Origin of the sequence: Occallatibacter sp. (assembly GCF_049510455.1) — a bacterium.
Taxonomy (GTDB): domain Bacteria; phylum Acidobacteriota; class Terriglobia; order Terriglobales; family Acidobacteriaceae; genus Telmatobacter.
The window spans coordinates 1-57,078 of sequence record NZ_JBEKYX010000009.1; the positions used below are offsets into that span (position 1 = coordinate 1).

Annotated in this window: 52 protein-coding genes (1 of these 52 only partly in view); 22 read left to right on the top strand and 30 right to left on the bottom strand. The window is 58.2% G+C overall.

Annotation, left to right across the window (positions count from 1 at the left end):
- Window positions 1-53: 53 nt before the first annotated feature.
- A complete protein-coding gene (locus ABSG47_RS02890) occupies window positions 54-356 on the bottom strand; it encodes a hypothetical protein (RefSeq protein ID WP_424166139.1) in 303 nt (100 codons plus the stop codon).
- 457 nt (window positions 357-813) lie between these two features.
- Between ABSG47_RS02890 and ABSG47_RS02895 the strand changes: the two genes are divergently transcribed.
- On the top strand, window positions 814-2,331 hold the full coding sequence (locus tag ABSG47_RS02895; RefSeq protein ID WP_424166142.1) for a hypothetical protein: 1,518 nt from the start codon (window positions 814-816) through the stop codon (window positions 2,329-2,331).
- A 292-nt stretch (window positions 2,332-2,623) separates the two neighbouring features.
- Here ABSG47_RS02895 and ABSG47_RS02900 read toward each other — a convergent pair whose 3' ends face one another.
- The 6 genes from ABSG47_RS02900 to ABSG47_RS02925 form a co-directional block, all read right to left on the bottom strand.
- On the bottom strand, window positions 2,624-3,697 hold the full coding sequence (locus ABSG47_RS02900; protein ID WP_424166144.1) for a Gfo/Idh/MocA family protein: 1,074 nt from the start codon (window positions 3,695-3,697) through the stop codon (window positions 2,624-2,626).
- Between the two features lie 281 nt (window positions 3,698-3,978).
- The gene (locus ABSG47_RS02905) at window positions 3,979-5,103 is read right to left on the bottom strand and encodes an alpha/beta fold hydrolase (protein ID WP_424166147.1); all 1,125 of its coding nucleotides are present in this window, start codon (window positions 5,101-5,103) and stop codon (window positions 3,979-3,981) included.
- A gap of 293 nt (window positions 5,104-5,396) precedes the next feature.
- Window positions 5,397-5,975 (bottom strand): recombination mediator RecR, encoded by a 579-nt coding sequence (gene recR / locus ABSG47_RS02910; protein ID WP_424166149.1) that lies wholly within the window; start codon window positions 5,973-5,975, stop codon window positions 5,397-5,399.
- A gap of 30 nt (window positions 5,976-6,005) precedes the next feature.
- Window positions 6,006-6,332: a YbaB/EbfC family nucleoid-associated protein gene (locus tag ABSG47_RS02915; protein ID WP_424166152.1), complete on the bottom strand. Its 327-nt coding sequence runs from the start codon at window positions 6,330-6,332 to the stop codon at window positions 6,006-6,008.
- A gap of 16 nt (window positions 6,333-6,348) precedes the next feature.
- The gene (gene dnaX, locus ABSG47_RS02920) at window positions 6,349-8,220 is read right to left on the bottom strand and encodes a DNA polymerase III subunit gamma/tau (RefSeq protein ID WP_424166155.1); all 1,872 of its coding nucleotides are present in this window, start codon (window positions 8,218-8,220) and stop codon (window positions 6,349-6,351) included.
- A 125-nt stretch (window positions 8,221-8,345) separates the two neighbouring features.
- Window positions 8,346-8,783: an SET domain-containing protein gene (locus ABSG47_RS02925; protein ID WP_424166157.1), complete on the bottom strand. Its 438-nt coding sequence runs from the start codon at window positions 8,781-8,783 to the stop codon at window positions 8,346-8,348.
- Window positions 8,784-8,892: 109 nt separating this feature from the next.
- Here ABSG47_RS02925 and ABSG47_RS02930 point away from each other — a divergent pair, with 109 nt between their 5' ends.
- Window positions 8,893-9,669, top strand: a complete 777-nt coding sequence (locus tag ABSG47_RS02930) for a tetratricopeptide repeat protein (protein WP_424166160.1) — start codon at window positions 8,893-8,895, stop codon at window positions 9,667-9,669.
- On the opposite strand, the gene ABSG47_RS02935 is transcribed toward ABSG47_RS02930, so the two are convergent.
- A complete protein-coding gene (locus ABSG47_RS02935) occupies window positions 9,670-10,563 on the bottom strand; it encodes a prepilin peptidase (RefSeq protein ID WP_424166163.1) in 894 nt (297 codons plus the stop codon).
- A 99-nt stretch (window positions 10,564-10,662) separates the two neighbouring features.
- Between ABSG47_RS02935 and mazG the strand changes: the two genes are divergently transcribed.
- The 4 genes from mazG to ABSG47_RS02955 all read left to right on the top strand — a co-directional run bounded on the left by mazG (window position 10,663) and on the right by ABSG47_RS02955 (window position 14,744).
- Entirely contained in the window at window positions 10,663-11,616 is a 954-nt protein-coding gene (gene mazG, locus ABSG47_RS02940; protein WP_424166165.1) for a nucleoside triphosphate pyrophosphohydrolase, read from the top strand.
- Window positions 11,613-12,455, top strand: a complete 843-nt coding sequence (locus ABSG47_RS02945) for a GNAT family N-acetyltransferase (RefSeq protein ID WP_424166168.1) — start codon at window positions 11,613-11,615, stop codon at window positions 12,453-12,455. The genes mazG and ABSG47_RS02945 overlap by 4 nt, the downstream gene beginning before the upstream one ends.
- Window positions 12,456-12,470: 15 nt before the next feature.
- The gene (menC, locus tag ABSG47_RS02950; protein ID WP_424166170.1) at window positions 12,471-13,595 is read left to right on the top strand and encodes an o-succinylbenzoate synthase; all 1,125 of its coding nucleotides are present in this window, start codon (window positions 12,471-12,473) and stop codon (window positions 13,593-13,595) included.
- 165 nt (window positions 13,596-13,760) lie between these two features.
- Complete coding sequence (locus tag ABSG47_RS02955; protein WP_424166173.1) at window positions 13,761-14,744, top strand: DUF2076 domain-containing protein; 984 nt, start codon at window positions 13,761-13,763, stop codon at window positions 14,742-14,744.
- On the opposite strand, the gene ABSG47_RS02960 is transcribed toward ABSG47_RS02955, so the two are convergent.
- The gene (locus ABSG47_RS02960; RefSeq protein ID WP_424166176.1) at window positions 14,720-16,018 is read right to left on the bottom strand and encodes a glycosyltransferase; all 1,299 of its coding nucleotides are present in this window, start codon (window positions 16,016-16,018) and stop codon (window positions 14,720-14,722) included. The two genes, ABSG47_RS02955 and ABSG47_RS02960, sit on opposite strands and share 25 nt — an antisense overlap.
- Window positions 16,019-16,184: 166 nt before the next feature.
- Between ABSG47_RS02960 and ABSG47_RS02965 the strand changes: the two genes are divergently transcribed.
- The 6 genes from ABSG47_RS02965 (at window position 16,185) to ABSG47_RS02990 (ending at window position 24,730) form a co-directional block, all read left to right on the top strand.
- Window positions 16,185-16,925, top strand: coding sequence for a YebC/PmpR family DNA-binding transcriptional regulator (locus ABSG47_RS02965; RefSeq protein WP_424166178.1), 741 nt, complete (start codon window positions 16,185-16,187; stop codon window positions 16,923-16,925).
- 89 nt (window positions 16,926-17,014) lie between these two features.
- On the top strand, window positions 17,015-17,848 hold the full coding sequence (locus tag ABSG47_RS02970; RefSeq protein ID WP_424166180.1) for an acyloxyacyl hydrolase: 834 nt from the start codon (window positions 17,015-17,017) through the stop codon (window positions 17,846-17,848).
- Between the two features lie 117 nt (window positions 17,849-17,965).
- Entirely contained in the window at window positions 17,966-18,895 is a 930-nt protein-coding gene (gene ftcD, locus ABSG47_RS02975) for a glutamate formimidoyltransferase (protein WP_424166182.1), read from the top strand.
- Window positions 18,896-18,986: 91 nt separating this feature from the next.
- On the top strand, window positions 18,987-19,943 hold the full coding sequence (locus ABSG47_RS02980) for a hypothetical protein (RefSeq protein WP_424166184.1): 957 nt from the start codon (window positions 18,987-18,989) through the stop codon (window positions 19,941-19,943).
- Window positions 19,944-20,129: 186 nt separating this feature from the next.
- A complete protein-coding gene (locus ABSG47_RS02985; protein WP_424166186.1) occupies window positions 20,130-23,195 on the top strand; it encodes a protein kinase domain-containing protein in 3,066 nt (1,021 codons plus the stop codon).
- Window positions 23,196-23,305: 110 nt separating this feature from the next.
- Window positions 23,306-24,730 (top strand): D-arabinono-1,4-lactone oxidase, encoded by a 1,425-nt coding sequence (locus tag ABSG47_RS02990; protein ID WP_424166189.1) that lies wholly within the window; start codon window positions 23,306-23,308, stop codon window positions 24,728-24,730.
- 26 nt (window positions 24,731-24,756) lie between these two features.
- Here ABSG47_RS02990 and ABSG47_RS02995 read toward each other — a convergent pair whose 3' ends face one another.
- The 4 genes from ABSG47_RS02995 to ABSG47_RS03010 form a co-directional block, all read right to left on the bottom strand.
- A complete protein-coding gene (locus ABSG47_RS02995; RefSeq protein WP_424166192.1) occupies window positions 24,757-25,110 on the bottom strand; it encodes a hypothetical protein in 354 nt (117 codons plus the stop codon).
- Window positions 25,107-26,120 carry a UDP-3-O-(3-hydroxymyristoyl)glucosamine N-acyltransferase gene (lpxD, locus tag ABSG47_RS03000; protein WP_424166195.1) on the bottom strand — a complete coding sequence of 338 codons (1,014 nt, stop codon included), beginning with the start codon at window positions 26,118-26,120 and terminating at the stop codon, window positions 25,107-25,109. The genes ABSG47_RS02995 and lpxD overlap by 4 nt, the downstream gene beginning before the upstream one ends.
- 58 nt (window positions 26,121-26,178) lie before the next feature.
- Window positions 26,179-27,696, bottom strand: a complete 1,518-nt coding sequence (locus ABSG47_RS03005) for a GGDEF domain-containing protein (protein WP_424166197.1) — start codon at window positions 27,694-27,696, stop codon at window positions 26,179-26,181.
- Window positions 27,697-28,000: 304 nt separating this feature from the next.
- Window positions 28,001-29,524 (bottom strand): M20/M25/M40 family metallo-hydrolase, encoded by a 1,524-nt coding sequence (locus ABSG47_RS03010; protein WP_424166199.1) that lies wholly within the window; start codon window positions 29,522-29,524, stop codon window positions 28,001-28,003.
- 785 nt (window positions 29,525-30,309) lie between these two features.
- Between ABSG47_RS03010 and ABSG47_RS03015 the strand changes: the two genes are divergently transcribed.
- The gene (locus tag ABSG47_RS03015) at window positions 30,310-31,959 is read left to right on the top strand and encodes a trypsin-like peptidase domain-containing protein (protein ID WP_424166201.1); all 1,650 of its coding nucleotides are present in this window, start codon (window positions 30,310-30,312) and stop codon (window positions 31,957-31,959) included.
- Window positions 31,960-32,132: 173 nt separating this feature from the next.
- Window positions 32,133-32,615 carry a peptidoglycan-binding protein gene (locus tag ABSG47_RS03020; RefSeq protein ID WP_424166203.1) on the top strand — a complete coding sequence of 161 codons (483 nt, stop codon included), beginning with the start codon at window positions 32,133-32,135 and terminating at the stop codon, window positions 32,613-32,615.
- Between the two features lie 357 nt (window positions 32,616-32,972).
- On the opposite strand, the gene ABSG47_RS03025 is transcribed toward ABSG47_RS03020, so the two are convergent.
- Window positions 32,973-34,541, bottom strand: a complete 1,569-nt coding sequence (locus ABSG47_RS03025) for a carboxylesterase/lipase family protein (RefSeq protein ID WP_424166206.1) — start codon at window positions 34,539-34,541, stop codon at window positions 32,973-32,975.
- A gap of 115 nt (window positions 34,542-34,656) precedes the next feature.
- Between ABSG47_RS03025 and ABSG47_RS03030 the strand changes: the two genes are divergently transcribed.
- Window positions 34,657-35,130 (top strand): lysozyme inhibitor LprI family protein, encoded by a 474-nt coding sequence (locus ABSG47_RS03030; RefSeq protein WP_424166208.1) that lies wholly within the window; start codon window positions 34,657-34,659, stop codon window positions 35,128-35,130.
- 15 nt (window positions 35,131-35,145) lie between these two features.
- Here the strand turns inward: ABSG47_RS03030 and lysA are convergent, their stop codons facing one another.
- Complete coding sequence (lysA, locus tag ABSG47_RS03035; RefSeq protein ID WP_424166210.1) at window positions 35,146-36,441, bottom strand: diaminopimelate decarboxylase; 1,296 nt, start codon at window positions 36,439-36,441, stop codon at window positions 35,146-35,148.
- A gap of 253 nt (window positions 36,442-36,694) precedes the next feature.
- Here lysA and ABSG47_RS03040 point away from each other — a divergent pair, with 253 nt between their 5' ends.
- Window positions 36,695-37,516 (top strand): TIGR03435 family protein, encoded by an 822-nt coding sequence (locus ABSG47_RS03040; RefSeq protein WP_424166213.1) that lies wholly within the window; start codon window positions 36,695-36,697, stop codon window positions 37,514-37,516.
- A 105-nt stretch (window positions 37,517-37,621) separates the two neighbouring features.
- Here the strand turns inward: ABSG47_RS03040 and ABSG47_RS03045 are convergent, their stop codons facing one another.
- The 3 genes from ABSG47_RS03045 to ABSG47_RS03055 form a co-directional block, all read right to left on the bottom strand.
- Window positions 37,622-38,458, bottom strand: a complete 837-nt coding sequence (locus ABSG47_RS03045) for an alpha/beta fold hydrolase (protein ID WP_424166215.1) — start codon at window positions 38,456-38,458, stop codon at window positions 37,622-37,624.
- The gene (locus ABSG47_RS03050; RefSeq protein WP_424166217.1) at window positions 38,455-38,790 is read right to left on the bottom strand and encodes a PspC domain-containing protein; all 336 of its coding nucleotides are present in this window, start codon (window positions 38,788-38,790) and stop codon (window positions 38,455-38,457) included. The genes ABSG47_RS03045 and ABSG47_RS03050 overlap by 4 nt, the downstream gene beginning before the upstream one ends.
- A gap of 65 nt (window positions 38,791-38,855) precedes the next feature.
- Complete coding sequence (locus ABSG47_RS03055) at window positions 38,856-40,088, bottom strand: tetratricopeptide repeat protein (protein WP_424166219.1); 1,233 nt, start codon at window positions 40,086-40,088, stop codon at window positions 38,856-38,858.
- 152 nt (window positions 40,089-40,240) lie between these two features.
- On the opposite strand from ABSG47_RS03055, the gene pyrF reads away from it, so the two are divergent.
- Window positions 40,241-41,005: an orotidine-5'-phosphate decarboxylase gene (pyrF, locus tag ABSG47_RS03060; RefSeq protein WP_424166223.1), complete on the top strand. Its 765-nt coding sequence runs from the start codon at window positions 40,241-40,243 to the stop codon at window positions 41,003-41,005.
- Between the two features lie 147 nt (window positions 41,006-41,152).
- Here pyrF and ABSG47_RS03065 read toward each other — a convergent pair whose 3' ends face one another.
- The 3 genes from ABSG47_RS03065 to ABSG47_RS03075 form a co-directional block, all read right to left on the bottom strand.
- The gene (locus tag ABSG47_RS03065) at window positions 41,153-41,773 is read right to left on the bottom strand and encodes a hypothetical protein (protein WP_424166226.1); all 621 of its coding nucleotides are present in this window, start codon (window positions 41,771-41,773) and stop codon (window positions 41,153-41,155) included.
- An 84-nt stretch (window positions 41,774-41,857) separates the two neighbouring features.
- Window positions 41,858-42,466, bottom strand: coding sequence for a LysR substrate-binding domain-containing protein (locus tag ABSG47_RS03070; RefSeq protein WP_424166228.1), 609 nt, complete (start codon window positions 42,464-42,466; stop codon window positions 41,858-41,860).
- Window positions 42,448-42,780 carry a LysR family transcriptional regulator gene (locus tag ABSG47_RS03075; protein WP_424166231.1) on the bottom strand — a complete coding sequence of 111 codons (333 nt, stop codon included), beginning with the start codon at window positions 42,778-42,780 and terminating at the stop codon, window positions 42,448-42,450. Before ABSG47_RS03075 ends, ABSG47_RS03070 begins: the two co-directional genes overlap by 19 nt.
- 194 nt (window positions 42,781-42,974) lie before the next feature.
- On the opposite strand from ABSG47_RS03075, the gene ABSG47_RS03080 reads away from it, so the two are divergent.
- Window positions 42,975-43,718, top strand: a complete 744-nt coding sequence (locus ABSG47_RS03080; protein ID WP_424166233.1) for a 3-oxoacyl-ACP reductase family protein — start codon at window positions 42,975-42,977, stop codon at window positions 43,716-43,718.
- Between the two features lie 53 nt (window positions 43,719-43,771).
- On the opposite strand, the gene ABSG47_RS03085 is transcribed toward ABSG47_RS03080, so the two are convergent.
- Entirely contained in the window at window positions 43,772-44,332 is a 561-nt protein-coding gene (locus ABSG47_RS03085; protein ID WP_424166235.1) for a GNAT family N-acetyltransferase, read from the bottom strand.
- A 178-nt stretch (window positions 44,333-44,510) separates the two neighbouring features.
- Complete coding sequence (locus ABSG47_RS03090) at window positions 44,511-45,980, bottom strand: hypothetical protein (protein WP_424166238.1); 1,470 nt, start codon at window positions 45,978-45,980, stop codon at window positions 44,511-44,513.
- Between the two features lie 302 nt (window positions 45,981-46,282).
- On the opposite strand from ABSG47_RS03090, the gene ABSG47_RS03095 reads away from it, so the two are divergent.
- On the top strand, window positions 46,283-47,113 hold the full coding sequence (locus ABSG47_RS03095; RefSeq protein ID WP_424166240.1) for an alpha/beta fold hydrolase: 831 nt from the start codon (window positions 46,283-46,285) through the stop codon (window positions 47,111-47,113).
- A 113-nt stretch (window positions 47,114-47,226) separates the two neighbouring features.
- Here ABSG47_RS03095 and ABSG47_RS03100 read toward each other — a convergent pair whose 3' ends face one another.
- The 4 genes from ABSG47_RS03100 to ABSG47_RS03115 all read right to left on the bottom strand — a co-directional run bounded on the left by ABSG47_RS03100 (window position 47,227) and on the right by ABSG47_RS03115 (window position 51,034).
- Window positions 47,227-47,406 carry a hypothetical protein gene (locus ABSG47_RS03100; protein ID WP_424166242.1) on the bottom strand — a complete coding sequence of 60 codons (180 nt, stop codon included), beginning with the start codon at window positions 47,404-47,406 and terminating at the stop codon, window positions 47,227-47,229.
- Between the two features lie 177 nt (window positions 47,407-47,583).
- Window positions 47,584-48,927 carry a hypothetical protein gene (locus tag ABSG47_RS03105; RefSeq protein ID WP_424166244.1) on the bottom strand — a complete coding sequence of 448 codons (1,344 nt, stop codon included), beginning with the start codon at window positions 48,925-48,927 and terminating at the stop codon, window positions 47,584-47,586.
- 139 nt (window positions 48,928-49,066) lie between these two features.
- Window positions 49,067-50,122: a CPBP family intramembrane glutamic endopeptidase gene (locus ABSG47_RS03110; RefSeq protein ID WP_424166247.1), complete on the bottom strand. Its 1,056-nt coding sequence runs from the start codon at window positions 50,120-50,122 to the stop codon at window positions 49,067-49,069.
- A 6-nt stretch (window positions 50,123-50,128) separates the two neighbouring features.
- On the bottom strand, window positions 50,129-51,034 hold the full coding sequence (locus tag ABSG47_RS03115; protein ID WP_424166249.1) for an acetyl-CoA carboxylase carboxyltransferase subunit alpha: 906 nt from the start codon (window positions 51,032-51,034) through the stop codon (window positions 50,129-50,131).
- Window positions 51,035-51,151: 117 nt separating this feature from the next.
- Between ABSG47_RS03115 and ABSG47_RS03120 the strand changes: the two genes are divergently transcribed.
- From ABSG47_RS03120 to ABSG47_RS03130, 3 genes are all read left to right on the top strand, one after another.
- The gene (locus ABSG47_RS03120) at window positions 51,152-51,586 is read left to right on the top strand and encodes a CoA-binding protein (protein ID WP_424166251.1); all 435 of its coding nucleotides are present in this window, start codon (window positions 51,152-51,154) and stop codon (window positions 51,584-51,586) included.
- A gap of 54 nt (window positions 51,587-51,640) precedes the next feature.
- The gene (locus tag ABSG47_RS03125) at window positions 51,641-53,899 is read left to right on the top strand and encodes a protein-disulfide reductase DsbD family protein (RefSeq protein WP_424166253.1); all 2,259 of its coding nucleotides are present in this window, start codon (window positions 51,641-51,643) and stop codon (window positions 53,897-53,899) included.
- 164 nt (window positions 53,900-54,063) lie between these two features.
- Entirely contained in the window at window positions 54,064-54,249 is a 186-nt protein-coding gene (locus tag ABSG47_RS03130) for a hypothetical protein (RefSeq protein ID WP_424166255.1), read from the top strand.
- 54 nt (window positions 54,250-54,303) lie between these two features.
- Here the strand turns inward: ABSG47_RS03130 and glf are convergent, their stop codons facing one another.
- The 3 genes from glf to ABSG47_RS03145 form a co-directional block, all read right to left on the bottom strand.
- A complete protein-coding gene (gene glf / locus ABSG47_RS03135) occupies window positions 54,304-55,395 on the bottom strand; it encodes a UDP-galactopyranose mutase (RefSeq protein WP_424166257.1) in 1,092 nt (363 codons plus the stop codon).
- A 44-nt stretch (window positions 55,396-55,439) separates the two neighbouring features.
- On the bottom strand, window positions 55,440-56,552 hold the full coding sequence (locus tag ABSG47_RS03140) for a hypothetical protein (RefSeq protein ID WP_424166259.1): 1,113 nt from the start codon (window positions 56,550-56,552) through the stop codon (window positions 55,440-55,442).
- Between the two features lie 77 nt (window positions 56,553-56,629).
- A protein-coding gene (locus ABSG47_RS03145) for a replication-associated recombination protein A (protein ID WP_424166262.1) crosses the window boundary here: on the bottom strand, window positions 56,630-57,078 show its 3' end. Its footprint extends 928 nt past the window's final position; the window shows 449 of its 1,377 coding nt (coding positions 929-1,377); its start codon lies beyond the right edge, outside the window — the gene reads right to left on this strand; it ends in the stop codon at window positions 56,630-56,632.

The window sequence follows — 57,078 nt, forward strand, 5'->3', positions numbered from 1 at the left end:
ATCCTCATTCCGGGACTGTGCAACTGCACAGCCTGCTTTCCGCTGTCCGATTGTCATGCTTCCGTCCCCTCGGTTTTCGATGGCGACCGGCTGGCGCGGATAAATTCGCGGACGGCCAGGATCGACTGCCAGAGGACGTAGGGGAGGCGGTCTGAACAGGCGGGGTGGTTCTTCAGCATCTCGCGATAGAACTCCGGGGATTCCTCTCGGAGGAAGATGGGAGCGATCCTGTGGGCGTTGTGCAGGATGCCGAGGAATTCCGCGAAAACGGTGGCGATGGAGGTTTTGTTTCTTGCGGAGTAGAGGCGAGCTGCCTGATATACATCGTCCGGGATTTTGACTGTCAAGTTGCGCATGGAAAGGCTCCTGAAAGGCAGTGGTTAGTGGCTAGAAAAGCAAAAGGCCCGAATCCGGATGGGATTCAGGCCTTGATTTTTTTCTACCTGTAATCAGTATGGCAGATTCGAATAAATAATGTGCAAAGTGCGCGAAGTTTTTTGCCTTTTAGAATGAGCGATTTAGAAAATATTTTTCAGAAAAGGGCTTGACAAGATTTCCAGATGCTCGCGACTGCCATGGAAATGGGACATTGAACGAGGCTAAGCCGACTTCCCGGTACTAATGCTGAGGAGATACGGCCGACCGACGTTGAGCATAGTTGGCCCCGGCAAAGGAATGGAGCTATCGACCTTGACGCGGAGCTGAGATCGGCGGCTGGGCTGTGCTACGGTAATTGTGCCCAGAAGCCGGTAATTTGTGGTGACTTTGCTTGCTGTGGGAGTAGAAAATAGCAAATAGACAGGAGGCGATGGGATGAGACGCTGGAATCCGCTTCTGGTTTTTGCGCTGCTACATGGTGTGGCGATCGGGCAGACGATCGGCTTTTACGCAATGGCTCCGGTACTGCGTGATAAGCCGTATATCGCCGAGCGAACACGGCGCACGGTCAGGGCAGATGGCAAGAGCCAGTGGAGGACGGAAGATCTGGTCTCCGTACTGATGCGGGACAGCGCGGGTCGACTGCGAGAGCAGATCGACGCGAAGGAGAATTCAGACGGCACAGGCGTGCATCTGGCGACGGTGAGGGTGCTGGATCCGGTGAAAATGCAGCAGACTGACCTGAATGTTGTGGCGAGGACCTATGTGAGTTTTCCCATTCCTCCGGAGGTGAAGAACTACCAGCGGCACCCGGTGCTGGATTGCCCGAAGCTGGTAGCGGTGCAGAAGGCGCGGATGACGATGGGGCCGGTGCGCTACGAGGACCTGGGCACGAACACGCTGCTGGGAGTCGCGGCGATGGGGTGTCGCGTCATGCGGAGTGGCGATGCTCCGACGAAGTCGAGCGTTACTGAGATATGGTCTTCGGCCGAGCTTGGGATTACGCTTTCGAGCGTTACACGCTATGAGGATGGGCGCGAAGAGTGGGACAAGGTACTGAATCTGCGCGTTGAAGAGCCGGACGCGGCGCTGTTCAATGTGCCGCCGGATTATACGGATGCTCTGGCGCCTCCGAAGCGGACCAACTTCAATCCGAACCTGGATTTGTTGGCTGAGTCTGGGTCGATTGAGTGGCATGACGGTACAGCAACGCTGGTTGCACGCGGAAGCAGCCCGATGGAGGATGTGGCGGAGACGGTGGAAAAATGCCTGGGTGTGCCGGTGAGTTCGGAGCGGCCGTTCCAGATGTTTCTCGGCGACCTGCTGGATGTTACCGATCCGAAATTTGTAGCCCAGCATCCAGAGCCGGACAGGCGGGCGTTTGCTTCCAAGCCGGCGAAAGTACAGGTGGATTTCGCGACGAATCCAGACGGCAGCGCGGCGGATGTCGAGGCGGTGCTGAAAGCAGTTGCGGTACAGGTGAACCAGCAGCAGCCGTACGAATTCACGGTGGAGAAGGTGGTGCGAACGAAGTTCACGATGTTTGTGTTAGTGCCGACGGCGACCCATGACGAGCAGGGTGCGGTGATTCATCCTGTGCCTTACATGGAGACAACTGTGGCGTTGCGAGCGCAGAAGGCAGCGATCAGCGATCTGGCCAACCAGATGAGCGCCCAGATCAGCGCGAAGACGGGGTACAGGTTCTACTGCTGCGAATCATATGTCGCAGGCATACCGTGGGGCTCAGTGCCAATGGAGTATGGGCCGGCGGAGAAACCTGCACGGGAAATGCTGGCCGATCTGATGGAAACAGAAGGGAGGGCGCAAAGTTACATGGCGGCGTGTGAATCGCGGAGCCGGGAATTCTGCTTCATCAACGTGAAGGGCAAGCCGATACCTGCACCGCCCAAGACCGGGGTGTGTAGGATTCCGGGATATGACCCCGGGAAATAGGGCGAGTAGATGCTGACAGGTTTCATCGACGCCGATATCTTCGTTCCAGATGGCGGGCGCGGTGGGCTGCCTATAAGGCACAGGCAATCGTTCCAAGCGATTGTCCGTTGCGGCAAGACCCTCTCATAAACGATCAACTGTCTATGTGTACATGCAAAGACGGTGGATAGGTAACGGTAAACGCTCTTCTCGTGACTTGGCACTCATTTTCGACGCGCCGGCAAATCGGTTACTTATCCGGCGCTGCTGAGTGCATTGGTCGTTCGACGCTCTTACGGCAATGGCTTGAGAGTCACTGTTTTACCTTGTGCACAACGATCATGTTTGTCTCCAGTGAGGACAGGTCTCCCTTGGGATCGATCTCGTGGTGCAGTACTGCGGCGAGGTAGTCGAGTGAGTTGCTTTCGTTCTGCTTGAGCGGCGGTGCGGGATAGATGGCCGATTCTACTCTTTGCCCTTTATAACGGGTGACGATGTCATTGGAGCCGACGGTGAACAGCGTACCCTCGTTGCCATAGACTTCCATATTCTTGACGGCAAAGCTCCAGTCCCAGCTAGGCATGAGGATGGCTTGCATGCCGGGATAGGCGACGATGACTGTGGCGTCGTCTTCGGTTCTGGTATAGATCTCCGGCTTGTGCGTCTGGGCAAAGGCCGTAACGCTCAGGGGTGTTGCTCCTTTGCTGATGACGGTGGCGAGATCTGCGCCGTAGCAGCCGAAGTCGAATAGAGCGCCTGCACCGTTCTGCTTGGGATCGGTGAGCCAGGGCAGCCACTCGGGGCCTACGCCGATCTCTTTCGGGCCTTCATGGCCGTCACGCACGAGAATCTTGCGGACTGTGCCGAGCTTGCCTGCGTGGACCTCCCGGAGGGCCTCAGCGTTTGAGTTGTACCAGGTGGTCTCGTAGTTCACCAGGACCTGCACGTGATTTTCCTGCGCGGCCTTGCGAATGGCAATGGCGTCTTCAACGGTGGTGGCCAGAGGCTTTTCAACCATGCTGTTCACGCCATGCTTTGCCGCAATCTCGATGACCTGCCGGTGCTCCGCGATGGTGCCATAGGCAAGAACCGCGTCCGGGTGCAGCTTGTCGATCATCGTCTCTTCATCTGTATAGAAGAGCGCCGGATCGAGTTTGTAATGGCTGCGGTACTGCTCGGCCAACTGCTGGTTTGGCTCAACGATTGCGACAAGCCTGGCGCTGGAACTGGTGGGAAGATTGTGCAAAAAACCACTTACATGGCCGTGCGTAAGGCCGACGATGGCAACACGGATAGGAGTTTCGGAAGCAGTTTGCGCGAGGAGAGAAACGGTTCCCGCGAAGATCAGCACAGTTGCAGTGAACAGCAGGCGGACAGAACGCAGCATATTAGTGTCTCAATCCTGAAAGGGAAATAGGATGCGCGGCCTCAAGGAGAGAGCGGCAAGCACAGCCATCGTATCGCGATGGACGGCGAGACGGCCATAGAAATGATCGAGGCACAGTCAAAGTTGTCAAAAAGGACACTCAATGCTGTTGGTCAGTTGTAGAAGAAAAGCCATTCCTATAAGCGGTGGATCGCTTCCGTTAAGCCGCGTTCGCAAACCTTATCCGGCAGCTACTGCTCTCCGGCCTGGATGAAGTGGCCGAAGAGCAATCGCAGCGACACTCAGTTACTCAGAAAGGAGGCGATCTTCTCATTGAGGAACTTCTTGTCGGCGGGGCTGGCCCCTGCGCCGGCGGGATGCCCCCACAGCGACGGAATCGGCATCAGGGTGCCGTGCGGTATGAACGCCGCTTCATACTGCGCGTCTTCCAACGGGAAGTACAGGTCAGTCGCCGAGGGCATGTAGAGAAACGGAACCTTGATTGACTGGAGTGCTTTCTCCACGTCGCCATTGAAGTTGGTGGGCTTTCCGTCGGCGAATGTGGTGTTGCCGACATTGTTTGACTCCCAGGTGCGCGCCTGGAGGATGTAGTTGTTCGCGTCCGCACTGAATCCCTTGCGGAAGCTGAACATATATTGCTCGAAGGTGGTACCGGGCTCTGAGTCGGTACGCCAGAGTTCCTTGCGCCACCACTCCTGCGAGTAGAGCCAGCCCGCCCACACCATGCCGAAAGCCTCCAGTCCCTTTGCAGGCTCGGTTTTGTAGTCACCGTTCATAAAGGCGGGGTCAGCGGTCAAAGCGGCTATCTGGCCTTCCAGCCGGACGATTCCGTGGCCGTAGGTCTTGGCGGTCCCGCTCGTCGCAACGGCCTTGTCCATGAATGTGGGATAGCTGACCGCCCACTGAAAGGCCTGCTGTGCGCCCATGGAGAAGCCAATGACTGCACGCATGTGCTGAATGTGCAGTTGCTCCGTGAGGAGTTGGTACACGGCGTTAACGTTATCGCGGATGGTCATGACCGGGAAGCGCGGCCCATCGAACGGCGGGGGCGTGTTTGACGGGGACGAGCTGCGCCCATTGCCGAAGAGTTCGGTAGTGATGAGAAATAATTTGGCGGGATCGAGCGCGCCTTCCGGGTAGGCGGCCGACTTTACCAGGAACTGATAGCCATTCATGTTCGCCATGTAGTGCGAGGGAAGCAGAACAGCATTGGAGCGATCGGCATTGAGCGTCCCGGTTGTGCCGTAGACGATGTGGGCCTCCGGCAAAACGACGCCGGACTCCGTCTTGAAATTGTGCAGAACAAATTCGTGGCGCTCGGGCATCTGCACCGCTGCATGGGCGGGAGATTGGCAAAAGGCCAGGACACTGACTGAAAAGGCGAGCAGGAAAATGAGACGGCGCATATTGAGAGAATATGCCGATTTCGCGACCGAGGGAATGCCGGGCTGCTATGAGTCCAGATTTTCCAAGGGTTGATCTCACAAGAACCGAGAGCTGACGATCCGATCCAACAATCGGGTGCATAGGCTCCTGTGACACCGCGTTCTGAGAACGCGTGCATGGTCAAAGAAACAGATCAAGGCATTCGTGGGTTGTGATGGAACTTACAAAAAGCAAAAGATGACGAATTTTTGATTGGTTGGGATCTGTGGCCGGTGGAAGGGGTGTTGTCCGTGCAGGATCGGAGAGCAGGTTTTTACAGCTCGCGCCGGCCTTCCATTGCGCGGGCCATTGTTACTTCGTCGGCATATTCGATGTCGCTGCCTGCGGGAACTCCTGTGGCGATGCGGGTGATTCGGACTGGTGTGATTTTCAGAGCACTGGCCAGCCATGTTGCTGTCGCTTCGCCTTCAAGGGTTGGGCTGGTTGCCAGGATTACCTCGTCGATTTCGCCGGCTTCGACGCGCTTGACCAGGCCTGCGGCCCGCAGTTGATCGGGCCCTACGCCGTGGAGCGGTGACAGCGTTCCGTGGAGGACGTGATAGACGCCCATGTACCCGCGGGTGCGCTCGATGGCTGCAATGCTGGTTGGCTCTTCTACCACGCAGACCAGCCGCTGGTTTCGCGCGGGACTTGCGCAATACACGCATGGGTCCACATCCGTCACGTTGTTACAGATGGAGCAGAGGCGCAAGCTGTTCTTCAGCGCCTCGACGGCTTCGGCCAGCGCCTTGGCGTCCGCGTCCGAGCCGCGCAGAATATGAAAGGCGAAGCGCTGCGCGCTCTTGGTGCCCACGCCGGGCAGCTTTTTCAGTTCTTCAATGAGCCTCGCCATGGGCTCCGCGTAACGTGACACGCCGCGCCCCTATCCCAATCCCGGTATATTCAGCCCGCCCAGCAGACTCTTTGCGCTTGCCTGCATGGCATCCTCGGCGCGCCGTCCCGCGTCATTCACCGCTGCCACTACCAGATCTTCGAGCATCTCCACATCCGCATTCGCCCCGCTCAGGCTCACGACAGCCGCGGGATCAATCCGGAGTTTGAGCAACTGCTTCTTGCCGTTCATCGAAGCCGTGACTGCGCCGCCGCCGCTTGAACCCTCTACGACGATCTGCTCCAGCTTGTGCTGCATCTCGTCTTTCATCTTGCTGGCCTGCGACAGCATCTCGGCCATCTTCAGCGGATTCATCATGGCAATTACTCCCTACCTACCTGGTCCGCAAATCCACCACGCTGCGAACCTCGGCGTTGAAGATCTCCTTCGCCTTCTGCACCAGCGGATGATTTAACGCCTCTTCCTGGATGCTTCCGGCGAGCGGCGTGGCTGATACCGGCGCTCCGGTGGCTCCGCCTTCGCCTGGCACCACCATAAACCGGGCCGGACCGCCCAGCCTCTGCAGCTCTGCGCGAATAATCTTCTCCGCTGCCTGATTCACCGTCAGCGCCAGCATCTTCTTGCCCAGCCCCGCGGCTTCAATGCGCAGATTTCCCACGTCGAGAATCCAGTTTGCCGCGCCCAGCAGCGTGGCTGCCGAGTGATGCCCGCCACTGGCCAGCGCTTGCACTACCGCGTTGCGTAGCGCGTCGGCACTCGGCGCGTCTCCAGTTGTCGGAATTGCTTCTGGCCGTGCTGCCGGAGCAGGAGCTTCTTCCACTGCTTCTTCTGGAACTGCCGCACCCACCAGAAATGGCATCGGGGCTTTTGCGGGCTGGGTCGCAGGTTCTTTGGGAGCCGTTACGGCAACTGTGCTGCTCTGCTTTATCGCCGGTGCGCTGCCCCAGTTTCCACCTCCGCCAAACGGAGAAAGGGAGGGGGCGGTACTCGGAGGCGCAGCAGAACTGGCAGTTGTTCCCGCAGTTGTAGGCTTTGCGGCAGACCTGGCCGGAGAACTGGGCGCGGAGCCTTTTATTGGCACGCCCGCTGCTACGCCGCTTAGAAATTCTTCCAGCGGCAGCAGTCTCTGCGCATGTACCAGCTTCAGCAGTCCCAACTCCAGGTGAAAACGCTGCTCTTGCCGGAAATTCAAATCATCAAAGGTCCGCAGCACAATCTGCAGATTGCGCGTAATCTCTTCTTCTGTAAATAGAGCCGCTGTCCGCGCTGCCCGCGCTCGTTCATCGGCTGAAATCTGCAGCAGCTCCGTCTCCGCGCCTCCGAGCTTTGCCATCAGCGCATTGCGCAGGTAGCGGACCATTTGCCGCGCCAGCGAGAGCGGACTGTGGCCGGCATTCAGCAGAACGTGCAGTTGCTCCATGAGCGTTGCGGCTTGACCTTCGGAGACCGCTTCCAGCAGGCGCTCAAAGACTGCGTTCGGCACCGATCCCATGAGGTCGCGAATCTGCTCAGTGGCCAGCCTAGGCTTTCCACTTTCTACGGGAGCCGATGCAATGGCCTGGTCCATGATCGAAAGCGCATCGCGCATGGAACCGTCGCCGGCCTCGGCCAGCAGCGCAAGGGCTGCTTCTTCGGCATCCACACTTTCGGCGATGGCGATGCTCTTGAGTTGCGCGAGAATGTCCTCAAATTTCACCGCATGGAAGCTGAAATGCTGGCACCGCGAGCGGATGGTCTGCGGGATATTCTCGGGCTCTGTGGTCGCCATCATGAAGACGACATGAGACGGCGGCTCTTCCAGCGTCTTCAGCAGCGCGTTAAATGCGGCATCCGTAATCTGGTGGGCTTCGTCAAGGATGTAGATTTTGTACTTGTCGCGGGCGGGTGAGTAACGGGCGGCGTCGCGGAGTTCGCGAATTTCATCGATGCCACGATTGGTGGCCGCGTCGATTTCGATGACGTCTACCGCATTGCCTTGACGGATCTCTATGCAAGAGTCGCAGGTGGCGCATGGCTCCGGTGTAGGGCGGTCGGGACTGCCGATTTCACTGCGGCAGTTCAGCGCACAGGCTAGGATTCTGGCGATGGTTGTTTTGCCGATTCCGCGATGCCCGCTGAAGATGTACCCATGAGCGATGCGGCCCTGGCTGAGCGCATTCAGAAGCGTCCGCGTTACGTGGTCCTGACCCGCCACATCGGCGAACCGCTGCGGACGATACTTCCTGGCCAGAACCTGATACCCCATCGCACTTGCTCCCCGTCACGTTCTCAAGCGATTGTATCGTTCCGGCCCTGACGAATTTTTCACATGATCGCGGTCATGCCGAGTGCGGCACAGGATCTGCGTAGAGTCTCTTGGTTTCAAGTCCCTCAGTCGCTCTTCCTGGCTTTTTTCCGCTTTTTCACTTCGTCCACGGAAAACATGGTCCCCTTGCACTTTGCCGTACCGCAGTTGCAAATCTGCTCGTCGTCGTCGCCGTCGTAGAGGTGGTAGTCGTAGGTAATCTCAGTCCCCGCTGCTATCTCCTTGATGGCCTTGATCCACACGCGGCCCCGCACTACTTCAGTCTCGCAATTGGGCTCACAGCTGTGGTTGATGAACATGGCCGTGCAATGGCCATCTATAACCAGATCGCCGTTTCCGAGTCCAAATAGATAGGTGAGGGGCGCGTCCTGATACATCTCGTCCGCCTCGTCTTTGCTGATGCGTGGGCCGGTGTATTCGGCGATGCGCCGGCCCCTGCCAATACGGGTGGTTGTATAGCAGCCGGCGGCGTGAATTGCGGATGAGCGGACGATAAGTGCCATGCGGTTGTGCGATGCTTTCCTTAGAGATGATTTTTCCGGTTCAGATTGGACCGTATGGACCGCATCCTAACATTGATTGGCTGGTTGTAAAGGAGCAGTTGCAGTTGTCATGAATCAGCGGCATACACATCGCGCCGTTTTCGCCTTTGGGTTCCGTGCCTCTTTCATTGCGGCTGGGCTCTTGCTCTTGGCTGAAGGGAGGGGCATTGCTGCCCAGCAGCAGCCAGCTCCCGCGCAGCAGTCTCCAAAGCCCGCCAACAACAACGATTTCCCTGTGGACACGAACAGCGTCCCCGTTGTGCCGTCGAACGGCATTAATCCTGCGGGGAATGCGTCCAATTCCGCGCCGGGGTCCTCGTCCGGCTCCGCCTCGGCTTCTTTTATGCCGCCGCCCGTGCTTCCCGGTGAAGACGCCGATCCTGTCCGCTCGCCCGAAGACCCGGTAGCTGAGGGACCCGCCTCGACTGGAGATGCCTCCAGCTCCAGCAGCCTTGCCGGTCTCGCCCGCGCCCTTGATCCGCCGGATGAAGATACGGCCACAGCGGACACCGATCAGGGCAAACGCCGCCGCGGACGCAATGCAGCTCCCCAGCCGCCCGAGCACAAGGAAACCGCCAAGGAAGACGTGGACGTTGGCAACTACTACCTAAGCACAAAGAACTGGCATGCCGCGCTTTCGCGCTTCCAGTCGGCCCTCATCCTTGCCCCTGAAAACCCCGATGTTTACTGGGGGCTTGCGGAGGCACAGCGGAATCTGAAGGACTACACGTCGGCCAAGGCTAATTATCTGAAGCTTCTCGATTACGATCCGGACAACAAGCACGCCAAAGATGCTCGCAAATCGCTTAAAGATCCCGATGTGGCGAATGCTGCGCCGCAGAAGTAGCTAAAAGCCGGATAGCCGCAGGTAGGCGTCGATGATTTGCTGACCCCATAGACTGCTTATGATTCCGCCGATGCATAGGAAGGTTCCCAGCGGCAGTTTGCTTGTGGCCCAGGATTCTTTGTTGCGGTTTGGCGTGACAAGCATTGCTATTGCCACGAATGCGCCGATTACTATGCCGATAAAGAAGGCTAGCAACGCGCCGGGTAGACCTAGCCATGCTGCGAGCATTGCCATTAGCTTGGCGTCACCGAGGCCGAGGCCTTCTTTATGGCGGATTAGTTGATAGAGCCAGCGGATGAGGAGGATTAGTAGCATGGCAATGATGATCGCTATCGCCGACCGGATTGCGAGTGCTTTTACTGAATGAAATTCTGGAGGTCTTCCTCTGATGGCCCAGATGAGAAACGGTTGATCTACGACATAAAAAGGTAAAAGAGAATAGAAGAAACCCGCCAGAATTCCAGGTACGGTAAGCCAATCGGGCAGCCAAAGATTGCCGGCGTCAAGCACAGCCAGTGCTACGATGACCCAATAGAAAATCAGTCGTGCAATTAGCGCCGCAATATAAAAATATCGCCCTGAAATGTCTTCATTCGGACTAAGTATCGATTGGTATTGGAACGCCACCCAGGCCCACAGCGCTCCTACACTAAGTTCTACTAATATGTAGCGCGCGCTGATTGACACTCCGCAGGTGCGGCAACGGCCGCGGAGGGCTAGCCAGCTTATGACCGGCACGTTTTCCCACCATGTGAGGGTGCGGCCGCAGGTGCGGCAGCGGGAGCGCGGCTTGACTACGCTTTCGCCTTCCGGCCAGCGGGTGAGGCAGACGTTTAGAAAGCTTCCGAAGATCAGGCCGAAAAGACCGGCGAAGATTGTTCCCAGAATTCGCATTGCAGAGAGTCGAGTATAAATATCGGCGCGACTGGTTTGCTGCGCCGTTGTTGTAGTGACGCATATTCGTCTTCATCCGTTTGACCGAAGCACGTTAGAATGAAAAAGATGGATTCCGGACGCAGCCAACCTACGCAGCCCCCAGGTGGCCTGGCGCAGAAATCTGCCCTTAAATCGAACGCCTCGGAATCCGACCCGTCACAGGCTGCCGCTCTCTTCGCCCAATCTGTCGAAATCATGGCTCGGCTCCGCGCGCCCGGCGGCTGCCCCTGGGACCGCGAGCAGACCTTCGATACGATCCGCAAGTACACCCTGGAAGAGACCTACGAGGTCTTCGACGCCATTGAGCGGCGCGACTTTCCGCATCTTGCCGAAGAGCTTGGCGATCTGCTGCTGCAGGTGTTGTTTTATGCGGAGATGGCTGCGAATGACGGCCACTTCACTATCGCGGAAGTCCTGGACCACCTTAACCGCAAGCTGATCCGGCGACATCCGCATGTGTTCGGCGAGGAAGCTTCTCGTGCTGCCGGTAACCAGGCTGTGGTTGATGCGAATGTGGACGGGGCGGCGGGTGTTCTGCGCAACTGGGAAGAGATTAAAGCCGCTGAAAAGGCCGGCAAGGCAGCAACCGAGGCCGGTCGAACGTCGAGATTGCAGGAAGTCCAGCGTGGGCAGCCCGCACTTTCGGAAGCCGCTAAGCTCGGCTCTAAAGCTGCCAAATCCGGCTTTGACTGGCTCGACTGGCGCGGGCTTCTACCGAAGCTCGCCGAGGAAACCGCCGAGCTGGAGACTGAGGCTGCTGCCAACCCGCCAGACAAGCAGAAGGTCGAATCCGAGCTCGGCGATCTGCTGTTTACTGCCGTCAATCTCGCCCGCCATCTCGGGGTCGATGCCGAAATGGCTCTTCGCGGATGTAACCTCCGATTCCGCCAGCGCTTTGCGGAAATGGAGCGCACTGCCTTGAAGCCCCTGGAAGAGCTTTCTTCAGTGGAGCTTGAGGCACTCTGGATTAAAGCCAAGAAAACATTGGCTGAAGCCAAAGTAGAGCCATGACTCAGACAGCCGACCCCATTCTTATCCGCTCCTGCCAGGGCCGCGAGGAATTCGAAGCCTGTGTCCAGCTCCAGATCGATACCTGGGGCTATGACCCGGCAGACCTTATTCCGAACCGGTCCTTTATGCTGGCGCAAAAGATCGGCGGACAGGTCATGGGAGCCTTTGATACCCAGCAGCCCGGCGTGCCCGATCAGGGAAATGCTACCTCGCTCGTGGGTTACGCGCTGGCAATACCAGGGATCAAACCGAAAAGTGAAGGCCCTGAGGGCTACCTGCATTCCCACATGCTGGCTGTCAGTGCCGCATATCGCAACCGTGGCCTCGGGGTCAGGCTCAAGCTCGCCCAGCGCGAGGAAGCTCTTTCCCGCGGCATTCGCCGTATGGAATGGACCTTCGATCCATTGGAGATAAAGAACGCTTTCCTAAATATCCACAAGCTGGGCGCCATCATTCGCCGTTATTATCCAGATTTTTATGGTGTATCCTCATCTCGTCTCCAGGGTGGACTCCCAACGGACCGCCTGGTGGCTGAGTGGTATCTGGATTCGCCTCATGTGATGGCCGTCGTTGAGGGCAAGGCCGGTGCCGAGTACAGAATTGAGGAACGCTACAAGATTCAGGAATGCATTGTCGTTCCGGCTTCCATCTACCAATGGAAGGTGTCGGACAAGGATCGGGAACGCGCCGCGGCGGTTCAGCTCGAAAACCGTGGCAGGTTTCAGCAGGCCTTTGCGCGCGGACTGGCAGTAATCGGCTTTGAGCGCGATGCCGAAGGGAACGGAATCTACGAGCTTACGCAACTGGCGGAAGTGAAATCACGTATTCCATCTGTATAAGGATTCATCCAGATCATGAAAATAGACGGCATTGTTCTCCGCGAACTTCATATTCCCCTTCTTCGTCCGTTTGAAACCAGCTTCGGCGTTACGCGTGACCGGCGGGTGCTGCTTGCGGAAGTCCGGTCTGAAGGCCTTACCGGCTGGGGCGAGTGTACCGCCGGCGAGCATCCGCATTTTTCCTACGAATCGACCGATACCGCGTGGCATGTTCTGCTGCACGAGCTTGGACCCTCGCTTGCTGCGGCAGAAACCGTGGAGCATGGCGGCGAAGTTCCCACAATTTTAAAGCTGGTCCGCGGCCACCGCATGGCCAAAGCTACGCTTGAAAACGCTATCTGGGATCTCGAAGCTCAGCGGGAAGGCCTCCCGCTTTCGCGACTGCTTGGCGGCGTCCGGGACATCATCCCCTGCGGCGTTTCACTTGGCATTCAGAAGAGTATTCCCGATCTGCTTGCGGTCATTGAGAAAGAGCTGGCAGCCGGCTATCAGCGCATCAAGCTCAAGTGCAAACCGGGCTGGGATGTGCAGGTCTTTGAGGCCGTCCGCAATCGCTTTCCAGGTATTACTCTTTCCTGTGACGCCAATTCCGCCTATCGGCTCCGCGATGCCGACTACGTCGCCACCTGGGACGTCTTCGATTTGCTGATGATCGAGCAGCCGATGTGGCACGACGACTTCTTCTATCACTCCATCCTGCAGAAGAGGCTCAACACGCCTATCTGCCTCGATGAGTCCATCAACAACCGCCGCGATGCTCTGGCCGCCATCGAGAATGAGTCCTGCCGCATCATCAACATCAAGCTCGGCCGCGTGGGTGGATTCTCTGAGGCCATCGCGGTACATAACGCCTGTCTTGAGCGCGGCGTTCCGGTGTGGTGTGGAGGGATGCTGGAGTCCGGCATTGGGCGCTCGCACAATATCGCTATTTCGTCACTCGAAAATTACTCGCTGCCCGGCGACGTATCCGCTTCGGCCCGCTACTGGAAGGAAGACATCATTGAGCCCGAGGTGACCGTTACTCCGCAGGGTGAGATTATTCTGCCGGATACTCCGGGGCGTGGATACGAGGTTCGCTATGACCTTATTGAAAGGCTTACTGTGCGCAAGGAGACTGTGCGCACCTTAGTCACCGCGTAGGCAGGCTTTTTTGTTCCCTGTCCCCTATAACCTGCATATCGGGAACTTCCAGTTCCTGATACGCGTACACTATCTCCGGCAGGGCAACTTCCGCCGCTAATCTGCGTCTCAATCCGGAGAGGCAGATTGTGCAGCAAGTCAGTGTCTGCCGGAGGAAAACTTCAAGTGACTTCCCAGGAACAGCAACTCCTGACCCAGCTTACCCAGCGCATCAACCAGACCCAGCTCCAGGACAAGGATCCCGACGCCCAGAATCTTCTGGGCAAGGAGCTTGGCGCCAACTCTGACGCGCTCTACATTCTCGCGCAGACCGCCCTCATCCAGGACATGGCTCTCCAGCGCGCTAACTCGCATGTCGCCGATCTTGAAAAGCAGATTGAGGATTTGCAGCAGCAGCTTCAGGAAGACGAGCAGCAGATTGACCAGCTCCAGCAGGTGCAGCAGCGGCAGCAGCCAGCGAAACCAACCAGCTTTCTTGGACGCTTATTTGGCGATCCTCAGCCCGCTCCTGCGCAGGCTCAATATCAACCCGTCCCTCAATCACCGCAAGGCGCTCCTCAGTATCAGCCCGTGCAGTACGCGCCTCAACAGCCGCAATATGCGCAGCCTCAGTACGTTCAGGCTCAGCCGCAGTACATTCCAGCGGCTCCCATGATGGGCGGACCTATGATGGGGGGGGCGGGCATGATGGGCGGCCAGCCCAGCTTCCTTCGTTCCGCCATGCAGACAGCGGCGGGCGTCGCTGCTGGAACGCTGGCGATTGAAGGCATTGAATCGCTCTTTCATGGAGGGCATTCCGGCTTTGGTGGCTATGGTGGTGGTTTTGGCGGCGGCTTCGGCGGAGGGTTTGGTGGCGGTGAACGCCCTACCGAAGAGGTTGTCAACAATTACTATGGCGACTCTCCTGAACGCGAGCATCGTGACTTCAGTGGAGGCGATCGCTACGAGGGGGAACATCACGAAGGCGGCGAGCGCTTTCATGATGCCAGCTATGAAACCTCCGGCGATTACAACCGCGGGGATGATCGCGGCAATGACCGCAACTATGCCGATGACAGCCTGAGCGACGACACCGCCTCCGCCGACAACAGCGTCTCTGACGTGCAGTTGGACGACAGCGGCGGCTATGACAACAACGACGTGCAGTAGACCTGCCGCATCAGCACTTCCTCAATCGCATCGCAGGCGGAAGCTCTACCATCTTCCGCCTGCATCGCATCGCGCATCGCGCCGGCCCGTCGCACAAACGATTCCTCTTCCAGTAGCCGCCTCAGCGCCTTTTCCGCTCGCTCCGCCGAATAGCGTTTGCGCGTAATCGTGAGACCCGCACCCATCCTCACGATCCGTGCTGCCTGGTCTGGCTGATCCCATCCATACGGAACAATCAGCATCGGTTTTCCTGTTCGCATCGCCATGCCCGTTGTTCCCGCGCCACCCTGATGCACAATCACCGCGCAGCGCGAAAAGACCTCTGAGTACGGCGCGTAGCGTGTCACAAATATGTCCGGCCCCGCGACGTGCTGAGTTTCATCTGCCCCTACCAACAACGCTCGCTGTCCCAGCTTTCTGGCAGCCTGAATGCTCTCCGCATAAAAATTCCCTGGGTTGTATACCGCCGTCGATCCTTGCGTAAAAACAATGGGCGGTGCGCCGTTTGCGAGAAAGCTTTCCAGCTCGCCTGAGAGCGCCTCACCGGCGCTTGATTGGTCATGAAGAACAAATCCCGGCTGCACCGTATTCGCAGGCCAATCCAACTGCGGTCTGGCCAGTTGGTGAGAGAACAGCGCCAGCACCAGCTCCGGCGAAAATTTGTCCGCAAACAGCGGATTGCGCCCCGGCTCTAATCCTTCTTTCGTGCGTAGCTCTCGAATCGGCTTCCACCAATGGTCTATCGCCAGACTGCTCATCCGCAGCATCACGCGATGCGCTCCCGGCCCCATCCAGCGCAGATACCGGAGCTCCGGCACATTCGGCAGCACGGGAGGGTCATAGACGGAGAAGAGTGTGCATGGCGAAAGAATTGCAGAGCCCCACGTCAGACGCAGCTTTTCCGCTACCAGTGGAGCGGGGTACACCATCTCGCCGGCAATCATCATGTCCATACCGTCCGCTGCCGCCAGCAGATCGTCATACGTGTCGCGCAAATGCGGCAACACCAGCTTGCGCAGCAGAATCTCTGTTCCGCGCCGCATGTCTTCGCATTGCGCTATCAGTGTTGTGTCCTGTGGATTCCAGTCTGGCCGCAGCGGCCGGAACCCAAGCCCGAATCCCTCGATCTTCTCGCGATAAAACGGCGTGCTGGCAATGCAAACGATGTGGCCGCGCCGCTTCAGCTCCAGCGCCATCCCAATGACAGGATGCAGGTCACCCAGCGAGCCAAGGCTCGCAAATAGAATTCGATGTTGAGATTTCTCAATTATCATGGCTGATTCAGCGCGCGCCGGTCATTGCGTCCATTGCATCGCACAGCGCAATTCCGCAATCCTTCAGTTCCGGCGTCGCCCGGTCCCTGTCCCCTTTGTTATACTTAGAGGGTTTGGCGCATACCTGCGCTTCATATAATCAACAACACGTACTCGAGGTTTTCCCATGTCCGGCCATTCGAAATGGGCGACAATCAAACACAAAAAGGGCGCGCTCGATGCCAAGCGCGGCAAGACCTTCACTCGCCTGATTAAGGAAATCACCATTGCCGCCAAAGGCGGCGGCGGAGATCCTGACGGCAATCCGCGACTTCGCACTGCCGTGCTCGCGGCCAAGGCTGAAAACATGCCTGCCGACAACATCAAGCGCGCCATCCAGCGCGGCACCGGCGAGCTTGAAGGCGTCAACTACGAGGAAATCACCTTCGAGGGCTACGGACCCGGCGGCGTGGCCGTCGTCGTTGAGACCCTCACCGACAACCGCAACCGCACGGTCAGCGAAATCCGCCATACGTTCTCGAAGAACGGCGGCAATCTCGGTTCCACCGGTTCGGTTCTGCACATGTTCTCGAAAAAGGGCCTCATCGCCATTGAAAAATTCGCGGCCGATGAAGACACCCTGATGAACATCGTCCTCGAGTACGGCGGCGAAGACCTGAACGACGAAGGCGACAGCTGGGAGATCCTCACAGATCCCGCCTCTTACGAGGCTGTGTCGGAAGCCGTCAAGGCTGCAGGCATCGCCACCGTTGCCAGTCAGGTCACCATGATCGCTTCCACATACACGAAGCTCGAAGGTTCGCAGGCCAACGCCATGGTCCGTCTGCTTGAAGCCCTGGAAGACTTCGATGACACCCAGAACGTCTATTCGAACTTCGACATGGATGAGGTCGAGGTCGCGGATTGAGCCACTACCAGAACCGGAATGAGGCCGCCTGCATCCCGGGGCGGCTTTTTTCATGAGATGCTGAGGTCCATACCATGCGGAGAACCACGTTGAAACCATTTCTGAAGATTGCCATGTGTGCATCCGCGCTCTTTGTTGCAATTAGCTCGCATGAGCTTTTCGCGCAGACCACGATGAGCAATGACTCCTCTAGTGCGGCGGCAGAAATTACCAGCAAATCAGTTTACTGCTGTGGCTTGCATGATGATCCCGTTAAACCTGCGGAATCGCCAGTAGCTGAAGTCAGCACGCGGAGATCCTGGGAAATATCCCCATTCCTTTCCTATGCCAACGGCCTTCCGGACAACGACAGCGCCGATCAGCGCCAGGACTTCCGCTTTCTTATGGGCGGCGTTGAGGTCGGCAAGATACTCACTCCCGTCGTCCACGCCGGTCCTTTCAGTGGGCAGTTTCACTTTGCCGGCAACATTATGCCGCTATGGCAGGCCTTCACGCCCGCCTCGCATGAGCAGGTCTACACCAACTGCCCTCTTACGGTCCCACTGGAACCCAGCGGTGCCTGCACGCTGGAGGTCGGCGGCGGAATCTATCACGGCATCAGCATCACGCCTGTCATCTTCCGCTGGAACTTTCTCACCCGCTCGCGCCGCATCCAGCCCTGGTTCCAGGCTGCCGCAGGCGTCATCTACACTACCCACAAGTTTCCTCCGGACTTCTTCGTCCCGCCCGGCACGCCCGGCGGCACCTCTGTCTGGAATTTCTCGCCTCAGGGAGGCATCGGTCTCCGCTATTTCACGCGCTCCCGCCGTTCCATCGACTTCGGCGTCAACGCGGTCCACATCTCGTCCGCCTCGCTGGGCGATAAGAACCCCGGCGTCAACGCCAGCATCCAAGTTCAGGTTGGTTACACCTTTTGGAAATAGAGCAGTGGTCGGAGATCGGAAAGATCTCTAACCTCTCAAACTCGGATGAGTCAGAAAGCTCCCTCGGTCGCTGAACAAAAGGGCACAAAAACCGATCTCTGACTCCTGATCTCTGACATGAGCGAAGCGAATCCCATCATCGAATGCGTTCCCAACTTCTCTGAGGGCGCAGATTCACGCAAGGTCGAGGCTATTGTCTCCGCCATGCGCGTCGATGGTGTGCATCTCCTCGACTGGTCTTTGGACCGCGACCATAACCGTTCCGTCGTCACCGTCGCCGGCCCGCCTTCAGCCGTCATCGAATCCGCCGTTCGCGGAGCTGGGAAGGCTGCCGAGCTCATTGACCTTACCATCCAGAAGGGCGTCCATCCCCGCATCGGCGCGGCCGACGTCATTCCATTCGTTCCAATCTCCGAAATCAAGCTCGATCAGTGCGCTTTGCTCGCTCGCCAGGCCGGTATGGAAATCTGGCGACGCTTCGGCGTTCCTGTCTATTTCTATGAGGCGGCGGCCTCGCGCCCGGATCGCTCCAACCTCGAAGATGTCCGTAAAGGCCAGTTTGAAGGACTTCGCGACGTTGTTCGCAAAGACTCCTCGCGCCGTCCCGACGTCGGCGGTCCCACGCTCCATGCCACCGCCGGAGCCTCCGCCGTGGGCGCGCGCAAGTTCCTCGTGGCCTACAACATTTTTCTCAATACTGCCGATGTCGCTATCGCCCGTGCCATCGCCAAAGATATCCGCGCCTCTGCCGGCGGGCTCAAAGGCGTCAAAGCCCTCGGCGTCCTTGTCCATGGCCGCGCCCAGCTCACCATGAACATTACAGATTTCGAGGTCACGCCGATCTCGCGCGTCCACGCCCGCGTTGCCGCTCTAGCCGCCCGCCACAAAACCGCTCTCGCGGAAGGCGAAATCATCGGTCTTGTTCCCAACGCCGCCTGCGAGCACGATTCCGACTGGATGAGTCAACTCGGCCACTTTGACCCCGCCACCAAAATCCTCGAGCGCCGCCTTGAAAACCCGCTCCCCTGGCCAAATGGCTCCAGATAAGCCCTCCTACAGCCGCATTGATGAGCGGCCAGAGTACCTGTCGCGTCTTATTTCATAGAACGGTACAATAAGAATCAGAAGGAACCTGCTCTTGCGTAACTCTTTTAAGCTCATCTCCGCCCTCGTTCTCGCGCTGTGTGCTGCGACCTCTCATGCCGCCCAGCTCTCTTCCGACGCGCGCGCTGCCATCCCCCGCGACGTTCGCCAGCTCGTCGTCATTGACTATCGCGCCATGCAGAACTCTGACACTGCCATGCAGCTCCGCGACCGCGTCATGCCTCCCGAGTTGAAGCAGTTTGACGAGGCGCTTCGTAAGTCCGGCCTCAATGACAACCATGATGTCGATCAGCTTGCCTTTGCGCTCTTTCATGCCGGCAGCAGCAAGGATGCTGATGAAAGCGTCACCCTTGGCATTGCGCAGGGACAATTCGATACGGACGCCATCCTCGCTGGCTTCAAAAAGCGCGGCGTCAAGCCCCAGCTCGTTCGCACGAACAAAATCTACCCCATGGCCAAGTCCGGCATGATGCTCTGCTTCCTCGATCAGTCCAGCATGATCTTCGGCGGCATTGACGCCATCAAGGCATCCCTGGATGCCCACGACGGCAATCAGCAGAGTCTTCTCGCCAACCAGACCCTCATGGATGCCATGCGCTCCACTGACTCGGAAGCTCTCTGGAGCATCCTCGACGCGCAGGGCACGCAGAACATGATGAAATCGGTTCTGGGCGAAGCCGGCTCCGTTGCTGACTACGAATCCGTCCGCAAGCGGCTTCAGGTCTCCTGGTACGGCATGGACTTCACTCATGGCGTCAAGTTCAGCCTGACCATCGTTACAGGCGACGGCTTTGCCGCCGCAACCATCTCCTCGCTGCTTAACGCTGCTGTTCTTTATAAAAAGACCACTGGCGATACTACGGAAAAGGTGGCTCTGGCTGATACCAACGTCACCTCCAGCGCGGGCAAGCTTCTTGTTTCGTTCTCCGCTTCCGATTCTGATTTCGCCAGCCTTCTCAAATCCTCTCTTTTCCAGAGCATGGTTCGATAGGGCCGAGAGTAGAGAATCTATAGCCTCGCCGCGACCGGCGAGGCTTTGGTTTTTTGCGCCTGGGACGGCTTTTATAGTTTTGCCCTTATCTATACCAGATCCCTATTCCCTCAGCTCTTCCCCCGCGTGTTACTGTGATTCCTTAGCAACACGGGCCCCGAATCCAACACTAGATTCATTGAAGCAATGAGCCCACCCGAGGAGCAGCTTTTCAGCCAGACCGTCGATATGTCGCCCGAGCAGCGCGCTGAGTTTCTCGCCGCCGCCTGTCAGGGCGATCCTGCGCTCCGCCAGACCGTAGAAATGCTGCTTGTCGAAAATGATAGGCGTAAGAGCGCTTCCGCTACCCCGCTGCTTGATCGCAACGCCACTGCGCCTCCGGTGGATTTTCCAGTCGACGGCAGCCACATTGGCCGCTATACCATCCTGCAGCCGATTGGCATGGGCGGCATGGGCGTTGTCTATCGCGCCCGCGATGAAAAGCTCGAGCGCGAAGTCGCCATCAAAATGCTCTCTCCCGGCGTGCTTTCGAATAGCGAAGCTCGCCGACGCTTCCGCGTTGAAGCTCTTGCCCTGGCGCGTCTCAATCATCCTCATATTGCCGCCGTCTATGACGCCGGTGAGCAGGATGGCCAGGACTACATCGTCATGGAGCTCGTTCATGGCGAGACGCTCTCAAACCGCCTTCGCAGCCTTCGCCCGCTCGACATCCAAACCGCCTCGCAGATCGTTCTTGAGATTCTGGATGCGCTGCGCGAGGCTCACGCGCAAGGCGTCGTGCACCGCGACCTCAAGCCCGGCAACATCATGATTACCTCCCGCGGCCATGCCAAGGTTCTCGACTTCGGCCTCGCTCGCATGCTCCAGGCTGACCTCAGCACGACGCAAACCCAGGGCATCGCCGGCACACCCATGTACATGTCGCCCGAGCAGGCTCTTGGGGCGCCTGTAGACGCCCGCACCGACCTCTGGAGCCTCGGCGTCATCTTTTATGAAACTCTTACCGGCCAGACGCCTTTTCGCTCTGACAGCACCGTTGGCCTGCTGCACGCCATTACACAATCTCCGCTGATACACGTCCGTCAGTTGCGCCCCGACCTTCCGCCCGTCGCTGACGCCATCATCACCCGCGCGCTCGAAAAAGATCCCGGCAAGCGCTACCAATCCGCCGAAGAGATGTACCGCGATCTCGCGCGTCTCGTTACGCCCCTCGAAGTTGCCCCCGGTCCGCGCTGGCAACAGCCGAAGTGGATGCTTGGCGGCTTCGCGCTCATTCTTATCGCCACGGCCCTTGGCGGATGGGGTCTCTGGCGTCACGTCGCCGAGCGCCACTGGGCGCGCGTTGAAGCTCCCGCACAGATTGAGGCGGAACTCGCCGCCTGGCATTCGCTCGAAGCACAGGCCTTGCTCGCTCGCGCGCAGAAGGCGCTGCCATCCGATCCCGCGCTCCAACAGATTGAAGAAAACGACACGCTTCTCGTTGCAGTCACCTCGGATCCCACCGGAGCCACAGTCGCCATCCAGGATTACACTCTTCCGCAAAGTTCCTGGAATATCCTCGGAACCACGCCCCTTGCAAACATCCGCATTCCCAAAGCCCGCTTCCGCTGGAAGCTGACCGTGCCCGGCGGCCAGGAAAGCATCCTTGCTCCGCAGACGGATGAAGCGATGCATTTCCAGCTTGCCAACAGCGCCTCCGCGCCTGTCGGCATGGTCTACGTTCCGCCAGGAAACTTCGCAGACTACGTCGCATTTCTCGGCTGGCTTGCTCCAGCACCGCTCCCTGCCTTCTACATCGACCGCACAGAAGTTACCAATCGCGCCTATCAGCAGTTCGTCGATGCCGGGGGTTACTCCAACGCAAAGTATTGGCCCGCGCAGATGGAAAAGGACGGCCACAACCTTGCCGTGGCCGCTGATTTCACGGATGCCAGCGGACGTCCCGGTCCTGCCACATGGACCGCCGGTCACTACCCGGAAGGGCGGGCCGATTATCCCGTCGCCGGCGTCAGTTGGTATGAAGCCGCAGCCTACGCCGCGTGGGCCGGCAAGAGCCTGCCCGTGCTGAGCCAGTATTACCGCGCCTCACCGCCGGACCTCACCGGTCCCACAGCAGCCATGAGCAATCTCGGCGGCTCTTCTGTTGCCCCCGTGGGCACATTCAAGGGCCTTGGTCCTTACGGCACCGTCGATATGGCCGGCAACGTTCGCGAGTGGATAGCCAACATCGTCGACGACAAGCTGCGCTTCGCGCTCGGTGGCTCATGGCAGTCTGCGGCATACATGTCAAATGAGCCTGAAGCCTTCTCGCCGTTGGATCGCTCCGTGGGCACCGGTTTCCGTTGCGTAAGCAACCTCGGCCCGCTCCCCGATGCCGCAGTCAAGCCTTTCCACCGCACCTTGCGTGATTTCTCCGCTTACAAGCCCTCCAGTGACGATGTCTTTCGCGCCTACAAAGTCATGTACGACTACGCGAAGACGCCGCTCAATCCTCAGGACCTCGGCATCGTCAAGGAAACCGCCGACTGGCGCGAAGAGAAAGTCGTCATCGGCACGGCGTACAACGGCGAGCGCATGGCCGTCTACCTCTTTCTGCCAAAGCGCGTGAAGCCGCCCTACCAGACCGTGCTCTTCTTTCCCAGCGCGCGCGTCTACTTTCAGCCAGCGGATTCTGTCTACCTTGGAGACATGCAGTTCTTCGATTACGTCGTCCAGAGCGGCCGCGCCGTCGCCTACCCCGTCTATCAGGATACTTACGAGCGCCGTCTCAAATATTCCATGCCTGGCGGTTCGCAGGCCGTCGCCCTCACCGCCAACTGGTACAAGGACGCGGGGCGCACGCTCGACTATCTCGTAACCCGCAAGGACATTGATTCCAGCCGTTTTGCTTACCTCGGCGTGAGCATGGGCGCGGCTGACGGCGTCATCGTCTCCACGCTTTTGCAGGACCGGCTCAAAGCTGTCGTCTGGCTCGATGGCGGCTACTTCATTGAGCATCCGCCCGCGGGCGGCGACCAAGCCGACTTCGCCCCGCGCATGAAGAAACCCGTGCTCATGGTCAACGGCAGGTACGATTACGACTTTCCGCTCGATCAGTCGCAGACCCCACTCTTCAACATGCTTGGCACGCCTGCCGCGGACAAAAGCCACGTAGTTATGGACACTCCGCATGACGTGACGGAAAACCGCCCGGTTCTCGTCCACTCTGTCATCACCTGGCTCAATAAATACCTCGGCAAAATCTCGGAATAGCCGCCTCTCCTGGTTCTTACATAGGAAAATCAACTTCGGTATTGCGTATTACAGGCGCACTCAAGCATATTCAGGTGTTATGCGTACTGAAGCTTCAGGAAAGGCGCAATATGGACGATGTGCGTGACGAGTTCGAGAACGAACGTGCAGAGCAAGCCGGCGAAGATTGCACCCCGCTCGACCGCCGAAGCTTTCTGCGGCTCGGCACTGCCGCTGCCGCCGTTTCCGCATTGGGGCAGAATCATGTATATGCGCAGGCAGGTGGGCAGATGAGTAATGTTCCGCGCGAGAACTGGAGCAGCACTCTGCGCTATCACACGGATCACGTCTTTCAGCCGGAAGATGTTGCCGCAGTGGTCAAAGACGTCGCGTCAACGGCTCACCTGCGCGCTTTGGGAACCCGGCACTCATTCAACGCGATTGCGGATTCCACCTCTGCGCAGATTTCCATGCTGGGCCTCAAAACAATCGAGGTTAACGCTTCCGCACACATGGTCCGCGCAGGCGCGGGCGTTCGCCTCGGCGACCTTGCTATTGAAATCGACAAGCAGGGCTGGGCATTGCATAATCTTCCCTCGCTGCCGCACATTTCGCTTGCCGGTTGCATCTCCACCGGAACTCACGGCTCAGGCATTCACAACGGCAATATCTCTACGGCAGTACGTGAGGTTGAATTTGTAGGCGCGGATGGCAAGCTGCACAAGCTCTCACGAGACCACGATCCCGCAATTTTTCCGGGTGCAGTCGTGGCGCTGGGAGCACTCGGCGTCATCACGCATCTCACGGTGAATGTGCAGCCTCGCTTCGAAATGGCGCAGGTTCTCTACGAGAATCTTTCCTTCGACACGCTCGAATCGCACCTCACCGACATCATGGGAGCCGCATACAGCGTCTCGCTATTCACTCATTGGCAGGGCAACAAGGCAGATCAGGTGTGGCTGAAGTATCGAGTAGCCCAAGGAACAAAGCCGCCGATGCCAGCCACGTTTCACGGGGCCACTCTGGCAGAGAAAAAGCTGCATCCGGTGGGCAGAGAAGTGGACGCCACTTCCTGCACTGAGCAGGGAGGCTCAATCGGCCCGTGGTATGAACGGCTGCCGCACTTCAAGCTAGCTTTCACGCCCTCTGTCGGACATGAAATCCAGACTGAATACTTCGTCCCGCTTGAGAAGGGCTATCAGGCCATCCGTGCCGTGGAGACTCTGCGCGACCGCATTACGCCTCATCTTCTCGTCACCGAGCTTCGAACCATCGCAGCCGACGATCTCTGGCTCAGCATGGCGTATCAGCGCCCCTCGCTGGCCATTCATTTCACATGGAAACCCGAAGAAGCCGCTGTGCAGGAACTGCTTCCTCAGATCGAAGCCAAACTCGCTCCATTCGATCCGCGTCCGCACTGGGCCAAGGTCTTCACGATTCCGAAGGATCAGCTCCAACGCGCTTACGCCCGCTCAGGCGATTTCCGTAAACTTGTCATGACCTACGATCCAGATGGAAAGTTCACGAATGAATTTTTGCGCCGGTCGATTCTTTAAGCTTGTCCAAGGTAACTTGCACGTTTTTACCGAAAACTAAAATCTGCCTTGTCGGCGGGCAGAAGCACAATTGCGAGCTTTCCTTCCTGCTTCTCTACAAGCGCGGGTCCTGTAATCTGCGCCTGGTGCCGGTCACGAGCCGTGTACTCGACTTTTACCTCTCCTGATCCCTGCACCTGGATGCTCGAATGCACTACCTGGCCTGCCGCCACCGAATCCGCGCCAAAACTCGCATTGGGGTAATCCACCTCCAGCAGCCGGATCTCCGCTCCCGTTCGGTTCTCTACTGTAATCTCAACGTGATGCGACCGACATCCCGCAAAGCACATTAAGAATGGCAGAGAGGTTGCTGCGAACAAAGTCTTTATATAAATTCTCAAGCCTTTTCTCCCAATTTTTTCTCCAGCCTGTCCAGCCGCTTGAGCAACTCCGGCAACCGCTGAAAGACAGTAACTGCTCGCAGCCACAGCCGGTTATCAAATGCCGGGGAACCGGAAATCATCTTTCCCGCCGGAACGTCATGGGAAACCCCCGACTGCGCTGTCAGAATCACTCCGTCGCCCAGCTCACAATGGCCCGCCACGCCTGTTTGTCCGGCCAGAATTGCTCTGGAACCCACGACAGACGATCCGGCTAGTCCCGCCTGTGCGCACAACATCGTGTCTTCACCCACCCTCGACCCATGGCCCACCTGGACGAGGTTATCTACCTTCGTTCCCGTGCCGATCTCCGTCGCGCCCACCGTTGCCCGGTCAATGCAGGCGTTCGCCTGCACATCTACCCGGTCACCGATCAGCACAGGTCCAGATTGCGGAATTTTTTCCCACTGGCCCAGATCATTCTTGGCAAATCCGAAACCGTCCGCTCCGATGATCACTCCGTTTTCGAGCGTCACATGATCGCCAAGCACGCATCCCTCGCGCACCACCGCATGAGCATGAGCGAAGAAATGGCTTCCGGCTCGCACCGCCGGATACAGCACTACATGCGGCAGCAGCGTCGCATGCGGTCCAAGCTTTACACCGGCTCCGATAACGGCATAGGCCCCAATGTGCGTGCCCTCACTGATTTCCGCCGTTGGATCAATGACAGCCGTCGGGTGAATCCCCGGCGGATACGCAGGCGGCTGATAAAAGAAGCCCAACGCTCGCGCAAAAGCATAGTAGGGATTCTTGATCCGCAGCGTTGGCGTCGCAACCTCTGGAAATTCCGGTTCGACGAGAACCGCTGCCGCGCTCGTCGTCTTTGCCAGTCCCGCATAGCGCGGGTTGGCTACAAAAGTAATCTCCGAGGGGCCTGCTTCCTCGATTCCACGCACGCCCGTGATCTCAACCTGAGGATTGCCGCGCAGTTCCGCTCCGAGCCGGTTTGCCAGTTCGCCTAATTGCATCGTGCTCGATTGTAAATGGCCGGTAGTAAATTATGAGGATCAGCCGCGGCTTGAGGGTTTAATCGTACTCAATCTCAAAGCAGTTCTGATAGGTCTCCACGCGGTTGCGTCCGGCGCGCTTGGCCGAATAAAGAGCCCTGTCTGCGAATTGGATGAGATCAGTCTCATCTTTCCCTGTGTCTGGGACGATAGCGGCTACACCAATGCTTACGGTGACGATTCCCGGCGTGTAGGGCATGTGAGCAATCTGCGCGTCGGCCACAAGCTGCCGGACACGCTCGGCCAGTGTCACGGCTCCTTGGGCAGAGACGCGCGGCAGAATCATGGCGAACTCTTCGCCTCCATAACGGGCTACCAGATCGCTGGTTCGCAGTGACGCACTGGCGAGAATGGATGCAATGCGCCGGAGGCAATCATCGCCGGCCAGGTGTCCGTAATGGTCGTTGTAGAGCTTGAAGTGATCGATATCGAGGAGCAGCAATGCCAGGCTGTTTTGCTGGAGTGCCGCGTTCTGCCATTCCATCGCAAGCTGGCGGTCGAAACTGAATCGGTTGGCAAGACCTGTGGAATGATCCTGGGTTGCCAGCGCGTCCGCTTCGCGAAACGCCGCCGTTATCTCCTGCTGGATTTTGTCGCGCACGCCCAGTGCGGCATTGACGGCATACACGATGACCAGATTGACGCAGAGAAAGAGCTGCAGGATGAAAAATCCGTGCTGGTCGAGCGTTGCTCCGGAGAGCATAAATGCTCCATGCGCCCGTTCCGTCATGTAAACCGCCGGCGCAGCCATAAGCAAGATGCAGATTGCCGCCCCAGTAGCGCGCAGTCGGAAGACTGCCACCAGAAGCACAGGGATGACAAGGAAATCGATTGGGAGGCCGGTCTGCGTGAAGACGAGGGTAGAGACAAGCGAAATCGCAGCAAAAATACCCGCGGTCTCCCATCGCTTTCCAGGCACGAAGAGCGATACCAGTTCTGCCTTATCGATGGCCAGAAATAACGGCGCCATCAGAGCCATCCCCATCACATCGCCGGTGAACCAGTTCGCCAGCAGGTCGGGATGCCTCGGATAGGTCCATATAGCCAAAACCATCTCCAAAAAGCCTGTAGAAGCGAGCGGAGCAAGCAACACTCCGAAGAATAGAAATCGCGTCAGGGTGCGGAGATTGGTCAGGTCCGGCTTGCGGTTGTCTTTGGTGGCCAGAAGAGAAACTGCAATGATGACCTCGACCGTGTTGGCCATTGTAAACAGGATCGCGCGGCCTGGCGAAAAGCCGAATGCCATGTGCACACCGATGTTTACGATGATGCTCGAAGTCAGGTAAACGGACCAATAGCGCCTGGAAGTTGTTAGCAGGAATGCGAGCAGCATTCCATTCGCAGGCCAAATCAGGTCAGCCACTGCGGGCGTGCGCGTGAGCGCATTACCTCCCCAGGAGGCGCCAATGTAGAGCAACAGAACAATGGCAAAGCGGGAAAAAGAGTCTGGACGCACCATTTCAAGGGTGCGCGCCAGGAGCGAAGAGTCAGAAGGTCTGGCTGGTTCCGCATCCACGGCGGGGGAGAATGCCTTCATTGAAGCTGTCAGCCTCCGCAGCAAGATATGCTGCGCCTGGCAGCATTTGTTAATAACCAAGGAAGAGCATGTGTCCAACCTACCTTGCAGGTTATTCGATTTCGAAATTCAAACATGATGATTCGAGTCACGATCCTGGTGGCCGACCTCGCCATGTTCCTGGTTTTCAAGTCCTGTATTTACATTCAGAATAGCCGGAATCCATGCATAATGGAAGGCCAATCCGCGAACAGGTCCCATCCGAAAGGGACCATAGCAAGACGTTGTTATACGAAATCAACACGGTACCTGTTGAGTGCTGAAATTACCTCGGTGCAGGTTCTGCCGAGTCAGCCAGCGCGTATGCCAGTACAGTCATCACGGTCGCGTTCTGGTTCAGATGGACAAAATCGATCTTGTCAAAGGTATCCGCAGGTGTGTGGTGGTAATTGAAGTAGAACCGGCTATCCTGGATCGGCGCGAAGCTCGGTACGCCGTTCTCGGTAAATCCGTTGATATCCTCACCGGTGTCCTGCGAATCCTTCAGAACTTCTGCTCCAATTGGTTCGAGAATCACTGAAAGCGGCCGTAGATATGCTTCGAGCGCCGGTTTGCCCGCATAGTAAATGCCGGTTGGATGATCGGCGCCCAGATCGCTCTCAATTGCTCCAATGTGATTGCTGAACTCTCCCTTGTGTTCCGCCATGTAGGCGGCGGCGCCCTCCGATCCCTCTTCTTCACTCATCCAGGCCACGAAACGGACGGTCCGCCTGGGGTGAATTCCGAGCTCTTTGAGGAGATGAATGGCCTGCATGGAGACTGCAACTCCCGCTCCGTCATCAATCGCGCCTGTGCCCAGATCCCAGGAGTCCAGATGACCGGAGACGATGACTACCTGCTCGGGATGTTCGGTTCCTTTCCAGTCGGCGATGACGTTAAAGCTTGGCGTATCCGGCAGGGTCTGGGGCGTGAGCGTCAGGTGAAGCTTGATCGGTCCCTGGCCGGCCAGATTCTTCAGCAGCTCCGCATCCTCGGCTGTGACGGCGGCGGCGGGAATCTTTGGCGTACCAGGGGCGTAGTCCGTCATGCCGGTGTGCGGAATGCGGAAATCAGCGCCGCCAACCGAGCGCACCAGTACAGCAACGGCTCCAGCCGTGGCCGCGAAGATGGGGCCTGTTCCGCGATACACGACTGCGTTGCCGTAGGCGGTCAAACCATCGCCGTTCGCCGCAAGCTCTTTATCAAACTGATGGTTGAAGAGCAGGATCTTGCCCTTGACCGCTCCGGCGGGCAGGGCCTGGAGCTGCTGGAAATTCTCGACTACTACGACTTCCGCGGTAATTCCATCCGCAGGTGTTGCTACGCTGCCGCCGAGTGCGGTTAAGACTACCTTCTGCGTGGTTCCGGGAGTCTGGCCGGGCCAGCTTACCAACTGGGCGGTTTCCTCCCCGCGAACCCAGTGAGGCACCATCGCTTTTTCGAGCGTTACTTCGGCGCCTAAAGCTCGCATCTCTGCCGCTACGTACTCCACTGCCTGCTGTGCCTGCGGAGACCCGCTCAGGCGCGGGCCGATGTTGTCCGTCAGATGGTGCAGCTCGTTGTAAGCGTACGGGTCTTTCATCGCCGCATCGCGCAGCCGTTCCATTGTGGCGAACTGCTCAGGTGTCCATGCGCTTTTTCCGCCCGTGCCTAAAGAAGCGTTCAGGCGGTCCATCATGCTGGTTGGAGCGGCGGAAGATGGCTGCTGCTGGGCCTGTGCCGGAAGGCAAGCCAAGGCGGCAGCAGCGCACACGGAGGCAACTGCAAGTGCAGGTGTCCTGAGTTGGAAGATCATGCCGGATGTTAGCACGTGACCTCCAGTGGATTCAGCAGTGGATTCAGCCGATGGCGCGGGAGATGGGGATTTTCGATTGAGGCATGAATACATAAGTTATCCTGTGCGGGAGTTATTTCCAAGTGATTTAGTTTGAGCGTGTTGCAGGCGGCGGCGCAGTTCTTATACAAATCTTTATGCGATCTTCATTCCGAAACTGTGGGCCTGGTTGTGCCGCGTTTGGGGCTTTTGCACCGATTCCGGTGCAGGGATGGGGACCATCCCCTCCCTAAAACGGCCACAGCCCGAACCAGTGGAGGTCCAGGCCGTGGCTTTTCTTCTGCTGATTATGAGTAAAGCACAAACGGGGTTAATTGCATGCAAAGTTTCTGAAGGAGCAGGGGTTACGAAAGGGCATTGTACGAAAGTAATGATCTGGTGAGATGGGGACAGGAAGAGCCGAAGGCAGGCCCATCCATTGCGCGGCAAGATGCTTCTGAAGAAATGCGTCCGACCGGATGGAGCGCAGATACGTCTATATGATTGTGCCGTGGTGTCTCAGTTTGAAGAAATTGCTTCAGGGGCTAAAGCCCAATTTCATTTTTTGGCTGTTTTCGGCACGAGTAAACTCGTGCCCTGTTACAGAGCTGGTCTGATTTGAGTTTTTCCGCAAGCTGTAAAGTCGTGCCCTGTTACAAAGCAATTCAAATTGAGATGCTGTCGATCATGCGGTGTGCCGGACAGTAAAGGCGCATGCTGGCTATACTGATGCAATGACAGACCCAGCCGCAGGCTGGCAATCGAACGAGGTTCTGACACTGATGAAATCTTTCCTTGAACGGCTGCGCACACGCCGTCTCGCAACGGCATTTGTGGTGTTGGCCGGTCTTTCGGCTGCAATTCTTGGTATCTCCTATGCGGCTCATGGTGTCAGTGGGCAGGAGATGCAGAACGCGAGCGCCGATGCGACCCCGCTGAAGGTGTCCAACTCGCCTGTTGCAGCGCCGAATGAGTTTGTCAAAATTGCCAAGCAGGTTGGGCCGGCTGTGGTGAACATCAACACGCAGACTCTCCCGAAGCAATCGAGCAGCCGCGCTCCGCATCGCCTTCCACATGCCCGGACGGCACCCAATCCGCAGAACCCGGACGACCAGGACAGCCCGGATGGCGGTCAGGGCGGAGGTCAGGATGGTCAGGGAAATTTCCAGGACTTTTTCAATCATTTCTTTGGCGGACAGGGGCAGGATGGCGAAGGGGATGATGGCCAGGTGCGCGAGTCATTAGGCTCGGGCTTCATTGTCGATGCCAAAGGGTACATCATCACCAACAACCACGTCATCGAGAAGGCCGATAAGATCTTCGTCAAGCTTTCGACCGATCCTGATAACCAGGACCTTGGACGTCCGGCGCGCGTGATCGGCGTGGACAAAGCCACCGATATAGCGGTCATCAAAATCGATGCGAACTCGCCTCTTCCGACTGTGAAGCTGGGCAACAGCGATAATACGCAGGTGGGTGACTGGGTTGAGGCGATCGGCAGTCCTTTTGCGCTGGCACAGACAGTTACGGCGGGCATTATCTCCGCCAAGAACCGCACCATCGAGCCCGGTCAGCAGGGCCAGTTTCAGCACTTCATCCAGACGGATGCCGCGATCAATCCGGGTAACTCCGGCGGACCGCTGCTGAATATGATTGGCGAAGTGATTGGTATGAATACCGCGATTTACACGCAGAGCGCGGGGTACCAGGGTATCGGATTCGCGATGCCTTCAAACACCATCGTGGACATTTATAACGACCTGATCAGTCCCGGCCATAAGGTGGTGCGCGGCTCCATCGGCATCAGCTTCAAGCAGGGACTCCCCGGCGCTGTGAACCGCATGTACGGCTTCAAGAGCGGAGTGCTGGTGCAGTACGTGCAGCCAGGCGGGCCGGCGGAAAAGGCCGGGCTGCGGCCGGGCGACATCATTGTGAGCATTGATGGCCGCTCCATCAAGGATGGCGACGATCTGGTCAACGACATTGCCGCGCGCAGGCCTGGCTCAAGCGCGCGCCTGGGCTATATTCGCGAGGGCGATAGCAAGCAAGCCGATGCTACTGTGACCATCGGCGACCGCGACAAGGTGTTTGCCGAGCAGGCTGCCGCGCCGGAGGGGCCTGAACCGGATCAGAGCGCAAACCCCGGCGAAAGCAAGCTGGGCATTGTGGTACGCGAAGCCTCGGCCGATACGGTGGCCAAGCTGCATCACCCCGGCGTGATTGTGCAGTCTGTAGCAAATGGGTCGTTTGCTGACTTGCACGAAATGGAGCAGGGATTGGTGATTATCCGCATCAACCGGCAAGCCACGGGCAATCGCGATCAGTTCAATGCGGTGGTCAGCAAACTGAAAACCGGCGACGATGTGGTTTTCGAGGTCATGGACCCTCGCCACCCGAACGATGGAATCAACTATATTGGTGGAACTTTATAACGATGACCGGAGACTCAGGCGCTGTGCTCTTTGCACCGCGCCTTGTCCTGTTTTGATACAAGGATGGTTCGACAGCAAAACTTTTGTGCCGCATTGGCGGGGGATTCCAGTACACTTGCCCCGATTGATACGCCGCAAGTTTTTATGGCAGTTTTAGCGGAGGTATTTGTTTGGTGCATTTTTATCGCAACCTGGGCCTCATAGTTCTTACGGCATTTGCGACTATCACGCATGCAGTTGGAGTTCGCTCACACCACACGGGATCAACTGCGCGCAGCGCATCGCACGTGAAGAGCGGGCAGAAGTCAACGGCTGCTGCCGCGAAATCTCACAAGCTGCATGGCCAGCAGGCGATTGCTCCAGAGCGCGTGACGGAGATTCAGACGGCGCTGATTCGCGAGCACTATCTCCCCGGCCCGGCGAACGGCGAGTGGGACACAACGACTGTGAATGCCATGCAGAAGCTGCAGGCCGATCAGGGCTGGCAGACCAAGCTGATGCCGGATTCCCGCGCGTTGAAGAAGCTTGGCCTTGGGGCTGACTACTCGAATGCGATCAACGCTAAAGGATCGTCTTTTGCAGCTCCGCCTCCGGTGAGCACGATTCCCGCGGCGCAGACTGCGGGCTTTACGGCGGCGTCTGGCGTGCATCAGTAATTTTTGCGTTTGACTGCCATTATGGTGCTGACGCAATAAGCGGATATTGGAGAGGAAAAGCATACCTCCGGGCCTAAAGGCCCAACCGATTTGCATGTTTTATTGCCGGGGATAAATCCCCGGCCTACCCATTGCGCCTCAGCCGGGGATAAATCCCCGGCCTACCCATTGCGCCTCAGCCGGGGATAAATCCCCGGCCTACCCATTGCGCCTCAGCCGGGGATAAATCTCCGGCCTACCCATTGCGCCTCAGCCGGGGATAAATCCCCGGCCTACCCATTGCGCCTCAGCGCCGAAAGGGCGCGAGCAACAAAGCCCTCGCGCAAGCGAGGGCTTTGTTGTTTCCGATAGATGCTTTTAGCGAAACGCTGGAGGCAGCGGATTGGCTTCAAGGAACTCATAGCGGGCGCGAAGCTGATCCGGTCCTGAGGTGATGGTGGTGTTGAGATGAATGAGCGGGAAGCTGGCGTCGTTGTACTTTGGCCACGCGGGAACGCCGGGACCGTTTGGGTCGCCTGTTTTGGCGAAGTTGGTCCAGTAGGTCATCATCTGATCGCTCAGAGTGCGGTCTTCCGGGCGAACGGTTTCGCCGGGGCGCGTGTCGAGCGTGCCGAAGACGTATTCGATGTCATCGGAGTGGAAGGCGTAGGTTCCCGGATGGAATTTGCTGGGCAGCGCGGCCAGCTCAAAGTGATAGCGATAGACGGGCGATTGGCCGGTCTTGCGATGAGCCTCAAGCCAACGCCATGTGCTGAGCGCGATGAAGGCATCGCTGCCGTAATCGATGGCTGAGCGGAGTGCCTGGGCATCGTTGTCAGCAGGATAGAGCTTGAGGAAATCGGGCGCTTTGTCTTTGAAGAGGCTGGCTGCGTAGCCCTTGTACTGTTCCAGCGTGGTGCCGCGCATGGCGACGAAGCTGCCTTCGTCGGAGTTCCATCCGGCGAGTAGGGGCACGTGGAACTGATTGCCGATTGCGTAGGTTTCAGCAATGGGCTCGACGACTACTTTTCCATCGATATTCGGAGGGAAGTTTACGCCGGGCTTGGCGGCTGCAAGAATTGTCGCCGTTGGCAGAGCGCGCAGATCGGCCAGAGAACTGACGTTGAGCGTTGCAACCCACTTGTCGTCCTTCGCTGCTCGTACGTTGAGCGGTTCGTAGGTCAGGGCTCCTGTGCCGAGGGCCGCTCCACTCTCGCCGATGGCCTTCTGAAAGAGTCCTTTTGCCGGCGGAGCGACCATGAGTGTGCTTACTGCAAACGATCCTGCGCTCTCGCCAAAGATCGTCACGTTGTCGGGATCGCCGCCGAACTCCTTGATGTTGGCCTTGGTCCAGCGAAGGGCGGCAATCATGTCCATCAGGCCGTAGTTGCCGGCGGTGCCGCTTGTCTCTTTCGCAAGATCAGAAGATGCCAGGAAGCCGAAGACGCCGAGCCGGTAGTTGATGGTGATGAGCAGGACGCCTTTGAGCGGGAGGAAATCGCCGTTGTGCCGTGGCTCGTTGCTTCCGCCGCCGGAGAAGCCGCCGCCGTGAATCCAGAACATGACCGGGAGCTTGCTCTTGGCTGTTGCGTTTGCAGGCGTATAGACATTGAGATAGAGACAATCTTCGCTGCCGAGGGGGCTGTCATCCTGAAATACCATGTCATCGAAGACATGATTCTGCGCGCAGTGGGCGCCATACTTTGTGGCGTCGCGCTCGCCGGGCCATTTTGCGGCCGGCTGGGGAGCCTTCCAGCGTAGATCGTTGACAGGCGGAGCCGCGTAGGGAAGTCCCAGCCACGCGTTTACCTTGCCGTCGTTGATTGTCTTGCCGTGAGCCTTGCCCTGCTCGGTTTTAATGGTGAGTGAGTCAGCATGGGCAAGGGAAGCGAGAGCCAGAAACGCCGCAGCCGCTGAGGCGCGCAGCATTCGAGAACCAAAATGCATTGAAAAATCCTCCCGCAACACGGTAACAGGTTGGGGCTGGAAATTGGTGTTCCTATATGGAATTGCAAACAGCTTATAATGGCGTCGTTGCTAAGGAATATGCGTGGGAGCATCTGTGAAATTCCACCTGAGCATAGTAGCTGCTTGCTGTCTTGCGGCTTGCACTGAGAGCGTATATTCGCAGCCAGATGAATCCAATGCTGTAAAGCATGGCGCTGCGGCAAATCTCGAATACAAAGCTGTCTTTTCTAGGTCGAAGAAGCCTTGCTCCGAGGATTATTCGACTGCGCCATACATACAGTGCATGAGTATAGATCTCACGGAAATCGAGAAGCATGTTGACGCATTCGTAGAGAACCTGCGCGGCGTAACGGGCTCACAAAAGGAACTGGATGCACTGAACCAAACCGACAAAAACTGGCGTGCTTACCGCGAAAGTATATGTGTGCTGCCCTTTGCGAGAGGTCAGGGAACAAGCGATGGGCCAATGTCGGTGGAGTGCCGATGGGATATTAACCGAGCCTACTTGCAACAGCTCAGTGGAATTTATAATCTCTCGCAGTTTCCAAACCGCAGTCCTGACCAATAGGGCAGAGAGATTGTCTCAAACTATCTCCGTGGCCAGCAGATCCGCTATGGTTTCCCTCCGGCGAATCAGGCGGGCTTTGCTTCCTTCTACGAGCACTTCGGCTGGGCGCGGGCGGGTGTTGTAATTTGAGCTTTGTGCCATGCCGTATGCGCCTGCGTCGAGCAATGCGAGCAGATCGCCGGGCTGTATGGGGCCGAGCGCACGGTCGCGTGCGAAGAAGTCGCCTGTCTCGCAGACTGGGCCGACGACGTCTACGGTGCGTGGCTTGCCTGCTCGTGGCTTTACCGGGACGATCTCGTGATATGCCTGATAGAGCGCGGGGCGGATGAGGTCATTCATTGCGGCGTCGGTGATCACGAAGGTCTTTTTGCCGTTGCGCTTTACGTTTACGACGCGCGTGAGCAGCGCGCCGGCTTGCGCAACTAGAAAGCGTCCGGGTTCGATGAGGAGACGGCCGTTGAAGCCGTGGAGAGCTGTGTTGATGGCTCTTGCGTAAGACTGCACGCGCTTTTTGGGGTCGAATGCGCGTGCGTGATAGTCGATGCCGAGGCCGCCGCCGGCGTCGATGGTGTGGATTGCGATGCCTGCGCGTTCGAGTTGGCGCACGAGCGTGTGGACGCGGTCGAGGGCTGCGCCGAATGGGGCTGCGGAGGCAATCTGTGAGCCGATGTGTACGCTGATTCCGTGCGGATCCAGCCAGCGGTTTTGGGCGACGCGCTTGTACATTGCGAATGCGGTCTTCATGGACACGCCGAACTTGTGCTCATGCAGGCCGGTGGAGATGTATGGGTGTGTTTCGGCGAAGACGTCTGGGTTGACGCGGATTGAGAAGCGGGCTTTTTTGCGGAGCTTTCGTGCGCGGGCTGCGAGGAGGTCGAGTTCGGCTTCGCTTTCCACGTTGAAGGAGAGAATTTCGGAGTTCAGCGCAAGGTCGATTTCGGCGGCTGATTTGCCCACGCCGGAGAAGACTACGCGGCCTGCGGCGTGAGGGGCTGCGGCGAGCACGCGCTGCAGTTCGCCGCCGGAGACGATGTCAAAGCCTGCGCCGTGCTCTGCCAGCAGCTTGAGGATTGCGAGGGCTGAGTTGGCCTTTACGGCGTAGCAGACGAGGTGTTCGCGTTCTGCGAATGCTGACTGAAACATTTGCAGGCGCTCGACGATCTGGCCGGCAGAATAAACATAGAGCGGAGTGCCGAATTTTTTTGCCAGTGTCTCCAGTGAAACTGCTCCGCAGTGCAATGCAGCATTGGGCCGCGGATGTGAAAAGGGACGTGCGGAAGGGGTGCGATCAGTGGGTGTGAGTGCTGTCAACGGTAACTTCCTGGGAGAGATTTCTTACTTGAGCGTATCGCATTGAGCTGAAGATGGGTGGTTTTCAGTTGCGAAGTTGAGGGGGGCTTTTGGGTATCCCTGGTCTTAAAATCGAGACCAGGGGCACCCGGCGCCCGGCACCCGGCGTGAAGCAACGCGGTAATCAGCTGCGAGCCCTTACACCAAATTAAAAATGCTTCATTCCTGCAACCTCGTTGATACAAGTTGCGTATTGCTGAGTATGAGAAAACCTTTGGTTCGAGTTCGAGAATGCGCTGCTGCGGTGGTGACGGTGCTGGCGCTTGGCGGGACAGGAGGATGCATAGCGCAGGGGCAGGATGCAGGGAAATCTGTGCTGGCAAAGGCGATGGCGGGGGACGCAGACCCAGACTGGGAAGTTGCTACGGTGAAAGCGAGCGATCCGAGCGGCATGGGGAGGCAGCATATTCACTTGCAAGGGCGACACGTATTGCTGGCGGATACTACGGTGGAGGAGTTTTTACTGCTCGGTTATGGCGTGCAGAAGAGCCAGCTTGTGGGAGAGCCGGAGTGGGTAAAGACTACGCGTTGGAATGTGGACGGCGTTTCGAACATGGACAGTCAACCGAGTTGGAAGCAGTTGCAGGGGATGATTCAGAAGATTCTTGCAGAGAGATTCGGTTTAGAGCTACACCACGAACAGAGGGAGTTGCCGGTGTTCGCGCTGACGGTAGCCAAGGGCGGCCCAAAGATGATTGCCAACACAAGCGACCCGAACGGATGGTTACAACAGCAGAATGGCGGCACAGATGGTCGCCACGTGGAATCGCTCAAGAATACTTCCATGGCGGATTTGGCGCTCATCCTGCAATTTCATGTTGACCGGCCTGTGGTCGATCAGACCGGACTCAAAGGACGTTACGATTTCAAGCTGCAGTGGACGGTGGACGATGGCGATGCGCAGACAGCAGAACCAGATGCGCCGCCGGGGTTGTTTACGGCCATCCAGGAACAAATCGGGCTGAAATTGGAACGTGTGAAGGCGCCAGCGGATGCTTTGGTGATCGATAAGGTGGAGAAGCCAGGAGCGAACTGATGGGACGCGGCAGGTCTGTGGCTGTTGGTTTCATAAATCACAGAGCTGTAGCTTTGGCCATTTGGTACTACGGACTCAAACTGACCCGCTAGCAACGTTGCGCTTTTAAGCTGGATTGCTCTGATGGACCCATGCTGAGAAGATCTCTGCGACTCGCTCCGGCTGTTCATACGCGGCAAAGTGTCCTGCATCGGCGAGCAAATGAAAATCGCATCCGCCTGGCGCAGACTTGAATGCTTTCATCTCTGCTGCGGTTACGGCTCCATCTTCACCGCCGGCAATTGCCAGCATTGGAACGGAAATGGTTGCGACTGTGGGAAGGGAATCAGGGCGTGTAGCCAATCCTGCCTGCACGGCTACTAAGGCATCTACGTTTAGTGTCATTCGCGAGCGAACTTCGGCCACTCTTTGTGGGTGTTTCACCTGTGCGGTTTTTCCTACCAGTGATTGCGCCATGTCTTCAAAGATTCCGGCGACACCTTCTGTTCGGGCGCGGGCGATGTTTTCTGCGCGTTTTTGCTGGCCTTGCGGTGTGTCCGGCTGCGGCTTGGAACAGATGAAGGCTAGAGCCTGTATTCGTTGTGGAATCTGTCGCCAAAGCTCGAGTAGCACGTATCCGCCAATGGAGCAGCCGGCGAAAACAGCGCGATCAAAGTGGAGATGATCGAGAAGCGTCACGATGTCGCTTGCGTATTGCGCCATGGAGAGCACCGGCGCATCCGGTGCGAGCGAGAAGGCCCCCTTCGGCAAATCCGTACCCAGTTCGGAAGCGCCATGCCCGCGCAGGTCAGGCACAATCGCTTGTATGCCCGAAAGCCGCTCGATGAGCGGACGCCAGTAATCATGATCGAGTGGCGTGGGGTGCAGGAAAATGACCGGAATTCCTGTTCCAAGGATCCAGTAGCTTAGGTGTGCAGTGCCGGAACTGTATTCAGCCTTCATGCGCTTGGCGGGGGTGTCGTATACGGGCCGGGCATGGGGCTGGGCATTACAACAGACTCCTCCGGAATGCCCACCCAGCATGCAATGTAGGCGACGGCAACCACTCCACCTGAAAAGATGAGGCCGAGGACGGAAAGGACGCGGATGACACTCAAATCCCAGCCATACGCCTGCGACAAGCCGATGCAAACTCCGGCAATCTGCCGCCCAACGAGCGGGCGCACCAGCGGGCGCGCAGCCGCGTAGGGGGCTGATATGGTTGCGCCGCAGCTTGAGCAGAATCGCGCTCCCGCAGGAAGTCCTGTGCCGCAGCGTGTGCAGAAAACAGCCACTTGTTGCCTCCTCTGAAGTCCACTCAAGCATACGTTGGAACAGAGCGCTCGGTTCCATGCGACCTTCAGTTTCCGTGGTACGGAGACCGCAGATATTTTCGCGCTGTATCGGCACGGGTGGTCTCAGGGCCCGCATCGATCGCCATCTGGTAGTCGTGTGTGGCAAGCTGCCGCTCGTTGAGCAGATCGTGGCATTGTCCGGCGGCCAGCAGCGTGCGAATTTTGAGTTCTGGCGAAACGCCGGGCGTGGAGGCTGCTTTTTCATAGGCGTCTGCCGCATCCTTGTACTGGCGCTGGCCACGGAGGGCATCGCCGAGCCCAAAATATGCCAGTTCCAGCCGTGCTGAGGCAAAGTAGCCAGGCTTTTGCGCACTGGCGAGAAGCTCGCGATAGGCATCTACCGCGGCCATGCCTTCGCCGGCATCCTTGCGGAGATTTGCCTCTTCCAGGCAGAAAAGAAAATCGCGCGGGTACTGCGCCTTCAAGGCGCGGACCACCTGAATTGCTTCCTGGTATTTGGATTCGCGGCGTAGAAACAGTCCAATGACGGTGCGCGACTCCACGCTGGTAATGGTGCCGTGCTCGCCCGCATCGTGCAGCATGGCGAGGCCCTTGGACTTTGATCCGGTGATGCCGGCGAAGCCTATCAAAATCTTGAAGGGAAACGGGAGCGCGCCGACTACGTATTCATAGACGCCTGCGACGAGGTTGGCATCAGCGTAGTTCGGGTCGAGTTGCAGCACCTTCTGATGGTCTTCTCTGGCTTTTGTGGCCAGCTTAAAGCCTGCGCTGTAAGCCCGTTCGACCATGCCCATGTAAGCGACGCGCAGGGCGCGCGCCCAGCCGCGCGCAAAGAGAGCATCTATGTCATTTGGGTTCTGCTGGATGCGCCAGTCGGCTTCATGTACTGCTTCATCGGAGAGCGAGAAGATGCGGTCGCGGATTTTGGGGTCTTCGTTGCCGGCGTGCTTGCCGGAGAGAAAGCCATCGTTGGCGTAGAAGGTTGTGTCCAAAAGATCCTGGCGGTAAAGCTCCTGAAAGACCACTGCGTCAAGCAGCAGGGCCGCGGCCTGGGGGTCGCCGGGGTGCAGATCGTGAAAATGCTCAAAGCGAGAGACGGCGCCGGGATAGTCCAGCAGGTAGAAATGCTCAAAAGCCTCTTTCACCAGGGGGTCGAGGTTGAGTGGATTCGTATGCGCCGCCGAGGCAATGGGGCTGGCAACGGCGTGGGGAGGCTGAGTTGCGTTCCATAAAGCGAGGAGGACCACAAGAGCTATAACGAACCGCGATGCCTTCATGCCTGAGTGACTCTCCTTATACTGCACTTGTTTAATTTTATGGGGCAGCGGCGCGGAGGGTGAATTCCGCGCGCGTGGCAGAAACCGCAATATAACCGGCATTTTTTCCTGTAGATTACAAATTTATTTTCAAGCTGTCCTACGATAGAGATATGGCTGTTCCTGGAGTTCATTCCTATCTGCACCATGCGGCCCCTCAGGATGAGGCGCGCGAGCGAGCCCGTCAGCGGCTCATTGTGGCACTGGATGCGCCGGATGCCGCCTCCGCACAGGCGATGGTGGACCGGCTGGACGGAAGATGCGCCTGGTTCAAGGTGGGGCTGGAGCTTTTTGTGGCCGCGGGGCCGGCGGTCATTGAGCCGCTGCTGAAGCAGGGCCATCAGGTCTTTCTCGATCTCAAGCTGCACGACATTCCGAATACGGTAGCGGGGGCGGTGCGGTCGGCTGCTGCGCTCGGTGTGAAGCTGCTGACGGTTCATGCCGCCGGAGGCCCGGCTATGCTGGCTGCCGCGCAGGATGCGCTGGCGGGGGTAGCAAATCCGCCGGTGCTGCTGGCGGTGACGGTGCTGACGAGCATGGATGATTCGCAACTGAAAGCCATTGGGGTACACCGGTCATCGGCGCACCAGGTGGAACTGCTGGCCAAGATGGGGCTGGGTGCGGGGATTTGCGGATTTGTGTGCTCGCCGCTGGAGGTGGCTGCGCTGCGGCAGATCACTGGGCCGGAGGGTGTGCTGGTGACGCCTGGAATTCGTCCCGCGAACGGAGCGGCTGGAGACCAGAAACGAATTGCTACGCCCGCCGAGGCGCTGCTGCAGGGAGCAAGCTACCTTGTGGTGGGCCGGCCGATTACGCAGGCTGCTAATCCGGCTCAGGCGGCAGAGGCGATTCTGGAAGAGATGGCTGAGGTGGCTTGAGGCTGGAGCGGATTTTTGTCCGGTTTACTGAAGCTTGCTGGTATCGAACCGCCTCAACGCACAACGTTGCTTATTTCATTGTGAAACCGCACTGGGTTCGCACAGCAACTTCGGAAGCAATCCTCCGAAGGGCAGCGAGAACACTTCTTAATCTGTCGTATTGTCGCTTGCAGGTTGTGCGCTGGTCACTTGCCAACCGCTATTCGTCTTCACAAGCGTAGCAGCGGAAGACTGTTGGCCTGAGTTTTCGGTTGCGATCTTGGGAAACGCTGTCTTCATCTCTGTCGAATTAGCCCAGTCCGGCACGCTTGCCACATCATAGTGATAATTCACGGTGAACTGCGTAGCATCGGGATTGTCCGCGGGAGTGAAGCTATCGACAGTGGTCACTTCTCGGTGCCCTAAGCAGAAGTTGCCGTATCCCGGCTGCGTCTGATCTGCCATCCAGGTGGTGCGGCCCTTGTCGGAGAGATCGTAATCGTTGACCTGCTTGGAGCCGATGAGGAAGCGCTTTTTCTCCGCTGACTTACGTACCAGAAGTCCCGCATCGGTGAGTGCATCGAAGCCCTTGGTCTGATCGTCATTCGATGTGTCAGCCTGTGCGGGGAACTTGATCGGGCTCGACCACAAGCACACCTGCCGCGCCTGGTAATAGTCGTTGATTGCCGATTTGAACGCGCTCTTGTCTACGATATTCGTATGGCGGCATCCCGCTGCGATGAGCATTGCGCCGCATGCTGCCAATCCAAGAATATATTTAGCTTGCATAGAGAAAATCTCCCTGCAAGCTAAGATGCAAAACCGGGCGTGCCCGTTATTTCTCAATGAAAATAGTCGGGATCTGTGGGTTCGTTAGAGCCGAAGAGAATGCGAATCAGTTATGAGCTTTTCAACTCTGGAAAGAAATAACTTCAGTACGGGAGAGTGGTTGGTTTTCCGATAGCCGATCGATAGATCGATCTTTGGTCCGGTGCCTTGCAGCGGGCGGGTTGTGACGGATTCGGGAAGGAAGGTTTTTGCGTAACGGGGCAGGAGGGCGATGCCCTGCGTGGAGGCGATGAGAGACATTACGCCGCCAAGATTGTCGACTTCATGGCTTGGTTTGATTTCGATGTGATGGTCTTTGAGATATCTGTCTATCGTTCGGCGGAGCGCGGGCTGTTTTCCTGAGATGCTGAGAGCTGTTCCGGAGACGCTGATGAAGGTTTCGTGGACAATTTCCTGAACACGGATTGTGCTTTTGGCGGCGAGAGGATGATTTGAGGGCAGGAACACTTCGAATGATTCTTCGACGAGCGTTCTGAATTCCAGATCGTTGCTGCCATCTTCTCTGCGGAGGAAGGCCACATCGATGCCGCCATGTAGGAGAGCGGCTGCGAGCTGAGGGGAATTCTGAGTGGAGATCACGATATGAATATTGGGTAGTTCGTCGCGAAGAAGCTTCAGGGTCTCGGGAGCCATGTGGTGTCGTGGCCGATCATGAAGCCTAACGCGAAGGATGGCTTTGCTGGATGAGCTATTTGCCGGGCGGATTGAACAGCGGCCTCTGCCTGGGAGAGCATAACGCGTGCATGGTCGAGAAATACGCGGCCCGCAGGTGTCAGCTCGACGCCCCTTGATCCTCTGACGAGGAGTGGCGTGCCGACCTCGTTCTCAAGGTCGCGGATCTGCCGGCTCAAGGAGGGCTGCGTTGTATGCAGCTTCATTTCTGCCGCAAGCTTGAGGCTTCGCGCTTCTGCTACGGCTACAAAATAACGAAGATGTCTGAGTTCCAAACCTCACCTCTGCTTGAAAAGCATACCCTGTGAGCCTACAAAGCAATGTTATCGATGACGTTTTGAGTTATGGTCAGGGAGGCTGTCCTTCGCGCAGCGACGTCTGGCTGTAAGCAGGAATCGCGACAGCTTTCGCTTTTACTCTCTGTTGACCTGAAGCACACACCATTTGCTTAACCGAAAGGAAAGGATATATGTCTCATTCACTTAAAGGAGAAGTTGCGCTTGTTACAGGTGGATCGCGCGGAATCGGCGCGGCTATTGCGAAACGGCTGGCCGCGGATGGAGCCAACGTCGCCATCACGTATGCAAAGGATGCTGAGTCTGCTTCTGCTGTGGTGAAGGCGGTTGAAGGATTCGGCGGAAAGGCAGTTGCTATCCAGGCGGATGCCGCCAATGCGGAAGCTGTGAAGAGTGCGGTGGAGAAGGCTGTTGCAGCGCTGGGGAAGCTGGATGTGCTGGTGAACAATGCGGGTACGGCAATTCCGAAGCCATTTATTGAGGCGACGTTGGAAGAGTTGGACCACATCCTGAATCTCAATGTGCGCGGCGTATTTGTTACGACGCAGGCGGCGCTGAAGCACATGAATGACAATGGACGCATCATCTTGATCGGTTCATGCGTGGGCGAAAAGAACATGACGCCGGGGCTGGCCGCATATGCAGCAACCAAGGGAGCGGTCAAGATGTTTGCGCAGAGCCTTTCGCGAGAAGTGGCAGACCGCGGCATTACGGTTAACAATGTGCAGCCTGGGCCGATTGACACGGATCTGAATCCGGCTGCTGGTGATTGGGCAACGCCTCAAATATCCGCTACCGCGCTGAAGCGTTACGGGAAGGTAGATGAGGTTGCTGCGCTGGTGGCGTTTGTCGCAGGGGCGGAATCTTCTTACATCACCGGCGCTAATCTCACCGTGGATGGCGGGACAAATGCGTGATGGAGTTGCGGCGTAGTTGAAACAATGTCCTGATACGGAGCAAAACTTCGGGCCTACAGCTTGCGCTGCATGATGAGCAGGTCGTGCCACTGGCCGAATTTGTAGGTGGCATCCGGCAGCAGGCCTGCGCGCTGAAAGCCGAGCGCCGCGTGCAATGCGACGGAGACAGGGTTGACTCCGAGAATGCAGGCCACCATGGAGTGGCAGGCTCGTTCTCGGCACTGAGCGATCAGTTGCGCGAGCAGGAGCTTGCCGACTCCATGACCGATGCAGTCCGGGCGCACGTAAATGGAATCTTCGACGGTGCCCTGATAGGCTTCACGCGGGCGGAACTGAGAAGCATAACAATAACCGACAACGTAGCCCTCAAGCTCGGCGACAAGATAGGGCAGCTTGCGATCACGCGCGGCACGCCAGCGGCGAAGCATCTCGGACTCTTCCGGAAGGGTGATCTCGGATGTTGCGGTGCTTGTGGTGACGAAGAGCGAGTAGATGGAAGTGATGTGGGGAATATCTCGCGAAGCGGCTGGACGGACGAGGCATTGCGACGAGCCGTAAGCGTTTTTTCCGGCAAGGACTGGTTCGGCATTAACTACGCTGCTGCTGGTTCCCATTTGTCCTGAATCCGAGACGGCCTCCGTGTGGAGTGGATTGGGTTCTCACCCTGCCTCTGCCGAACCGGATCGTTGCAACACTTCCAGTACACTCCGAAACACATAAAAAAAGGATAAATCTCGCGTCGTGGTTTTCTTAAGCCGGCTTTCTTACTGGCTTTCTTAAGAGATGCGAGGCTTACTTTCCGCCTGCGCTTGTTCCATTGCGCGGTTGTGTGTCGATGGCGTTGCACATAGAGAGAGCAAGCAGCGGGTATGCCGTGCCGCTGTAGGTGATGAACTGCCAGCCGTCGCGGCTGAGAGAGCGGGTGTACCACCGGCCTGAGGCGCGCTGGTTGGCTTGCAGCCAGGCGACGCCGCGCTGAATGCGAGGATCGCCGGCCGGGACGCCGGTTTTTCTGAGTGCGATGATGGCGAGGCCGGTCATGTGGCCATCGCTGGGTGGGTTGTGGAACTCGGGCTCCGCGCGAAGCTTCTCAGCGTGGTTGCCGGTGCCCCATTCCTCGGGTTTGGCGAAGGCGCGGATGGACCAGCCGCCATCCGGCTGCTGATGGCTGAAGACCATCGCGGTGAGTTCGCGCATTCTGGCTGCATCGAGAAGGCCGGGGTATTCGGCTGCGGTCCAGAGCAGGTCAGTGCGGTCGTAGTCGCCCTGCATTTTGGCTTGAGAGCGAAGGAGGTTTTCGAGCAGATGAATGTGGGGCTCGTTGGGAGTGCCATGTTGCGCGGCAAGCCAGCCGGGGGCATTGGCCGCTGCACGGGCGGCGACGGTGGCAAGCTGGAAGGAGTTCGATTCGAGCGGAGGATTGTTGGGGTCGTCGATGTACCAGTCGCCTGCGGGGCGCTGCAGCCTGAACATGAGGTCGAGGGCTTGCGCGGTTTCCGGCGAGAGCTTGTGCGTGACGTTTGCATCCCAGATGGCGAGGCCGGCAGCGATATAGACGACCTGGGAGACCGCAGGCTCCCATTTGGGATCGTCAAGATCGGGAGTCATCTGCTCGCGGAGCGCGCTAATGAAGAAATCATGCAGCTCCTTCCGCGGCGCGCCGAACTGAGAGGTGAGCATGGGGCGGATGACCATGTAAGTGCCGTTGGTGTGGCAGGCTACGCAATGGCTTTCGTTGGTCCAGGCAATGGCGCCCTGTTCGAGATAGGTGAGTGCAAGTTTGGTGGATAAGGGAATGACCGGCTCGTCGGGCGTGGGGCGGTAATACGTGGCGTCCTGATGGTGGTACTGATAGAGGAACGGCACACGCCATGCCTGGGAGGTTTCAGCCCGATGCAGCTCGACTTTAGAGACGGCGTTCTCGTAGCTTAAGGTGCCGTTGATGGTATCGCTGTCAGCAGAGATTACGGCGTCGAAGGCGCCCTTGCCATTGTTCAGGGAGAAGTGCAGATGGCTGGCGCTCGATGTGGGGGACTCGACGAGGGTGTGGTAGTCCGGGACGAACTCGATGTAAAGGTTCTTGGGCTGCCATTCGCCTTTTTCGGTCTTCCACATCTGCAGCACAGCGCGATGCTGCTCTGTGCCGGTCTGAATCGAACCTTGCCAGGTAGCAACGGGCCCTGTGGCGACAACGTTCTGAGCGGTTATGGTTGCGGCAAGCAGAGCAGGGAACAGGAATGCGGCAGCGAAGATGCGTTTCAAACGAGACCTCCAATTGCCTGCGCGCGGCATCTAGTTCAGTGCGGGAAAATGCGCGGCGATCGGCAGAGTTATGCTACTTCACAATGCGGAAAGATGGCTAGATAAAACGTTTGAGTGGATGGAATTCCGCAATTTCTGAAGTTTGTTCCATGCAAGCGTTCGCGCGCCGGACATATAGCGCTTCTATTTCTACGTGTATTCTTTGAGGGCTGTTCAAGAGGCAGCAGGCTTGCGGTCCTGCGATTTTCGACACTTTCCACCGGAGTTTCCCAGACAGTTTCCCAGACGAGGAGAAAAATTCGATGCCGATATTCACGACGAGCGACGGAGTGCAGATCTTCTACAAGGACTGGGGTCCGAAGGATGCCCAGCCTGTGGTGTTTCATCATGGCTGGCCGCTGGCGAGCGATGACTGGGACAACCAGACAATGTTTTTCCTGGCACAGGGCTATCGCGTGATTGCGCACGACCGGCGCGGGCATGGGCGATCGACGCAGACCGATATCGGCAACGATATGGATACGTACGCGGGCGACGTAATTCAGTTGGCGAAGGCGCTGGACCTGAAGAATGCGATTCATGTGGGGCACTCGACGGGCGGCGGCGAGGTGGCGCGCTATGTGGCGCGGGCTGAGCCGGGGCGCGTGGCCAAAGCGGTTCTGATTGGAGCCGTGCCGCCGATCATGGTGAAGTCGGAGACGAACCCCGGCGGGCTGCCGATCGAGGTCTTCGACGGTTTCCGCACTGCGCTTGCGGCCAACCGCGCTGAGTTCTATCGTGAGGTTCCATCGGGGCCGTTCTATGGATTCAACCGGCCTGGTGCGAAGGTTTCAGAAGGTATTGTCGGCAACTGGTGGCGGCAGGGAATGATCGGCGGAATCAAGGCTCAGTATGACTGCATCAAGGCATTCTCCGAGACTGACTTTACGGAGGACCTGAAGAAGTTCAATGTGCCGACGCTGATTCTGCACGGCGATGACGACCAGATTGTGCCGATTGCCGACTCCGCGCTGCTTTCAGCCAAGCTGGTGAAGAATGCGAAGCTGAAGGTGTATCCGGGATATCCGCATGGAATGGCGACGACGCATGCCGATGTGATCAACGCCGATCTGCTGGAGTTTTTCAGGAGCTAAAGCCCGTAACAGGGCCTGTTTGCGGTGAGTTGGCGGGAGTGCTGTCCCACCCATGCGCAAAAAAGCGCGCATGGATGGGGCACCCGGCTTTTTCTGACTCGTTTTCGAAGAGCTTAAAGCTTTTCAAAGAAATCGCAGGCCGAGCAGGAAATGTAGACGCCGCCGGGGATGTTACGCTCGCGGTCCTTGACGCGCTTGACGATGCGCGTGGTCTTGGAGCACTTGGGGCAATCTGTGGACTTGGTGGTGTCCATGATCTTCTTGCGGTCGCCTGTCTTTGCAATCTTTGCCATTGTGGGTGAATCTCCTTTTAGGGATTGTCTCTGCTCACGCGCGTGAGGGATCAAACGCGGCTTCAACGGCGCGGTTGCTCATCTCAAGCTGTCTCAAATGACACGGCAGAAGGGAGCGGAACTCGCTCCCTTGAGTTTACACGAGTCGGGATTTTTGAGCCCCGGTTTTCAATCCTGTTACGGGGCCGGAGTGGGCTGTTGATCCGATTGCGGAGACGGCGGCTGGGCAGGCGCTGGATTGGGTGCAGCAGGCTTCTGCTGTGGGGTCGAAGCAGGCTGCGCGGGCTGAGCCGGATTTTGAGCCGGTGCCTGATTGGGGTCCGTGGAGTCGGGCGCAGGCTGAGCCGGCTTGGGAGGGCGGTGGATTTCCAGATCGTCCGGCTTTTGCTGCGGGAACTGCACGGGCCCCATCTCGCCGCTTCCGGTGGGATTGCCGGGAATCGTATCTGCTGGCTTGTCGCCGGCGTGCTTCAAGCTGGGAGGAGCAGGCGCGGCCTGAGTATCGGGATCGTAGGTGGTGTCGCCCATGGCGATGGTACGCGTTCTGGTGGGTGTGAGTGGCGTGCCATCGGTGCGCATGAGGCCTGAGACCTCATCCTTGTCGAAGATGGCGACGGGCTCGCCGACTTTGGCGATTTCGAGGCGGATGACGCGGTTGCCGTTGATGCGGACAAACTCGACCGGCCTGGGTGGATCGCCGTAAATCCACTCCTCGAAAGGCATCTGTTCATCCATTTCGCGAATTTTTTTCTGCGGCTGACCCAGGGTGTAGAGCACCATTTCCGTACTCATTCCAACCATGACGTGATGGTTCAGGATGGCGTCTTTCAAAACGGGCGGCAGCGTATCTGTGAATGCCTGTACGGGCGTCTTTACGTCGAAGGAGATGAGCGGCGCGAGCAGCGCTTTAACCTGAGATCCGGTCAGTTCGGGCAACTGCTTTTGAAAGACCAGCGTGAGGCGCGCGCCGGCAGGCTCCTGGCCGTCGTCCTGCGACATGGGTGTCATCTGGGTGCCGCCGCCGACTTCAATGTGGCGCAGGAAGCGGTGCTTCGCGTCGGGGCCGCCGTTGAGATCAAAGACGATCTTATTGTGGTCGATCTTGATGTCTGAGAGCACGACGCGGTCGCCGGGTTTAGCGGAGACTCCGTATTCGGTGAGCATGTTCAGCCAGGCCTCGCCAGTGGGCTCCAATTTTCCGTTGGCGACGAGTGTGAGTCCCTTGTGGCCGCGGGGAAAAGGACGCATGGCAAAGCCCTGCTCCGCATCCAGGAGGCGGATGAGCTCAAGGCGGGTCTTGGAGTCGAGGACAGAGTTGTCGAGAGCTACATTGGTTGGCTGAATCGGCGCCAAGCGGCGATCGACGGTAGCCGTGGAACCGTCCTTGATGCGTCCGGAGGAGTCAATGGTGACGGCTTGCGCATGAAGTGCGGCAGGCGCGAGCAATAGAACGACGCTGCCTGCCAGAACGGCCAGGCTGTGAGCTGGGGATGAAGCCGGATTCGAGAAGGACCGGGGCATGGGCGCGCTCCCACACAACAGCATGGCGCAGACTTTAGTCCCAGGCAAGGGAAAAGGTCAAATTCGATTTGATCCGGTAACGGGTAGGAGGGAAGGATGCGCGGCGGCTGGGTGTGAAAAGGCGAGTCTGGGATGGGAATCAGGGAAGATCGTTGCCCGTGCCGGCGCTTTGTTCCGGCTCGGGGGCCGGATGCCGGTCAGGGGCCTGGCTGACGGGAGTGGCGAGCGGGATGATCTGCACCAGTGCAGGCGGGGCGGGAGTGACCTCGCCCATGGCAGCCTCATGCTGTTTGCGCGCGGCGGCGTCGAGATCGACAGGGATTCCGCCGGGAATGATCTCCGGCGTGTTGTGGTGAAAGTTGAGGTCGTGGGTGATGCGGTAGACAAGAGGAATGGCGGCCAGCAGGACGAAAAAGGCGAACCAGCTACCATCCAAACCGAAGCCGCCGCCGGTAAGCCAGAATGAACCCATCGGGTTGCCCTCAACCACACTGGAATGTGAGCCGTTGCCGCTGATGGCGAGGCCGAAGAGCAAAGCGCGGCTGGCCTTCCAGCCGAAGTTGAGACCCCAGCTTACCCAGAGGGCTCTTGTCCGCAGGTACGCCGCGGAGAGCGCCAGACTCAAGGCGATGGCAACAAAGATGCTGGTGCCATTTGCGCCGGGCTGCAGACGTTCGAGCAGGGCATAGAGCAGCGCGAAACCGATGACGGCCACGCCGGAGCCAAGCGAGCGGGAAAGCCGCTGGAATCCGTAGCCGCGAAAGGCGACTTCCTCTACCAGCGTGAGCAGCAGAAAATAAGCGATATCGGCGGCGAGCCAGCCCCAGGCTGCCGGTTCCGGATGAAAACGGACCAGAATGCCGCCAAAGATCGCCATGGCAATGGCGCAAACCGCGGCAACGCCCCATCCGGTGGCCAGGCCCAGACCGAGTTCCCCGCGCCAGCCGGACCGAAAAGGCAGGCCCTGTGCGCGGATTGGGTGCGGTTGCCGGGCGAGTGAGAAGCCCATGCCGGCGTAACCGGCTAGCAGCAGAAAGGCGAGCGTAGCCTGCTCCACCAGCGGCTGCCAGGAGGCTGAGGCAAATATACCGGCTGCGCGGCGTGCCAGAACGCGCGCCGCGATGAAATAAAACAACGCGATCACGAACTCCAGGTATGCACGGACCCGGCTGTCTTGTTTACGCAGTTCGGTCATTGTCCTTTAAATACGAGAGCTGGCTTCTTCGGGAGTGGTCTGGCGCGGCTGCGGCGGGGTTTCCGTATAGAACTGCGCGAGGTTGCGGAATTTATTGCGACGCGTGGCGATCAGCAGGTCGAGCGGCATGGCCTTGAGCTCCGCCAGATGCCTGCGGATGGTATCGCCGAGCACAATGGCGCCGGCTTCGGGATCGGTATAAATGCCGCCTGGGGGCTCCGGGATGATGCCGTCTACGCAGCCGAGGTTCGCCACCTCCGGTGCGGTGATGCGCAGAGCGGCGGCGGCAAATTGCTTCTGGCCGGCGTCACGCCACATGATGGCGGCCGCGCCCTCCGGTGGAATCACGGAGTAGACGGCGGTCTCCAGGATGAGCACGCGGTCAGCGAGAGCAAGACCGAGCGCGCCGCCGGACCCGCCCTCGCCGGTGATGACGGAGATGGTGGGCACCTTGAGGCGCGACATTTCGAGGAGATTGCGGGCGATGGCTTCGCCCTGTCCGCGCTCTTCCGCACCAATGCCGGGGTAGGCCGCGGTGACATCAATGATGGCGATGACGGGGCGGTTGAATTTTTCTGCCAGCTTCATGGCGCGCAGGGCCTTGCGGTAACCCTCGGGGTTGGGCATGCCGAAGTTGCGCCGGACCTTTTCTTTGGTGGTGCCGCCCTTGCGAATGCCGATGACGAGGACTTCCTGTGTAGTTCCATCGGGCATGGCAAGGCGCGCCATGCCGCAGGCCACGGCTTCATCGTCGCCAAAGCGCCGATCCCCGTGAATCTCGCTGAAATCCGTAAAGATCCGGCCAATCAGGTCCATGGGGTAGGGCCGCTGTGGATGCCGTGCCCGCTCTACTCTCTCCCAGGCCGCGGCTACTGCCGCGGGAAGGGGCTTGCCTGCCTGCTCTTCGCTCATTGATACCTTGGGGGCCTGGTGCTCGAAGCCCTCCAGAGATTCTACGGGGTTGGGCCGCGGGCGACAAATACCGTGGCGGATCATCGTATCCTTAGCGAAGGGAATAAGGAGAACAGTTTGGCAAACGAGCCGGCAACAATTGACGAGATGCTTCATGCAGCGCGCACCATTGCCGTGGTGGGCATGAGCGACAAGACTTATCGGGCAAGCTTCAACATTGGCAAGTATCTGCATGATCATGGGTATCGCGTGCTGCCGGTGAATCCGGCGCTTGAAAGCGTGATGGGATTGACGAGTTACCCGGACCTGGACACGGCGCAGGCGGCTGCGAAAACCGCAACCGGAAAGGGAATTGATCTGGTCAATGTCTTTCGAGCATCAGAAAATGTGCCGCCGATTGTGGACGATGTGATTCGGCTGGGAATTCCTTATTTGTGGCTGCAGGATGAGGTGATTCATCATGAGGCCGTGGCGCGGGCTGAGGCCGCAGGAGTGAAATGCGTGCAGAACGATTGCATTTTTCGCCAGCATGCGGCGAGGATTATTGACTAGCTGCGCAGTTTTGCGACAAACATGGACTAATCCGCGTCCAACGGGTACAGCAAGATGAAGACTTTTCGGTACATATTGGCACTTTTTGTTCTGCTTGCGGCGGGCGTAACCGCTTTTGCCGCGCCTAATGCAGCGCCCAGCTTCGCGGATGTAACGCATCTGCATGTGCAGCTTGTGGCGCCGGCATCCAATCTGAAGCCCGGTGAGACGGCCAGGGGCGGGCTTTACTTCAAGCTGGAGCCGGGCTGGCACGTCTACTGGAAGAACGCGGGCGATGCCGGCGAGCCGCCGCACATCAAGTGGACGCTGCCGGATGGGATTACGGCGGGGTCGCTGGAGTTTCCTGTGCCGCAGCGGCTGCCGGTTTCCACGCTGATGGATTACGGGTATGAGGGCGAGGTTCTGTATCCGTTTGAGATTAAGGCTTCGGCGGGCGCGAAGGCGGGAGACGCCGTTCTGCACGCAAAGGTGGACTGGCTGGTCTGCCGCGAGGAGTGCATTCCGGGCAAGGCGGAGCTGGAGATTGTGCGGACGGTGGGACCGGGCGGCAGCAACGTGGAGCCCGATGCGGGACTTTTTGCGCGGCTGGGAAACAAGCTGCCAAAGCCGCTGCCTGCGAGTGCCAAGGCGAGCTTTCAGCCAACTGCGACGGGCTTCCGGTTGACGCTTGAAACCGGCAGGCGAGAGAGCGACGCTGCATTCTTTCCGGCGGATCAGGATGTGATTGATAATCCTTCTCCGCAAAGGGTGACGCCGACAGCGAAAGGCCTGACGCTTGACCTGATTAAAGATGCGACTCTGACCGCAAATCCGGCGCAGATTCGAGGCGTGATTACGCTCGCGGGCGGCAGGTCGTATGAGGTTGCCGCGGCAGCCGGCGCAACTGCGAATGGCTCGGATAATTCGGCTTCGGCTCCTGTGGCGACACAGCCTGCTGCACAAGAGCCAGTAGCTACGGCAGCACCTGCTGCGCCGGCACAACAGAGTGCGCCTGGTGCTCCGGCTCCCGCTGCCCCGCAGAAGCAAATGGTTTTTCAGGCGTACCCGGGTCCTCCTCCGCCTCCGCCGCATCAGAAAGGCTTAGCAGAGACCATCGGTTTTGCATTCCTTGGCGGTCTCATTCTGAATCTCATGCCGTGCGTCTTTCCCGTCCTGTTTTTGAAGGGACTGGGACTGGTGCAGTCCAGTAGCGAGGAGCGCGGCAGGCTGCGGCTGCACGGGGCTGTGTACACGCTTGGCATTCTGGTTTCCTTCTGGGTGCTTGTGGCCGCTCTGCTAGCGCTGCGCGCTGCGGGTTCGCGCCTTGGATGGGGATTTCAGTTTCAGTCGCCGATCTTTCTGCTGCTGATGGCGAGTCTTTTGTTCTTTCTCGGGCTGTCTCTCGCGGGGCAGTTTGAGATCGGGCTCACGCTTACGAGCGCTGGTGGATCGCTGGCTGCGAAGCAGGGATATACGGGCAGTTTCTTTACTGGCGTATTGGCAGTGATTGTGGCCACGCCGTGCACTGCGCCGTTTATGGGCGCTGCGATTGGTTATGCGCTTTCCGCGCCGGCTTTGACGACATTTGCCATTTTTACTGCGATTGCGCTTGGTCTGGCTACGCCGTATGTTGCGCTGACGCTTCAGCCTGCGTGGACTCGTTTGTTGCCAAAGCCCGGCGTGTGGATGGAGTACCTGAAACAGGGCGTTTCTGTTCCCATCTTTGCCACGGTGATCTGGCTGGCCTGGGTGGTGGCGGGAAGTTATGGTGCAATGCTGCTGACTGCGCTGCTGGCTTGCTTCCTTCTTCTGGCAATTGCAGGATGGTTCCTCGGACGTTGGCCTGCTAAGGGGTGGGCTACCGGAGTTGCCGCGGTATTTTTGCTCGGAGTGATTGGACTTGGCGTTTATGCTTCGAACAATTTTGCGTCTGCCGCCACGCCGGGTGTGCAAAGCGCGCAGAAGACGGGCTGGCAGCCGTGGTCCGAAGATACTGTCCAAAAGAACTTATCCGCCGGCAGGCCTGTGTTTGTGGATTTCACGGCAAGCTGGTGCCTGAGTTGCCAGGTGAACGAACGAGTTGCGCTGAGCCGGCCTGAAGTGAAGAAGGCTTTCGCCGATTCCAACGTGGCTCTGCTGCGCGCCGACTGGACGCAGCACGATGAGGCGATTGCACAGGCTCTTGAAAAGCTGGGCCGCAGCGGCGTGCCCGCCTATGCGCTGTACATTCCAGGTCAAGACAGCCCAAAGCTGTTACCGGAGGCTTTGACGCCGGGAATTGTGCTTGATTTCCTCAGCGGATTACCAAAAACTTCCGCGTCGATGCGGAAATAGGTGTATAGCTAAGTGAACTGCAAGACCGCGACGCGTCCTTATGGCTGCTCAGTGAAATACGCGGACTGAAGAGCGATTCGCAGAAGATTCACATATACCGAGGTGCGGCTACTCCAACCCGTCGGCTGCACGCGGCATCCTACAACTCACACAGGAGGACGCTCATGAGGCTTGAGTACAAACCGCCGTACCGCCCGAACTGGCAGTTTGCAGATGCCCGGGAAACCAGCGAAGAAGTTCTCTTCAACGACTCGATGGGCTCCATCCATCTGGCCGATTCCACCGGTACGGATGAAGAAATGGAGACCGGCGACGCGAAGGTCTCTAATTTTCAAACATACGAAGATTGAGCGCCCGCCGGCAAAGCGCCCAGTTATTAACTCATTCGGACTTATCTTCCATATTCAGACAGCAGCATTTTCCAGCCGTTCCTGCGCGACTTTGAGAGCCGCTGCAACGGCCTGGTCCATGTTGTAGTAGCGGTATTGCGCCAGGCGGCCGACAAAGATCGTGTCGCGCTCTTCAGTTGCGGCAGCCTCATATTGCTTGTACAGGGCCTGATTTTCCGCACGCGGTACCGGGTAATATGGATCGCCCTCATTGGTGGGGTATTCGCGCACAACGGATGTGCCGGTGTGCTGCTGGCCTGTGCAGTGCTTGAACTCCGTGATGCGCGTGTAGTCGTGATCGTTGGGATAGTTCAGCGTGCATACCGGCTGCAAGCGCTCCACATTCGGAATGTGCTCATGCTCAAAACGCAGCGACCTGTATGGCAGCCTGCCGAAGCGGAAATCGAAATACTCGTCGATTTGTCCGGTGTACACGGTCAGTTTCGGCTGCACGCGCTTGCGCAGTTCCACATAGTCCGTGCCGAGCTCGACGCGAATGCGCGGATGATCGAGGATATTGCGGAACATGGCTGTGTAACCGGCGAGCGGCATGGCCTGATAGGTGTCGGAGAAATAGCGGTCATCGCGGTTGGTGCGCACCGGGATGCGTGCCGCTACGCCTGCGCTGAGTTCCGAGAGATCGAGCCCCCACTGCTTGCGGGTGTAATTGCGAAAGAACTTGTCGCACAGGTCGCGCCCGACGCTGTTGAGCACCACGTCTTCACTGGTGAGTATGGGCGAGCGCTCTTCACGCACGCGCTCCAGATACTCCGCCACACCGGCCTCATCCAGGTTGAGATTGTAGAGCCGGTTGATGGTGTCCTGATTGATGGGCATGGGGAGCCATTGCCCTTCTACCCATGTCCGCACGCGATGCTCGTATTGCCGCCATTCTGTAAAGCGCGAGAGGTAATCGAAGACCGTCTTCGCGTTTGTATGAAACAGATGTGGTCCATAGCGGTGAATCAGAACACCGTACGCGTCCTGTTCATCGTAGGCATTGCCGGCAATATGTTCCCGTTTATCGATTACCAGCACGTCACGGCCCGCTGAGGCGAATTGCTGCGCCACCACGCTGCCCGCGAACCCTGCGCCAACCACCAGCACGTCAAGTTGCAGAGGAGTCTCCTTGGTTTCTGCTACGGGTTGAATTACGCTTGCAGGGCTGCGGAGCTGAGCAACTGCTGTGAGGCCGGAGATGCCGCGATGAACTCAGCAACGCGGCGGCCGATGGCCTCTTCGCCGCATACGTTTTTCCAGAACTCCAGGCTGCGATTGCTCCATTGCTGAAGCGCCTGATCGTCGTCAAGCAGCGGCGCAACGGTTTTCTCCAGTTCATCCCAGGAGTCGATCTGGATCACGGGCGCTCCCTGGTAGAAATAGTCATCGGGAAGAGGCTCGCATATTACCAGGCATCCGCTCTTCAGGCCTTCAAAGAGGCGCCATGTATCGATCACTGTGCCGCGAGGCGTGAGGCAGATTTTCGAATCCATCATGCGCTCGGAGTAGGTGCGGTTATCGTTTGCGTCCGCGCCGCCAAAGGAACCTTTCTGCAGCACGCGATGATCGAGCCGGAAGCGCGGGTTGCTTTTCTTGAGCTCGAGCGTGTACTTGACCATGTCGCGGCGCGCAATCTGCTTCGGCGATTCACTCAGCGATGCCAGCCCGCGTGTGGGCTCCATATCGATCTGGCCGGCAAAAAAGCAGTGGTATGGCCGCTCGTGCATGGGCTTTACCGGCAGCTCATCCAGCATGCAGGTGCCGCAGGGCGTATGCAGGATGTGCGGCTCTTTCAGCACGGGCGCAACGGGATAGCTTGCGCGCGCCTCCCGCCAGAGCGCCTTCCAATACAGCACGACGTTGCGGAGATATTTCAGCGTCATGTTGCGCCGCAATCTGTCGAATGGGAACCAGCGGCGAATGCCCAGCAGAGGCTCGGTTCCGCGCGGCGTCTTCAAAATTGTATTCACGAAGCGCGCATAGCGCGGCATGCGGCCCAACTCATCGCCGAGGAGGATGACAACGATGTTGGGGCCATACTCAGGCACCGCATCCATATCCCATGTGAGATAGACGCGCAGATCGGGCACGGTGAGGAAGCGCTCCATGTGCTGAAAGACCTGTGCGTAATAGCGGCAATCCACGGGCCAGGTCTTATCCCAATAAGACAGATCCCACTCGCGGATCGAACCGTCGCCTCGGGAATTCACGACAAAATAGCGTGGCCGCCCAGACGCGGTTAAGGATGTAACCTCTGCTGGCATAATATGAGATTCCTTGTATATGGAACATTAAAAATAGGACGCAACACGAATTGCTAGTTCATCATACACTAAGCCAACTAAGCGAAATTCTCAGTATTCCGCTTGCCCGCTCGGATGCGCCGAATCTCATCGAGCCTCTGCGCCAGAAGCTTCTCGCGGCCTTCCTGCGTGGGGTGATAGTAGGTGCGCCCTTTGAGTGAATCGGGCAGGCAATCCATATCCGCTATCTTGTCCTCTTCATCATGCGCGTAGCGATAACCCTTTGCGTAGCCGAGCTCTTTCATCAGCCGCGTGGGCGCGTTGCGAATGTGCATCGGCACAGGCTCCTGGCGCGTGTGCTCGATCTCGGCCTGGACGGCGGCATACGCCGTGTAGACGGAGTTTGATTTCGGCGCGAGGCAAAGATAGACGACGGCTTCGGCGAGAGCAAGGTCGCCTTCGGGCGAGCCGAGAAAATCGATCGTCTCTTTTGCGGAGAGGCAAAGGTTGAGCGCTTCGGGAGCGGCGAGGCCGATATCTTCAACTG

What these genes read in the sequence shown, in the direction of transcription:
- ABSG47_RS03085 (WP_424166235.1), bottom strand. Translation starts at nt 44,332, where the DNA reads ATGGGAACCAGCAGCAGCGTAGTTAATGCCGAACCAGTCCTTGCCGGA.
- ABSG47_RS03100 (WP_424166242.1), bottom strand. Translation starts at nt 47,406, where the DNA reads ATGGCAAAGATTGCAAAGACAGGCGACCGCAAGAAGATCATGGACACC.
- ABSG47_RS03070 (WP_424166228.1), bottom strand. Translation starts at nt 42,466, where the DNA reads ATGGCTCCCGAGACCCTGAAGCTTCTTCGCGACGAACTACCCAATATT.
- dnaX (WP_424166155.1), bottom strand. Translation starts at nt 8,220, where the DNA reads ATGGGGTATCAGGTTCTGGCCAGGAAGTATCGTCCGCAGCGGTTCGCC.
- ABSG47_RS03140 (WP_424166259.1), bottom strand. Translation starts at nt 56,552, where the DNA reads ATGCCAGCAGAGGTTACATCCTTAACCGCGTCTGGGCGGCCACGCTAT.
- pyrF (WP_424166223.1), top strand. Translation starts at nt 40,241, where the DNA reads ATGGCTGTTCCTGGAGTTCATTCCTATCTGCACCATGCGGCCCCTCAG.
- ABSG47_RS02915 (WP_424166152.1), bottom strand. Translation starts at nt 6,332, where the DNA reads ATGATGAATCCGCTGAAGATGGCCGAGATGCTGTCGCAGGCCAGCAAG.
- ftcD (WP_424166182.1), top strand. Translation starts at nt 17,966, where the DNA reads ATGAGCGAAGCGAATCCCATCATCGAATGCGTTCCCAACTTCTCTGAG.
- ABSG47_RS03005 (WP_424166197.1), bottom strand. Translation starts at nt 27,696, where the DNA reads ATGAAGGCATTCTCCCCCGCCGTGGATGCGGAACCAGCCAGACCTTCT.
- recR (WP_424166149.1), bottom strand. Translation starts at nt 5,975, where the DNA reads ATGGCGAGGCTCATTGAAGAACTGAAAAAGCTGCCCGGCGTGGGCACC.
- ABSG47_RS02925 (WP_424166157.1), bottom strand. Translation starts at nt 8,783, where the DNA reads ATGGCACTTATCGTCCGCTCATCCGCAATTCACGCCGCCGGCTGCTAT.
- ABSG47_RS03105 (WP_424166244.1), bottom strand. Translation starts at nt 48,927, where the DNA reads ATGCCCCGGTCCTTCTCGAATCCGGCTTCATCCCCAGCTCACAGCCTG.
- ABSG47_RS02960 (WP_424166176.1), bottom strand. Translation starts at nt 16,018, where the DNA reads ATGATAATTGAGAAATCTCAACATCGAATTCTATTTGCGAGCCTTGGC.
- ABSG47_RS03130 (WP_424166255.1), top strand. Translation starts at nt 54,064, where the DNA reads ATGAGGCTTGAGTACAAACCGCCGTACCGCCCGAACTGGCAGTTTGCA.
- ABSG47_RS03080 (WP_424166233.1), top strand. Translation starts at nt 42,975, where the DNA reads ATGTCTCATTCACTTAAAGGAGAAGTTGCGCTTGTTACAGGTGGATCG.
- ABSG47_RS02990 (WP_424166189.1), top strand. Translation starts at nt 23,306, where the DNA reads ATGGACGATGTGCGTGACGAGTTCGAGAACGAACGTGCAGAGCAAGCC.
- ABSG47_RS02965 (WP_424166178.1), top strand. Translation starts at nt 16,185, where the DNA reads ATGTCCGGCCATTCGAAATGGGCGACAATCAAACACAAAAAGGGCGCG.
- ABSG47_RS03115 (WP_424166249.1), bottom strand. Translation starts at nt 51,034, where the DNA reads ATGAGCGAAGAGCAGGCAGGCAAGCCCCTTCCCGCGGCAGTAGCCGCG.
- lpxD (WP_424166195.1), bottom strand. Translation starts at nt 26,120, where the DNA reads ATGCAATTAGGCGAACTGGCAAACCGGCTCGGAGCGGAACTGCGCGGC.
- ABSG47_RS03045 (WP_424166215.1), bottom strand. Translation starts at nt 38,458, where the DNA reads ATGAAGGCTGAATACAGTTCCGGCACTGCACACCTAAGCTACTGGATC.
- ABSG47_RS03125 (WP_424166253.1), top strand. Translation starts at nt 51,641, where the DNA reads ATGAAGACTTTTCGGTACATATTGGCACTTTTTGTTCTGCTTGCGGCG.
- mazG (WP_424166165.1), top strand. Translation starts at nt 10,663, where the DNA reads ATGAAAAAGATGGATTCCGGACGCAGCCAACCTACGCAGCCCCCAGGT.
- ABSG47_RS02890 (WP_424166139.1), bottom strand. Translation starts at nt 356, where the DNA reads ATGCGCAACTTGACAGTCAAAATCCCGGACGATGTATATCAGGCAGCT.
- ABSG47_RS03055 (WP_424166219.1), bottom strand. Translation starts at nt 40,088, where the DNA reads ATGAAGGCATCGCGGTTCGTTATAGCTCTTGTGGTCCTCCTCGCTTTA.
- ABSG47_RS03025 (WP_424166206.1), bottom strand. Translation starts at nt 34,541, where the DNA reads ATGCATTTTGGTTCTCGAATGCTGCGCGCCTCAGCGGCTGCGGCGTTT.
- ABSG47_RS02930 (WP_424166160.1), top strand. Translation starts at nt 8,893, where the DNA reads ATGAATCAGCGGCATACACATCGCGCCGTTTTCGCCTTTGGGTTCCGT.
- ABSG47_RS03065 (WP_424166226.1), bottom strand. Translation starts at nt 41,773, where the DNA reads ATGCAAGCTAAATATATTCTTGGATTGGCAGCATGCGGCGCAATGCTC.
- ABSG47_RS02895 (WP_424166142.1), top strand. Translation starts at nt 814, where the DNA reads ATGAGACGCTGGAATCCGCTTCTGGTTTTTGCGCTGCTACATGGTGTG.
- ABSG47_RS02945 (WP_424166168.1), top strand. Translation starts at nt 11,613, where the DNA reads ATGACTCAGACAGCCGACCCCATTCTTATCCGCTCCTGCCAGGGCCGC.
- ABSG47_RS02900 (WP_424166144.1), bottom strand. Translation starts at nt 3,697, where the DNA reads ATGCTGCGTTCTGTCCGCCTGCTGTTCACTGCAACTGTGCTGATCTTC.
- menC (WP_424166170.1), top strand. Translation starts at nt 12,471, where the DNA reads ATGAAAATAGACGGCATTGTTCTCCGCGAACTTCATATTCCCCTTCTT.
- ABSG47_RS03015 (WP_424166201.1), top strand. Translation starts at nt 30,310, where the DNA reads ATGAAATCTTTCCTTGAACGGCTGCGCACACGCCGTCTCGCAACGGCA.
- ABSG47_RS02905 (WP_424166147.1), bottom strand. Translation starts at nt 5,103, where the DNA reads ATGCGCCGTCTCATTTTCCTGCTCGCCTTTTCAGTCAGTGTCCTGGCC.
- ABSG47_RS02935 (WP_424166163.1), bottom strand. Translation starts at nt 10,563, where the DNA reads ATGCGAATTCTGGGAACAATCTTCGCCGGTCTTTTCGGCCTGATCTTC.
- ABSG47_RS03110 (WP_424166247.1), bottom strand. Translation starts at nt 50,122, where the DNA reads ATGACCGAACTGCGTAAACAAGACAGCCGGGTCCGTGCATACCTGGAG.
- ABSG47_RS03095 (WP_424166240.1), top strand. Translation starts at nt 46,283, where the DNA reads ATGCCGATATTCACGACGAGCGACGGAGTGCAGATCTTCTACAAGGAC.
- ABSG47_RS02985 (WP_424166186.1), top strand. Translation starts at nt 20,130, where the DNA reads ATGAGCCCACCCGAGGAGCAGCTTTTCAGCCAGACCGTCGATATGTCG.